Here is a 55,865-nt window from a genome sequence, read left to right as displayed (position 1 = left end):
GCAACCGAGCAACCGAAGGGGTCCGCACCCGTGCGACGCAAGCCGTACGTCCTCCTCCTGCTGAGTGTTCTGGGCGCCGTGCTTCTGCTCGGCGCCCAGAGCGCGCCCCCGGCCGCCGCCGCCGAGAACGGCGAGTGGGCCGTCTACCCGGCCGCCTCACAGCTCGGCAGCCGCCCGTACTTTTACCTCTCCGCCGACCCGGGGAGCACCGTCACCGACAAGGTCACCGTCGCCAACAAGACCGCCGCCCCGCTCACCTTCCTCCTCTACGGCGCCGACGCCTACAACACCGAACGCGACGGCGGCTTCGCCGTCCGCACCCGGCAGGAGCGGCAGACCGGCGCCGGCGCCTGGATCAAGCCGGCCCGCGACCGGGTCACCGTCCCGCCGCGCGCGGCCGTCACCGTGCCGTACACCCTCACCGTCCCCGCCGACGCCGAGCCCGGCGACCACCCCGGCGCCGTCGTCGCCCTCGACGAGCGGGTGGCGAAGGGCGGCGGCGCGGGCGCGGTCGCCCTCGGGGTGCAGCGTGCCGTCGCCGCCCGCGTCTACCTCCGGGTCGGCGGCCCCACCGTGCCCGCCCTCTCCGTCGAGGACGTCACCCTCAGCCAGGACCGGCCGCTCGTCCCCGGCACCGGCACCAGCCGGGCCGTCGTCTCCTACACCCTCCGCAACCGCGGCAACGTCACCCTCAACCCCAAGGTCGCCCTCAAGGCCCAGGGCCTCTTCGGCCGCACCCTGCTCGCCCGCGACCTGGACCGGCTGCCGGCCGAGCTGCTGCCCCGGCAGAAGATCCGGCTCACCGAGCAGTGGACCGGCTCGCCGCAGCTCGACTGGGGCGACATCACCCTCACCGCCACCGCCAAGGACGTCCGCGAGTCCGGCCGGGTCGGCTTCCTGGCCCTGCCCTGGCTGCCCCTCGCCGCCCTGGTCTGCGGCGGTACGGCCGGGGTCGTCGCCCTCCGGATCCGCCGTCACCGGGCACTGGGTACGTGAGGCGGGCGCTCATCGGGGACAATGGCCCCCATGAGCGTTCGTACTCCTGAGACCGATGAGAACAAAGCCCCCCACCGGGCGGGCTTCGCCTGCTTCGTCGGGCGCCCCAACGCGGGCAAGTCCACCCTCACGAACGCTCTCGTCGGCCAGAAGGTGGCGATCACCTCCAACCGGCCGCAGACCACCCGGCACACCGTCCGCGGCATCGTGCACCGCCCCGACGCGCAGCTGATCCTGGTCGACACCCCCGGCCTCCACAAGCCGCGCACGCTCCTCGGCGAGCGGCTCAACGACATCGTGCGCACCACCTGGGCCGAGGTCGACGTCATCGGCTTCTGCCTGCCCGCCGACCAGAAGCTCGGCCCCGGCGACCGCTTCATCGCCAAGGAGCTCGCCGAGATCAAGAAGACCCCCAAGGTCGCGATCGTCACCAAGACGGACCTCGTCGACTCCAAGACCCTCGCCGAGCAGCTGATCGCCATCGACCAGCTCGGCAAGGAGCTCGGCATCGAGTGGGCGGAGATCGTGCCCGTCTCCGCCGTCGGCGACAAGCAGGTCCAGCTCGTCGCCGACCTGCTCATCCCGCTGCTCCCGCAGTCCCCGCCGCTCTACCCGGAGGGCGACCTCACCGACGAGCCCGAGATGGTCATGGTCGCGGAGCTGATCCGCGAGGCCGCGCTCGAAGGCGTACGGGACGAGCTGCCGCACTCGATCGCGGTGGTCGTCGAGGAGATGCTGCCCCGCGAGAACCGCCCCGCCGACCGGCCGCTGCTCGACATCCACGCCAACGTGTACATCGAGCGCCCCAGCCAGAAGGGCATCATCATCGGCCCCAAGGGCAAGCGCCTGAAGGAGGTCGGCATGAAGTCCCGCAAGCACATCGAGGCCCTGCTCGGGACCCCGGTCTTCCTCGACCTCCACGTGAAGGTCGCGAAGGACTGGCAGCGGGACCCCAAGCAGCTGCGGAAGCTGGGCTTCTAGAAGCTGGGCTTCCAGCCCCTTCCAGCGTTACGCGCCTTCCTTCAGCACCCGCTGGATCAGCTCGCGCTGCTCCGGCGTGAGGTCCGGGTCGCAGCACTTCACCGTGCGGCCGTCGACCGTGATCTCGTACGCGAAGCCGTCCGGGACCCCGCGGCTCTCGCGGGGTTCCGCGGCGAGCGCCGCGCGGGCCAGGTCGTGCATCTGCTCGGCGTCGGCCAGGCCCGCCGTGTCCAGCTCCGCGGACTTCTCGATGCCCGCGAAGCCGCCTGTGCGTCGTACTCGGATGCGCATGGGACCTGTCTACCAGCGCTCTCAGGTGGTCGGCACGCCGACGAGCGACCAGGCCTTGAGGACGGACTGGACCTCGTCGCCCTCGCCGAAGAGCCGGCGGGCCGAGGCCACCGTCGCCCGCGCGAACTCGTTGAAGCGGGCCTCCTCGGTCAGGGTGCCGCCGGTCATCACGTCGTACCAGATCTTCCCGGCCCGCTCCCAGGCGAAGCCGCCGAGCTCGGTGGCCAGCAGGTAGAAGGCGTGGTTGGGGATGCCCGAGTTGATGTGGACGCCGCCGTTGTCGGAGCTGGTGCGCACGTAGTCGTCCATGGTGGCCGGCTGCGGGTCCTTGCCGAGTTCGTCGTCGTCGTACGCCGTGCCCGGCTCCTTCATGGAGCGCAGCGCGACGCCGTTGTCGATGGCGGGACCGAGCAGTCCGGCGCCGATCAGCCAGTCGGCCTGTTCGGCCGTCTGGCCCAGCGCGTACTGCTTCACCAGCGAGCCGAAGACGTCGGAGACGGACTCGTTGAGCGCGCCGGACTGCCCGAAGTAGGCGAGGTTCGCCGAGTGCTGGGTGAAGCCGTGGGCCAGCTCGTGGCCGATGACGTCGACCGGGATGGTGAAGTCGAGGAAGAGCTCGCCGTCACCGTCGCCGAACACCATCTGCTCGCCGTTCCAGAAGGCGTTGTCGTACTTCTCGTCGAAGTGGACGCTGGCGATCAGCGGCATGCCCGCGCCGTCGATCGAGCGGTGTCCGAAGGCCTTGAAGAAGAGGTCGAAGGTGGCGCCGAGCCCGGCGTGGGCCCGGTTGACGGTGGCGTCCTTGGAGGGGCGGTCGCTCTCCTCGTGCACGAGGACGCCCGGCAGCTCGGTGCCGTGCTCGGCGTCGTAGACGGTCCGCTGCGGCTTGTCGGAGGGGGCGCCCTCCGGGGCCGGGGGCGCTTCCTCGCGGGCCGAGCGCTGGGTGACGTCCATGAGGAGGGTGCGCTGGGCGGCCTGGGCGTAGGCCGGGTTATCGGACTCGGCGAGCCGCTCCAGGATGTGCGGCGGGACGATCGAGCAGAAGACCGACGAGTGGGGAGTCGCAGACGAGTGGGGAGTCATCCCAGCAATGTGGCACTGTGTGGTGCCACTGTCACGAGCAGCGACAGTGATTGGCGAAATGGAGTGATAGGTCACCTTTCGGCCTTGACGTGACCGCCGTCTTGCATACTGAAACGGGACGTCCGCCTCCGCCGGGCCTGGGCTACAGTGACGCACATCATGCGTTTCGGGCTGCTTCTCCTTAGCTGCCGCGGCGAGGGCCTGTAGTCGTAGGCCGACCCCCTCCCCGCGGGTTTCGGTGTTGCGTTCGACAGTCGGCCGTCCGTTTCTCAGGACCTCCGAGGAGCCCTACGCAATGTCTCAGTCGCCCTTCATCAGCCGTCCGACGCCGATCACCAACGCGACGCACCTGCAGCAGCCGTCCGGGATGCCCATCCACAAGTACGGGCAGTACGAGGCCGTCGCCATCCCCGACCGCACCTGGCCGGAGCAGCGCATCACCAAGGCGCCCCGCTGGCTCTCCACCGACCTGCGCGACGGCAACCAGGCGCTGATCGACCCGATGAGCCCGGCCCGCAAGCGCGAGATGTTCGACCTGCTGGTCCGGCTGGGCTACAAGGAGATCGAGGTCGGCTTCCCGTCCTCCGGCGAGACCGACTTCGCCTTCGTGCGCTCCATCATCGAAGAGGGCGCGATCCCGGACGACGTCACCATCTCCGTACTGACCCAGGCCCGCGAGGACCTGATCGAGCGGACCGTGGAGTCCCTGAAGGGCGCCAAGCGCGCCACCGTGCACCTGTACAACGCGACCGCGCCGACTTTCCGCCGGGTCGTGTTCCGCGGCTCGAAGGACGACATCAAGCAGATCGCCGTCGACGGCACCCGCCTGGTGATGGAGTACGCGGAGAAGCTGCTGGGCCCGGAGACCACCTTCGGCTACCAGTACAGCCCGGAGATCTTCACCGACACCGAGCTGGACTTCGCCCTGGAGGTCTGCGAGGCGGTCTGCGACGTGTGGCAGCCCGGCCCGGGCCGCGAGATCATCCTGAACCTGCCCGCCACCGTGGAGCGTTCGACGCCGTCCACTCACGCGGACCGCTTCGAGTGGATGTCCCGCAACCTGACCCGCCGCGAGTACGTCTGCCTGTCCGTCCACCCGCACAACGACCGCGGTACGGCGGTGGCGGCGGCCGAGCTGGCCATCATGGCCGGCGCCGACCGCATCGAGGGCTGTCTGTTCGGGCAGGGCGAGCGCACCGGCAACGTCGACCTGGTGACCCTGGGCATGAACCTGTTCAGCCAGGGCGTCGACCCGCAGATCGACTTCTCGCAGATCGACGAGATCCGCCGGACCAGCGAGTACTGCAACCAGATGGAGGTCCACCCGCGCCACCCCTACGCGGGCGACCTGGTCTACACCGCCTTCTCCGGCTCCCACCAGGACGCCATCAAGAAGGGCTTCGACGCCATGGAGGCCGACGCGGCCGCCCAGGGCAAGACCGTCGACGACATCGAGTGGGCGGTGCCGTACCTGCCGATCGACCCGAAGGACGTCGGCCGCTCCTACGAGGCCGTCATCCGGGTCAACTCGCAGTCCGGCAAGGGCGGCATCGCGTACGTCCTGAAGAACGACCACAAGCTGGACCTGCCGCGCCGCATGCAGATCGAGTTCTCGCGGATCATCCAGGCCAAGACCGACGCCGAGGGCGGCGAGGTCACGCCGAAGGAGATCTGGTCCGTCTTCCAGGACGAGTACCTGCCCACCGCCGACCCGGGCAACGCCTGGGGCCGCATCCAGCTGCGTTCCGGCCAGTCCACCTCGGACACGGACGGCACCGACACCCTGAAGGTCGAGGCGGTCGTCGACGGCGTCGACACCGTCCTGACCGGCTCCGGCAACGGCCCGATCTCCGCGTTCTTCGCCGCGCTGCAGGCGGTCGGCGTGGACGCCCGCCTGCTGGACTACCAGGAGCACACCATGAGCGAGGGCGCGTCCGCGCAGGCCGCCTCGTACATCGAGTGCGCCATCGACGGCAAGGTCCTGTGGGGCATCGGCATCGACGCCAACACGACGCGCGCGTCGCTGAAGGCGGTCGTCTCGGCGGTGAACCGCTCGGCGCGCTGACGCCCCCGCCGGCACACACCGACGGCGCCCCGCACCCCGCTCCGGGGTGCGGGGCACCGTCGTCCCGGGCGCCGGCTCCGGCGTCGTCTCCGGCCCCGGCTCCGGCCACCCCGGAGGGTGATCTCGTGGTGACCGGTTCGTCCGCCGGACCTGCGCAAGGTCTTCGAACACTGCGGCGGGTCTCGGCCAACTACGGGTTCTTCTGCTGACGAGGTGCTGACGCCACATCATCGATGTGGCTAACATCACGCCAACGCCGGCAGCGTTGCCGGGTCGTTGAAGGAGGTGCGGCGTGCGGTCAGCGCGGAAGTCCCGTGAGCGAAACCTGGTTCTCTGCGGAATCCGTACCTCCTGGAACACGGTCGGCGACGGCGAGTTCTTCTGCGAGGAGTGCGGCGGCGACCGCAACTACCGGCGCCGCACCGGCCGCCGCCGGTTCGCCCTGCTCGGGGTGCCGCTGCTGCCCCGCGGACAGGCCGGCCCGGTCGTGGAGTGCGCGGCCTGCCACACCCACTTCGGTACGGAGGCGCTGGCCCACCCGACGACCAGCCGGTTCTCGGGGATGCTGCGCGACGCCGTGCACACCGTGGCCCTCGCCGTCCTCGCGGCCGGCGGCACCTCCTCCCGTACCGCCGTCGACACCGCGGCCACGGCGGTCCGCGCGGCCGGATACGCGGACTGCACCTCCCTCCAGCTGGTCGAGCTGGTCGAGGCGCTGGCCGCCGACACCGGCCGTTTCCTGCCCGACGTGAGCAGCGGGGGCGCGGCCCTCGCCATCGAGCTCCACGAGGCCCTGGAACCGCTCTCCCCGCACCTCGCCGCCGCGGGCCGCGAATCGATCCTGCTGCAGGGCGCCCGGATCGCCCTCGCCGACGGCCCCTACACGCCGGCCGAGCAGGAGGTCCTCACGACGGTCGGCAATGCGCTGGCGCTGTGCGCCGACGACACGGCCCGGCTGCTCGAGACCGCCCGCAAGGTCGGCTGACCGCTCTTACCCGGCTGCCAGGAGGGCGCGGATCCGGCCGGCCTCGTACGGCACGCGCAGTTCCCGCCAGAGCGCGAGGGCCCGCCGCAGCGGGGCGGGATCGCGCGTCAGCGCACCGCGCGCGCCGGCGGCCAGGGCGGTGAGCAGCGGCGCGTCGGGCGCGGCGAGCGTTTCCAGGTCCCGTACGGCCCGGGCGGCCGTGGCGGGCTCGCCCAGCGCGAGGGCGGTCTCGGCGAGCGCGGCGAGCAGCCGGGCCCGGCCGAGCCGGTCGTGCTCGGGGTCCGGCTGGCAGTCCAGCGCGAGCCGCAGCCCCGCGAGCGCCGCGTCCCCGCGCCCCTGCCCGAGCCGGAGCAGCGCGAGCCCGGGCTGCGGCACCCGGCCGAGCCCGTAGGCGCGCGCGTACGAGCGTTCCGCATCCGCCGTACGCCCCTGCCGGCGCTGGATCTCGCCGAGGATGTACGTGGCCTCCGCCACCGCGTCGCGCGCGTCAGGACCCGCCTCCCGCACCACGAGCCGCACGGCCTCCTCGGCCCGCGTCCAGGTGCCGTGGAGGTCGAGGACGGCGATGTGGTGGACGCGGCAGAGCGGCCGGAAGGGATGCGGACGGGGGTGCGGGTGCGGCCCCGGGCTCTGCCGGGCGCACCAGGCCATGGCGGTGTCCGCCCAGGTGGTCGCGCGGCGCAGATCGCCGGCGCGCAGGGCCTGCCCGGCGGCGAGCGAGTGGATCCGGCCGGTGACGGCGGCGCTCAGGGCGCCGGCGGTCGCGGCGGCCACGGCGGCGTCGAGGAGCGCGAAGCCCTCGGCGCGCCGGCCGTGGGCGAGCAGCAGCGAGGCCTCGGCCTGCCGGGCCAGCGCGAGCAGATCGGCGCTGCCGGCCCGGGCCGCGAGCCGGGCGGTCCGGCGTACGGCGGCGAGTGCGGCGGCCGGGTCGTGGTGCTCCTCGGCCCGTGCCGTGTCGGTCCAGGCGAGCAGGCCCTGCTCGGGACAGTCGGGCCGCCCGTCCAGGTCGTGATGGGCCCGCCGCAGCCAGCCTGCGGCGGCGGCCGGGCGCCCGAGCCGCTGGTACGCGTCGGACAGCCACCAGGCGGTCAGCCCGGCGCCGCGCGGGTCGCCGGCGGCGACGTACGCGGCATGGGCCCGCAGCCGGGCGGCGACGGCCTCGTCCAGGCGGCCGGACCACCAGGCGGCGTCGGCGAGCGCGGTGAGCCCGTCGGGCCCGAGCGGCCGCCCGCCGGGGCGCCGGTCGGCGGCGTGGAGGAGGCGGTAGGCGGTGGGCCAGTCCTCGCGGCGGACGGCGTCGCGGGTGGCGCTGTGCTCGGCGACGGCCATGAAACGGCTCCTTCCCGGCCCCATCAAGGATAGGACCGGGAAGGATGCACGGCTTGATCGGCCGAGGGCTTGATCGGCCGAGGGCTCGATCAGCCGAGGTGCAGAGGTACTGAGGCGCTCAGCCGAGGTCGACGCCGCTGGCGCGGAGCATGTCCTCGCGCTCGACGATCTTCACGCGCTCGCGCCCCTGGGGCTCGCCGAGCGCCTTCTCGGCGGCGTCGAGCTTGTACCAGCCCTCCCACGTCGTGTACGTGACGCCCTTGCCCTCCAGGAAGGACACGACGGCGTCCTCCTCCGGGGAGGCGGGGGTGAGCAGCCGGCCGTTGGCGTGGTCGTCGAGCAGGTTGGCCACGGTCTCGTTGGCGTCGCCCTTGGTGTGGCCGATGAGGCCGACCGGGCCGCGGCGGATCCAGCCGGTGACGTAGGTGGAGGCGAGGTGCGCGCCGCCCTCCTCGATGACCCGGCCGCCCTCGTCCGGGACGGTGCCGGTGACGGTGTCCCAGGGGAGCTTGGGCAGCTCGTCGGAGAGGTAGCCGACGGCGCGGTAGACGGCCTGGACGTCCCAGTCGGTGGTCTGGCCGGTGCCCTTGACGTTGCCCGTGCCGTCGAGCTCGGTGCGCTCGGTGCGCAGACCGACGACCTTGCCGTCCTCGCCGAGGATCTCGACGGGCGACTCGAAGAAGTGCAGGAAGAGCTTGTGCGGGCGGTCGCCGACGTCGCGGATCGCCCAGTTCTCCAGGGTCTTGGCGACCATGTCGGTCTGCTTGTTCTTGCGCCGCTCGGCGATGGAGCCCTCGTCGTAGTCGATGTCCTCGGGGTTGACGATGACCTCGATGTTGGGGGAGTGGTCCAGCTCGCGCAGCTCCATGGGGCTGAACTTGGCCTGCGCCGGGCCGCGGCGCCCGAAGACGTGGACCTCCAGGGCCTTGTTGGCCTTGAGGCCCTCGTACACGTTGGCCGGGATCTCGGTCGGCAGCAGCTCGTCCGCCGTCTTGGCGAGGATCCGGGCGATGTCGAGGGCGACGTTGCCGACGCCGAGCACGGCGACCTTCTCGGCCGACAGGTCCCAGGTGCGCGGGACGTCCGGGTGCCCGTCGTACCAGGAGGCGAAGTCGGCGGCGCCGAGGGAGCCGTCGAGCTCGACACCGGGGATGCGCAGCTCGCGGTCGAACATGGCGCCGGTGGAGAAGACCACGGCGTCGTAGAAGGACCGCAGGTCGTCGAGGTGGAGGTCGGTGCCGTAGTTCACGTTGCCGAAGAGGCGGACCTGCGGCTTGTCGAGCACCTGGTGCAGGGCGGTGACGATGCCCTTGATGCGCGGGTGGTCGGGCGCGACGCCGTAGCGGATGAGGCCGAAGGGCGCGGGCATCCGCTCGAAGAGGTCGATGGACACACCCGGCTCGGCGGCGGCCTCGGACTTCAGCAGCGCATCAGCGGCGTAGATCCCGGCGGGGCCGGCGCCGACGATCGCGACCCGGAGGGGGCGGGGCATGACTGGATTCCCTTCGCAAGCGACGCGCGGCGAGGGGTCGCCGCACTTAGGCCACCCTAAATAATGCGCTGAGCTGCGCGGTACCTGACCCCGGTCTATGACCCCATAAGGCGGACTTATGACTTCCATAAGTGGAGACGAGGTCGGGGGTCGCCGAGCTTACGGGACGGTCAGCCGCCGAAGGCGGGCAGGGCCAGGAGGAACGTGCCGTAGTCGAGGAGCCCCGCCACGGCGGCGATCACGAGAAACAGGACCAGCGTGCCCGCCTTCTCGCGCCACCCGGTGCAGACGATCGCGTTCCTGGGGTTCCGCGGATGGTAGGCGATCCGGACGGGCCTGCCCTTGTTCTCGCCGTAGATGTGGCGGGTCACGCCGTCGGTGGCCGTGAAGGCGTTGGTCGTGCCGCCGTCCCGGAAGACCTGCTGCCCGTCCACGGTGATGCCGTAACGGGGCAGGTACCACTCCCGCCACAGCCCGCTCAGTCCGACCAGAGCGACGTAGGTGACGCCGACGCCGGCCTCCCCGAGGAGCAGCGTCGCGATGCCCCGGCCCCAGTTCTTGTCGATCAGCCCGACGACGACCGCGAGGATCGCGACGGCGGCGCAGGCGGCGTACGCCGGCCCCTTGTGGGTCGGCAGCCGGACGTCTGTGTCGTCCTCCTCGCGCGCGCCCTCCTCGTCGTCGAAGACCAGACTCCGCGTCGCGACGAGCGTGGCGCCGTCCACCGTCTCCTCGCCCGGGGCGCGCTCGGGCAGCGCGGCGTTCACCGCGTCGGCGAAGACGGAGGCGGCGGCCGCGCTCACGTCCTCGACCCGGTGCACCGTCGGCGCTGCCCCTGCCGGGGCGGTCAGCTCGACCGCGAGGTCCCGCCGCTCGGCGCGGACCCGAGCGATCGCGGCGAGCGGGATGCGCAGCTCGGCCTCCGGCCGGCGCAGCACGAGCTCCTCGCCGGCGGAGCGGAGCTCGGTGCCCCGGTCGCCCCGGAGGACGGGTATGGACGAAGAGATCGACATGCGCGTGATCGTAAGGCGCGAACTCCGCGCAGGTGAAGGGGATGTGGGGGTTTCGGGCGGGGCCGGTGGTGTCGTACCGTCCGCCTGTGAACCTGGTGACTGGAGTGCTCGTCTGTTTCATCGTCGCGTCCGTGCCGGTCTGCGTCTTCGGCCTGATGCTGATCTCCGGCGAGCGGCGCGAGCGGAAGCGGATGACGGGGTTGTGCCAATCCGGCGTCGAGGTCCAGGCGAAGCTGGTCAGCCTGGTGCCGTTCGGCAACCGGGGCTACGCGAGCGTCACGTACGAGTTCCAGACCCCCACCGGCACCGTCCGCCACAACAAGGGCGCCTCACAGGGCCCCGCGCACGTGATCGGCCACGAATACCCGATGGTGTACGACCCCCAGAACACGAAGAGTGTGCACCTGGGCGACATGGCGGCGGCCCACAAGGAGCGCAGGAACCGCGAGGGCTACGTACGCGGCGCGCAGCGCCTGACGCTCCTGTCCCTGGCCGCGGGCGTCCTGGCGACGGTCGGCCTGATCGTCAGCCCTTCCTGACGCCGTTCCTGACGGCCCGAATCCGCCATCCGGACTTTCCAACTGCAACGACTCCCGGCAGGTTGGTACCTTCGGTGATGCGTCGGCCGGCAGTCGGCGCCGCAGCGACCGGAGGGCGGGGACCCATGGCGTGGGAAGAGTGGGAGAAGGCCAAGGCGGCTGTGGCGGCCCGTGAAGGGGCGCAGATGCGGCTGAACCAGGCCGGGGCGAGTGGAGCCGGCGGGGCCGGGGGTGCCGGAGCCGCGGATCTCGTGGTACGTCAGGACGACCTGGGCGCCGTCGGCCACGAAGCATTCATTCTCCATGGCGAACTGAGCAAGAAGGCCGACATCGCGGCCGCGGGCTCTGGCAACGAGGCTTCGGGGTCCACCATGCGCGCCGCCGCCGCGCTCAAGAGTCACCACCTTGAGCTCGGTTCGGAGCTCGAATCGACCGTCGAGATCTGGACCTCACAGGTCAAGCACGTCCTCCAGGCGGCCGCGCACATCTCCAACCATCTCGACTACAGCAAGAAGGCGCACGCCCGCGATGACACCCAGATCGCTGCCGAGCTCAAGGGGCGAACTGGTCCGGTGTCCGTCTCCGCGCTGCACGAATACTTCAAGTAGGGGGAGCGATGGGTAACTTCACCTACTCCGACCTGATGGCTCTGGACCTCGGCAAGCTGGCCACGGCGGTCTCCGACTGGGAGTCGATGGTCGCCGACCTGGCCAAGCTGGCCACCGCGACACGGGACGGCCTGGTCAAGAAGTCCGACGGAGCCGACTGGAAAGGCGTCAACGCGGACGTCACGCGCGAGTTCGTGCACAAGACGGCCAAGGAAGTCGCCGATCTCCAGGCTGAGGCGGCGAGCATTGCAGCCGTACTCGCCGACGCTCACGCCGAGCTGACGAACTACCAGAAACAGGCCAAGAGCCTCACTGGCAAGGCGCGCAGGGGCGATCCCAGCCACAATCCACCGGACCCCTCTCTCATCATCACGGACGGACCAGGAGCCACCGTCCGGGTGATGGAAGCGATGTGCACGCCGGAAGGCACGAACCAACGCACCAAGGATTACATCCAGTGGTACGCCGACACCCTCACCGGAATCGTCCAGCACGCTGCCGAGGTCGACGCCGCGGCGGTACGTGCGCTGCGCAAGAGCCACGGCAACGATCCGCACAACGCCGGGCACGCCAAGTACACCTCCCTCGATGAGGAACAGCTGCCCCGTGCGGAGGAGCTGGCCGGCCTGGCCGGCGATGCCGACGCGAAGCAGCGTGCCGAGCTGAAGCGCTTGTGGGAGTCGCTGAGCCCGGAGGCGCGGGCGAGCCTTTGGCTATCGAAGAAGGACGACCTGATGGCGGCCGGTGTGCTGAGTCCTACCGCGCCGCAGATCGCTGCCGACGGCGGAGCGGGGCGGCATGGGTCGGAGTCACCCGGATTCGAGGATTGGACCACCAAGCGCAAGATGGAATTGCTCGCAACGGGAGCCGACTGGAAGGGCATGACCGACGCGTCCCGGAATATGGCGCACTACTTGGGTAACAGCGGTACCCCGATGGGTCTGCCAGTGGACAAGATGATGGCGGACGTCCCCGAGTTCAAGGAGTACGTCGACGGCACGGTGCGGCTCAACCAGGACGCCTGGCGTCAGCAGGCCCTCGAAGAGTTCCGGAAGAACGGCGGCAAGCCGGTTGCCTTCCCGGTGGAGGCGAAGCGGGAGAATGGTTTCTATTTCGCCGAGGACTACGACGCGAACTGGTTCTATGCGGTGGGCGGCGCCAACAGCAATGTGACCGGTGTGGTCACAGTGGTACCAGACGCCCAGGGCAACCCGAAGGTTGCTGTTGATTACCAGGCGAATGTCTGGGACCGGTACAACTGGGACGAAGGCAAAGGCGTACACATCGGTCCGTTTGAGGTCCCGGACGGGGAGATGGCGAAGCTGCACCGGGTGGGGCTCGCACAGGAGTTCGCCATGGCTGGCAGTAGTGAGGTCAAGCACTACGACCTCGGCTCGTCGCAGCCCAACGGCGATCCGCTCCCGGGTCCCGGGGAAAGCAGGGATGGGCGCATGGAACCCGTCCGAGAGCAGCCGGACCCCTCAGTCAACAGGGGATCGGACAGGGAGGGGATTCGATGAACGACTTGTTTCGACGAGGCCGGTTCGTGGGGCGGGTGGCTGTCGCCGTACTGACCACAGGGTTGCTCCTAGGCGCCTGTGGCAGCGGTAGTGGTGGTGACGACAGATTGACGGTGAAGGACGGGCGGTGGGCGGAGGGGATCACGCCCGCGTGGATGAGCGAACACATGGAGATCGACGTCCCGGCGACGGCGCAGTCCGCTCAGGCCGCTTACCACGTTCAGTCCCAGTTCGACACCGGGCTGCTCACCTTCACCCTGACGAGGGCCGAGGCCGAGGTTTACCTGAAGAAGCATCCGCCGGAAGGCAAGTGGCTGACACCGGAGGCGGCAAACCCCGGCACGAAGTCGAGGGACTTCGCCCAACTCGGGCTGCCGGAGCCGGAGACGTTCAAGGACGGCATGCGGTACGGCGATGTCTGTCCCGGCGACCCCGTTGACGATCCGTACGGGACGTCAGACCAGCATTGCGTCAACCTGTGGGCGCACGAGTACGCGCCTGACCGCACCCGCATCTATATCCGCGACTACTTCGAACCGGGCATCAGCCCCCTCCCGGATGCGCCCAAGCCCTAGGTTGGCCGCGTGAGTGGATTCCTTGAAGAGGTGCGGGCTGCGTACGACACCGTGGCCGAGGCGTATGCCGAGCGGGTGCCGGCGCCCGGGGCGCTCGATCCGCTGTCGCGGGGCGTGCTCGGCGCGTTCGTCGAGGAGATGGCGGAGGCGGGCGGGACCGTCCTCGACGCCGGGTGCGGGCCCGGGAAGGTGGCCGGGTATCTGGCGGCCGGTGGGGTGCGGGTGGTCGGGGTGGATCTGTCGGCGCGGATGGTGGGGATCGCGCGGCGGGCGCAGCCGGAGGTGCCGTTCGCCGTCGGGTCGATGACCGCGCTCGGGGTGCGCGACGGCGCGCTCGCCGGGGTCCTCGCGTACTACTCCACCCACCACACGCCCCCCGAGCATCTCCCCGCCGTCTACGCGGAGTTCCGCCGCGTCCTCGCCCCCGGCGGGCGCCTCATGCTCGCCGGCTACGTCGGCGCCGACGGGGGCGGGGGCGGGGGCGAGGGCGAGCGGCTGCGGCACACCGAGGCGTACGGCGGGCTCCCCGTCTCGTACGAGTCCCACTACGTCCCGCCCGAGCGCATCGCCCGGCTGCTGGAGGAAGCGGGCCTCACCGTCACCGCGCGGCTCGTCCAGGAGGTGGAGACGGCCAAGGGCGCCAAGCGCAGCGTCGGGACCTTCCTCGCCGTCAGGCCGCCGGCCGGGACGTCGCCTCGGTCCGGGTGAGCCGCCAGACCCGGAACTCCTCGCCCTCGTCCCCTCGTACCCGGTCCACCTCGGTGAAGCCGAGCCGCGCCGGGACGGCCGCGCTCGCGTGGTTCTCCGGCAGGTGCATCACCAGAAGCTGCTGTACGTGCGGCAGGCGGAAGCCCTCCGCCACGATCGCCCGCACCGCGCGGGTGGCGAGGCCCCGGCCCGTGGCGGCCGGGTGGAGCCAGTAGCCGATCTCGTACGTGCCCGGGGGCGTGTCCTCCTGGAGGTGCAGCCCGCACGCGCCGACGATCGACCCGTCGAGCACGACCGCGTACGTGTAACTCGTCCCCGCCTCCCAGTCCCGGTCCCGCCGCGACAGGAACCCGGCGGTCCACTCCGGGCCGTAGTTGTCGACCCAGTCCATCCACGGCCGCAGATGGTCGATGGACTCGCCGAGCACCCGGTGCAGTTCGGGCAGGTCGGCCGGGCTCGCGAAGCGGCGGAGGCCGAGCCGGTCGTCCACCGTGACCGCGTCCCGCGGGTACGTCATACCTAGCCTCCCATCATGGCGACGGTCGCCCCGACACCGGGAACCTGCACTGGCGTGGAGGTGGTCGTCACCCCTTCACGTCGGCGATGAACGCGGCCCAGGCCGCGGCCGGCACGACGAGGGCGGGGCCGGTGGGGTTCTTGGAGTCGCGGACGGGGACGACGCCGGGGACGTTGTCGAGGACTTCGACGCAGTCGCCGCCGGAGCCGTTGCTGTAGGAGCTCTTGCGCCAGGCGGCGCCCGTGAAGTCGTACGCGACTTCGACGCAGTCGCCGCCCTGGCTGTTGCTGTAAGAGCTCTTGAACCACTGGGCGTTGGTCAGGTCGTACTTGCGCATCGTCTGAAGTCCTCCGCCGCCGACTCGATCAGTGCGAGGGACGCCTCCGGCGACAGCGTGGCGACCCTGAGCAGATCGTAGGTGCGCTGTGCCTGCTTCACCACTGCCGGATCGTCCAGCAGCGTTCCGGTGAACTCGGTCTCTGTATAGGCAGTTGGCGGTTGGTCGTTGAACTCCATGAGCTTGAGGGTTCCGGTCATGTGCGCGTGCGCGCCGATCGCGCGGGGCAGCACCGTCACGAGTACGCGACGCTGTCGCATCATCGCGGCGATGTGGTCCAGTTGGCGCGCCATGGCGGCCGGGCCGCCCACGGGGGTGAGTACCGCGTTCTCGTGCAGGATGACCCAATACTCGGGCCTCGTAGCGTCTTCCCGAAGGATCTCCTGTCGCTCGATCCGCGACGTGACTTTCTCCTCGATGTACTCCTCCGTGGCGAACGGGTGAACCGCCACCGTCACCGCTCGCGCGTACTCCGCCGTCTGCAACAGGCCCGGCACCACCGTCGGCGCGAACTCACAGATCTTCGTCGCGACCGCCTCAAGCTCCGCCACCTCGTGGAAATACGAGGCATACGGCGACGCGTTGATGAGGTCGCGACAGGTCCGTTCGAAAATACCGCTCGTTTGTAGCGCCTGGTCGATTCTCTGCGCCACATCCAGCTGCGGCTTCCGCACACCCTGCTCGAACAGGCCGATGTACGCCCCCGACACGAACACCCGTCTGCCCAGCTCGCTCTGCGACAGCCCCGCCGCCTCCCGGCGCTCCTTCAGGAGCTCACCGAAGAACACCCACACTTCGTCCCGCTTGGCCTTGGCCATGGATTAACTCCCCAACGCGACACCGCAGTTGTTTCCCCCGCGCATCTGCCGATTCTAGGGAGCCGCCCCCACCCTGGATGCGGAAACGGGAAATGGATTCGGAAAGGATCGCGTTGGTGAAAGAACACGGCATGCGGCCGACGGAAACGGAAGCGGCGCGAGAGGCGGTGAGGGAATTGCGTGACGCGCTCCAGCGGGTCGGAATCACCCTGCCCTCGCTCGGGCTCGACGCCGTCACCCTCGCCGCCGAGCCTCCTCGGCCGCTCGTCGAGCTGGGGCGCTGCACGACCGCGACCGCGCGGTTGCTCGCCGCGGCGCTCGTGAACGAAGGGGGACGCGGATGACTCGGATGAAGAAACCGCCCATCGGTGCGTACGTCGTCGAGATCGGTACGGGCAAGGTCGGCACCGTGATGGGGCACGAGGGGCCCTACCTCCAGCTGCGGCCGATCGGCGGCGGGCGCGAGTGGGACTGCGAGCCCGACGGGGTGCGGGTCGCCACGCCGGGGGAGCGGTTGCGCGCCTCCACGGCGCACGCGAACGCCCGGAGTCGGGGGGAGGTGCCCTGATGGGCACGTAGGGGGCCTGTGGGGAGTGCTGCTCCCCACAGGCCCCGCCCGCTTCGCGGTCGGCGCGTCGGTGTCAGAACTGCTCGACGAAGTAGGGCTGGACGGTCAGATAGCCGTTGCCCCGGGCGCCGTACAGCGTGCCGGTGCTCTGCTGGGCGAGGGTGTACCAGGAGTCGACGTAGTCGGGGTCGTCGGTCCACCAGTCGTCGGGCATGGCGTCCAGGATGGCGTTCACCAGGGGGACGTAGGCGCCCTGGTCGGTGATGGTGAGCAGCACCGTGGCGATGGCCTTGGCGAGGTCGCGGTAGTTGGTGCTGCCGTCCTCCTCCATCATCACGGCGTCGGCGAGGTTGTACTTGTAGTTGGACCAGTTGACCAGGATCTGGTTCGGCCGGTAGACGGTGCCGTCGCTGTCGAGGTACGGCATGTCGACCGGGTCGACGCGGACCTTGCCGTCGTGGCCGAAGCCGCTGACCAGGGTGTAGATCTCGGCGTCGCCCTTGACCCAGGGTTCCTCGTCGTCGTCGAGGTGGACGGCGGTGATCTTCGTGGTCCAGAAGCCGGCGGTGGCCGCGGTGGCGGCCGCGGTCGTGTTCGTGGGTGCGGCGGACGCGATGCCGGCCTTCGCCAGCTCCTTCCGTACGACGTCCAGGCCGGCCGCCAGCGCCTTCGTGCTGTCGATGTCGACGACGTACACCGGCTGTGCGGGCGCCGTGCGGGCGTCCAGCCGGTGGGCTCGGCCCTGGCTGTCGTAGGCGGTGACGGTGCGGTCGTCGTCGTCCGTGACGGCCGCCGCGACCCAGGGGGTGGCGCCGGCCGCGAGCGCGGCGCGCATCGACGGGTCGCCGAGCCGCAGCCGGAGCAGCGAGCCGGTCCCGGCGTCCAGGCCCTTGGCCCGCGCGATGTCCCGGTCGGCCGCGGCGAGCCGGGACCTCAGTGAGCCGGTCGCCCGCTCGGCGACCGGCACCTCGGCCCCGGGCGACTTCAGGGTGGCCGCGCTCAGGCTCGTACGCCAGGAGGAGTCGCCCAGCGAGCGTGCGAGGTCGCGGGCCGCCCGGTCCTGGGCGGAGCCGACGGCGGCCTTGGTCGTGGCCGCTTCGGTGGGGGCTGGGGCAGGGGCTGGGGCGGCGGAGGCCGCTGCGGCCCCGCCCAGGGTCTGGGCCGCGCAGAGGGCGGCGAGGGTGGCCGCGGTGGCGGTGAGGGTGCCGCGTCGTCGAGTGGGACGAGGTCTCACGGTGATCGCTCCTCCAGAGGGAGTGGTCGGACGATCTATGCGGGTAGAAGGTTTCCTCGGGCATCATGATGACGAGGACATGTCACCCGCCACAAGAGGGCCCCGTCCGACCCCGCTTCAGGCCCTGCCCCGGGTTGTCCGAGCCGTACGGGACAATGGCGCCATGAGTCTGTTCCGCGACGACGGCATCGTGCTGCGCACCCAGAAGCTGGGTGAAGCGGACCGCATCATCACGCTGCTCACGCGCGGTCACGGACGCGTGCGCGCCGTCGCGCGCGGGGTGCGGCGGACCAAGTCGAAGTTCGGGGCCCGGCTCGAACCGTTCTCGCACGTGGACGTGCAGTTCTTCGCCCGCGGGAGTGAGCTGATCGGACGCGGGCTCCCGCTGTGCACGCAGAGCGAGACCATCGCCGCGTACGGCAGCTCGATCGTCACCGACTACGCCCGCTACACCGCCGGCACCGCGATGCTGGAGACGGCGGAACGGTTCACCGACCACGAGGGCGAACCGGCCGTGCAGCAGTACCTGCTGCTCGTCGGCGGACTGCGCACCCTCGCGCGCGGCGAGCACGCCCCGCACCTCATCCTCGACGCCTTCCTGCTGCGCTCGCTCGCCGTCAACGGCTACGCGCCCAGCTTCGAGGACTGTGCGAAATGCGGACTCCACGGCCCCAACCGGTTCTTTTCGGTCGCCGCGGGCGGAGTCATCTGCGCGGACTGCCGGGTACCCGGAAGCGTCGTACCCTCTGCGGAGGCCGTTGGCCTGCTCAGCGCGCTGCTCACCGGCGACTGGGAGACGGCGGACGCGGCCGAGCCGCGTCACGTCAGGGAGGGCAGCGGACTCGTGTCCGCCTATCTGCACTGGCACCTGGAGCGCGGGCTGCGCTCCCTGCGTTATGTAGAGAAAAGCTAAGACTTGATTCGCAGATCACCAGAAGGTGAGCTGCGGACTGCGGCCGGGAGTCGTCCGGGCTTTCCGGCGTGGTCACGCTTGGGGCGTGTCTCATCCGGGGTCGCTCGGGACTGCTGCCCGGCGGTTCGGGGAGCAGAGGTCGCACGGACTTGCCGTGGGACTGCCGCGTGATCGGCACCGCATGTGGTGGTCCGAATCGATGCGGTTGACTCCCGCAGGGCCTCTTCCAGCCCTTGGGCGAAGGTGATCTGTGCGTGCCGGGACGCGGTGGTGTCAAGGTGGGCTGTGGCGGGGGCGTCGGTGTCGGTGAAGCGGACGAACGCCGCGAGGGCGGCGGAGACGAGGTCACGTCTCCCGGTCAGGCCGCAGGCAGCGCAGCTGTGCACACGATCGCGGAGGGTCTTTCGTACGCGCTCGCCGCACAGGCAGTGCTGTGACAGCGCCGTGGACCACGTGGATGCCCGTAGGAGCCTGCCGCCTGCGGCTTCGCACTCCACGGCGAGAGCGGAGACCAGCATCCCCGGTGTGGTCTGCGAGAGCCGTCTGCCCCACAGCCGGTACCACGCACGGATGTCGCAGTCCTCGATCACGAGCACGGGGCCGTGGACGGCGATGATCTGCCGGGCGATGATGCGGGCGCGATGGCGGCGACGCTCAGCAGCAGACGAGGCGGCCTCGGCCTGCCTGATGCGTGTCGCCCGGTAGCCGCGAGAAAGTCGGTCACGGCGGAACGCCTGCTTCGGTACACCATCGACGCGAGCGGCGCGGGCACCGCCGGGCACGCTGACGCCCCTCGGTTCGAGCCCTGATGAGGCCCGGCGCTCCGCGCGGCGGGCCTGCCGCTTCGACAGCCTGTACTGCGCCGCATTCGTGGCCCTGCGGGACCGCTCCAGCGCCCTGGCCCGGCCGCGCCTCTTTCTCGCCTCCCGTTCCAGAAGCGTCCGTTCCTGGGGAGTGAGGGTGATCTCGGTGGAGGCCGGGGCGCCATCGGAGCGATCAAGACTTGCGGGCAGGGAGACGATCGAGAGGTTGGAGACGTTGCCGTCCACCCCGCCGATGCGGTCCTGTGAGGCGGCCCGCTCCCGCATGGCTCGTACGGCGGGAGAGGCGTAACCGACGCCGAGGACCATCAGATGTGCCTCGTACACCCAGCCGCCTGGTGCGGAGGTCCTGCGGCGTCGTACGAGATCAACCTTGTGCCACTTGCTCGGATCGGCGAGGAAGTGTCCGACACGAGCCCACTGGCCAGGCCGCTGCGATACCCGCACAGGGAGTACCAGATCGCCCCGGGGGGAGTCGGGGCCCCCGGCGAACACCACTGCGAGCGGGCCCGTGTGATCCCACCACGTCGCTTTCCTCGTCACGGGCCTTCCCGACGCGCTGGTCCTGCCGGTGGGAACACCGTCTGCCGGCACAGTCGGCACCGGCATCCGCCGTGGCTGCTGCACGGGGTGCCGACCACCGCCGGTATAGGCCGTGGTGTGACCGGTCAGCGTGCCCACCAGGCGGAAGGTCTCCCACTTGTTGGCTGTCGTGTGAGAGCGGGCCCGGCCGGGGATGCGGGTGAAACCGTGTCGACGACCGGTTTTCGGCCGTCCGTGCCGACGGCCGGTCGTGTCGGGGAACAGGTGACGCCGGACTCCGTTCCACACCTCGTCGGCCATGTGCATCACCAGAGCCTTCGAGAGGTGGTGCTTCAGATGTCCGGCGTCTTCGAGGTGCTTGTATGCGCACCGCTCCAGGGCTTCACGGGTCAATCCGAGGCGCTGCCGGACCTTCTTCGCCCCGTCCCGCTCCCGCTCATGTCCGGCAGCCCAGAAGGCATCGACCTTTGCGCGGGCATCACGCTGGACGGCCCGCTTGACCGACCACATCGCAGCGAACAGCTTCTCCAGCCGGCTGACGTCAGCGGGATTGGTGACGGCCAGTGGCAGCACCATCACCGACACATGTCCGTCGTTGGGCTTGACCCACTTCGGGGCCTTGTTCTTGCCCCGGAACCTCTGCTTCGTCTGGTCGGCCTGCATCACCATCACCTCCTCGCCGGCGCCCTGTCCCGGAAGCGACGGTAGAGATCACCGCAAACGTGTGGGCGAATTGCGAACGCATTCACCAGCATTCGTGACGTATCGAGCGCATGCTCGATTGGTGGGCAACGGGCAGTGGCCGGGGGTGATCACCGGCCGCCATGGGGGCAAGCCGTCCGCCATGTGAAAATCGACTCCACGTGCATCCACAGCGCGTGACGTACGGAACACCTCCTAGGAAGATCCATCGCCATGGCCATCGCACGACTTCTCGGGCGCCAGCGTCGGGAGTACAGGACCCCCGAGCCGCACCCGTCCGGTGCCCGCCCGCCGAAGCTGCAGTCGGAGCTCGTGCCCGAGCACGTCGCGATCGTCATGGACGGCAACGGCCGCTGGGCCAAGGAGCGCGGGCTGCCGCGCACCGAGGGGCACAAGGTCGGCGCCGAGCAGGTGCTCGACGTGCTTCAGGGCGCGCTGGAGATGGGTGTCGGGGCGATCTCGCTGTACGCCTTCTCCACCGAGAACTGGAAGCGCTCGCCCGAGGAGGTGCGCTTCCTCATGAACTTCAACCGCGACTTCATCCGCAAGACCCGCGACCAGCTCGACGAGCTCGGCATCCGGGTGCGCTGGGTGGGCCGGATGCCCAAGCTGTGGAAGTCGGTCGCCAAGGAGCTCCAGGTCGCGCAGGAGCAGACCAAGGACAACACCAAGCTGACGCTGTACTTCTGCATGAACTACGGCGGGCGCGCGGAGCTCACGGACGCGGCGCAGGCGCTCGCGGAGGACGTGAAGGCGGGCCGGCTCGACCCGTCGAAGATCACCGAGAAGACCATCCAGAAGTACCTGTACTACCCGGACATGCCGGACGTCGACCTCTTCCTGCGCCCCAGCGGCGAGCAGCGCACCTCCAACTACCTGATCTGGCAGAGCGCGTACGCCGAGATGGTCTTCCAGGACGTGCTGTGGCCCGACTTCGACCGCCGCGACCTGTGGCGGGCGTGCGTCGAGTTCGCCCAGCGCGACCGGCGCTTCGGCGGGGTGGACCCGGCGGATCTCGCGGTCCTCGACAAGGCCTGAGGCCCGGACCGGGACTGGGGGATGACTATGGAGCTGGTCTACACGCCGACGCGTGAGGACATCACGGACGCGGTGCGCGTGCAGCTGCGGCACGGCTCGTTCCGGGTGCTGCGGTGGCTGGCGCCGGCCGCCGGCGTGCTGGCCTTCGTGGCCGTCGCGCTGCTGCTGACCGGGCCCGGCGAGCCGGACGTGGGGGGCGCGGTCCTGATGGGCTCGCTCGGACTGCTCGTGGTCGTGCTCGGGCCGCTGGCGGTCCGGCTGAGCGCCCGGCAGGTGTACGCGATGATCTCCCGGCAGGGGGAGTACCGGGTCGTGGTCGGCGAGGACGAGATCCGCTGGACGACCCGGGACAGCGAGGTCGTGGGCCGCTGGCAGCTGACGCCGCGGTACGCCGAGACCCCGACGCAGTTCGTGCTGTTCTCCGGCGACAAGGGGCGCGTCGGCGTCGCCGCCCTGCCCAAGCGCGGGCTCGCCGACCCGGCCGACGTCGACCGGCTCCGTACGCTCCTGGACCGGAACATCACCCGCCTCTGAGCCGTGTGCGCAACGCGAGTGGGCCCGCACCGGAATCGTCCGGTGCGGGCCCACTCGTATGTCAGGTCACCTCTGTCAGGTCACCTCTGGCGGGTCACTTCGACGCGCAGTCCTCGCACGTCCCGAAGATCTCCACCGTGTGCGCCACGTTCACGAAGCCGTGCTCGGCGGCGATCGTCTCGGCCCACTGCTCCACGGCCGGGCCCTCGACCTCCACGGCCTTGCCGCAGACGCGGCAGACCAGGTGGTGATGGTGGTCGCCGGTCGAGCAGCGGCGGTAGACCGTCTCGCCGTCGCTGGTGCGCAGGGCGTCGACCTCGCCCGCGTCCGCGAGGGACTGGAGCGTGCGGTAGACGGTGGTGAGGCCGACGGAGTCGCCGCGGTGCTTGAGCATGTCGTGCAGCTCCTGGGCGCTGCGGAACTCGTCCACCTCGTTCAGGGCCGCCGAGACTGCGGCCCGCTGCTTGGTCGAGCGGCCTTTTACGGGGGGTCCTGCCGTCGCCACGGGGGCCTCCTTGAATCCTTGTCTGCCCCCGCCATTCTGCCAGTCCCCCGTACCCCTTCCGTGAGACCCGGCTCAGACCTTCACGTCGTCCGTGGGGCGCCTGGTGCCCGGGACGCAGCGGGCGTCGCAGTCCGCGATGGCCTGTTCGGCGGCCTTCGCCCGGCGCCGGGCGAGCGGGGCGGCGAGCAGGGCCAGGGCGATGAAGACGCCGATCGCGAGCAGGACGATGGTCGCGCCGGGCGGTACGTCCTGGTAGTACGAGGTGATCGTGCCGGAAAGGGTGACGCCCGTGCCGATCAGCACGGCGAGCACGAACGTGGTCTTGAAGGACCGGGAGAGCTGCTGGGCCGCCGCGACCGGGATCACCATCAGGGCGCTGACCAGGAGCAGGCCGACGACGCGCATGGCGACCGTGACGGTGACGGCCGCGGTGACCGCGATCAGCAGGTTCAGGACGCGCACCGGCAGGCCGGTGACCCGGGCGAACTCCTCGTCCTGGCTGACGGCGAAGAGCTGGCGGCGCAGGCCGACCGTCACGAGCAGGACGAATCCGGCCAGGATGCTGATCGTGGTGACGTCCTCGGCGGAGACCGTCGAGAGCGAGCCGAAGAGGAACGAGCTGAGGTTGGCGTTGGAGCCGGTCGGCGAGAGGTTGATCAGCAGGACGCCGCCCGCCATGCCGCCGTAGAAGAGCAGCGCGAGGGCGAGGTCGCCGCGGGTCTTGCCGTACGCCCGGATCAGTTCCATGGCGACGGCGCCGACGACGGCGACCAGGGTCGCCATCCACACCGGGTTGGTGTTCATGAGGAAGCCGAGGCCGACGCCGGTCATGGCGACATGGCCGATGCCGTCGCCCATGAGCGCCTGGCGGCGCTGGACGAGGTAGATGCCGACGGCGGGGGCGGTGATGCCGACGAGTACGGCCGCGAGGAGCGCCCGCTGCATGAAGGCGGGTTCGAGGAAGTCCATGGTCTTGTCTCTCGGGTCTTGTCTCTCCGCGCCTCAGGTCAGCAGGCCGGTACGGAGCGACTCGTCGGCCGCGTGGGGGTGGACGTGGTCGTGGCCGGGCAGCGCGTGCTGGCCGACGGCCTGCGGCGGCGGGCCGTCGTGGACGACGCAGCCGTCACGGAGCACGACCGCGCGGTCGATGAGCGGCTCGAGCGGGCCCAGCTCGTGCAGGACGAGGAGGACGGAGGTGCCGCCGGCGACCTGCTCGCGCAGGGTCGCGGCGAGGATCTCCTGGCTGGCGAGGTCGACGCCGGCCATCGGCTCGTCCATGATCAGCAGCTCGGGTTCGGAGGCGAGCGCGCGGGCGATGAGGACCCGCTGGTGCTGGCCGCCGGAGAGCGCGGAGACGGAGTCGGCGGCGCGGTCGGCGAGGCCGACGAGCTCCATGGCGCGCAGCACGGCGGCCTTGTCGGCCCTGGTCGGCAGGCCGAAGCGGCGGCGGGCGAGCCGGCCGGAGGCGACGACCTCGCGGACGGTGGCGGGCACGCCGGCGGCCGCGGTGGTGCGCTGCGGTACGTAGCCGACGCGGGCCCAGTCGCGGAACCGCTTCTGCTCCGTGCCGAACAGCTCGATCGTGCCGCCGGTCAGCGGCACCTGGCCGATGACGGAGCGGACGGCGGTGGACTTGCCGGAGCCGTTGGCGCCGAGCAGGGCGACGACCTCACCGCGGTGGACGGTGAGGTCCACCCCGCGGAGGACGGGCCGCGCGCCGAGGGCCGCGGTGGCCCCGCGGACGGAGATGACGGGCTGGTCGTCGCTCACGAGAGGCCTCCTACTTGGCGCCGAGCGCGGTCTTCAGCGCGGCCAGGTTCGACTGCATGACCTCGATGTAGTCGTGGCCCTTGGACTTGTCCGTGATGCCCTCGAGCGGGTCGAGCACGTCGGTCTTCAGACCGGTGTCGGTGGCGAGGGTCTTCGCGGTCTTGTCGCTCGCGAGGGTCTCGAAGAAGACGGTGGTGACCTTGTCCTTCTTCGCGATGTCCTGGAGTTCCTTGATGCGGGCGGGGCTCGGCTCGGACTCGGGGTCCATGCCGGAGATGCCCTCCTGCTCCAGGTGGTAGCGCTCGGCGAGGTAGCCGAAGGCGGAGTGGGTGGTGATGAAGGTCTTGGTGGCGGTGTTCTTCAGACCCGTCTCGAAGGCGGTGTTCAGGTCGCCGAGCTTCTTCACCAGGGCGTCGGTGTTCTTCTTGTAGTCGGCGGCGTGGGCGGGGTCGGCCTTCTCGAAGGCGGCGCCGACGCCCTTGGCGACCTCGGCGTACTTCACGGGGTCGAGCCAGATGTGCGGGTCGGCACCGGCCTCGGACTCGTGGTCCGCGTGGTCCTCGTGGCCGGCCTCTTCGGAGCCGTGGCCCTCTTCGCCCCCGTGCTCGTGGCCGACCTCGGTGCCGTGCTCTTCGAGCTTGGTGAGGGTGGTGGCGTCGACCTTGGCCTTCACGTCGGTCTGGGCGATCGCGTCGTCGACGGCGGGCTGGATGCCCTTGAGGTAGAGGATGACGTCGGCCTCGCCGAGCTCGCCGATCTGCTTCGGCTTGAGCTCCAGGTCGTGGGGTTCGACGCCGGGCTTGGTGAGCGTGTTGACGGCCACGTGGCCGTCGCCTATCTGCTCGGCCAGGTACTGCATGGGGTAGAACGACGCGACCACGTCCAGCTTGCCGTCGCCGCCCTTGTCCGCGGCGTCGGAGGTACCGCCGCAGGCGGTGAGGGTGACGAGGCCGAGGGAGACGGCTCCGGCGACGGCGGTGGCGGGTATGAGGCGGCGTACGTTCATGACACTCATTTTCAACAAAAATGGAAACGGTTGTCAATTGCCGGACGTGTGTCCCACGGCACTACCGTTCGGGGAGAACGGCGATGTCGTCGATATACAGGCAGACTGGTACAAGTCGGGGGCCGATCTGGCCCTCGCCGCCGACACCCGCGTACCGCCCTCCCTCCGCTTCCCGATGAGGGAGGAGGAACCGATTTGATACGGGCCCCAGGGGCGCCGGTAACCTGAGGCATTCGCACTTCGTCGTCGTAATGAAGAGAGCACCGTGGCCGCCGACAAGATCGACACCATCGTCAGCCTGAGCAAGCGCCGTGGCTTCGTTTTCCCCTGTAGCGAGATCTACGGCGGTCAGCGCGCCGCCTGGGACTACGGGCACCTGGGCGTCGAACTCAAGGAGAACATCAAGCGCCAGTGGTGGCGTTACATGGTCACCTCGCGCGAGGACGTCGTCGGCATCGACTCGTCGGTCATCCTGGCGACCGAGGTCTGGGAGGCGTCCGGTCACGTCGCGACCTTCACCGACCCGCTGACCGAGTGCACCTCCTGCCACAAGCGCTACCGCGCGGACCACCTGGAGGAGGCGTACGAGGAGAAGCACGGCCGCCTCCCCGAGAACGGCCTCTCCGACCTCAACTGCCCCAACTGCGGCAACAAGGGCACCTTCACCGAGCCCAAGCAGTTCTCCGGCCTGCTCTCCACCCACCTCGGCCCGACCCAGGACAGCGGCTCCGTCGCGTACCTGCGTCCCGAGACCGCGCAGGGCATCTTCACCAACTTCGCCCAGGTGCAGACCACCTCGCGCAAGAAGCCCCCGTTCGGCATCGCGCAGCAGGGCAAGTCCTTCCGGAACGAGATCACTCCGGGCAACTTCATCTTCCGCACCCGCGAGTTCGAGCAGATGGAGATGGAGTTCTTCGTCAAGCCGGGCGAGGACGAGCAGTGGCACGAGTACTGGATGGAGCAGCGCTGGAACTGGTACACCGGCCTGGGTCTCCGTGAGGAGAACATGCGCTGGTACGAGCACCCGAAGGAGAAGCTCTCCCACTACTCGAAGCGCACCGCCGACATCGAGTACCGCTTCCAGTTCGGCGGCAGCGAGTGGGGCGAGCTCGAGGGTGTGGCCAACCGCACCGACTACGACCTGAACGCGCACTCCGCCGCGTCCGGCGCCAGCCTGACCTACCTGGACCAGGAGTCGGGCGAGCGCTACACGCCGTACGTCATCGAGCCCGCCGCCGGTGTCGGCCGCACCATGCTGGCCTTCCTGCTCGACGCGTACACCGAGGACGAGGCCCCCAACGCCAAGGGCGTCATGGAGAAGCGCGTCGTGCTGCGCCTCGACCACCGCCTGGCCCCGGTCAAGGTCGCCGTCCTGCCGCTGTCCCGCAACCCGCAGCTCTCGCCGAAGGCCAAGGGCCTCGCGGCCGACCTGCGGCAGAACTGGAACATCGAGTTCGACGACGCCGGCGCCATCGGCCGCCGCTACCGCCGCCAGGACGAGATCGGCACCCCGTACTGCGTCACCGTCGACTTCGACACCCTCGAGGACAACGCCGTGACCGTGCGCGAGCGCGACACCATGAAGCAGGAGCGCGTCTCCCTGGACCAGATCCAGGGCTACCTGGCCAGCCGCCTGATCGGCGCCTGACCCCCTGGTCGTCGGTACGGCGAAGCCCCCGGTTCCGGAGACGGAACCGGGGGCTTTCCCGTACCCGGGCCCGGACGGAATGGCGTACTCCGCTCCAAGGGCGGGTAGATACAAGGGATTTGATGGTGCATCGGATCGGTCATCCGCTACCGTTGATCCATCCGAGACACCAGGCCGCACCGTGGCGCATGGGTTCGAGGCCGCTGCCGGAATGGTCCGGTGCCGGCCCCGAAGGCTCGGGCCGCCGCAGGGCGGCCCCGGCTGTCGCCGGTGCGGGTGGTTACCTTCGTATGAGGTCTGATCCCGCACCGCCGTGACATCTGCCCCCGGAACGACCGCCGTGTGCCCGGTACGCGGCGGTCAGGCACTCCGCGTTCGCCACCTCCTCATGCGAGCCGGGTGGTGAGAAGGGCCTCCGGCAACGGTGCTGGAGACAACCCGGACGTGCCCGGGAGTCGACCCATGATTTCCAGGAACAGTGCCCCCCGTCTGTACGCGATCGACGACGGAGGCGACGGCCGTTCGCTGGTCTCGTTCGCCCGCTTACGCATCGAGCTCCCCCACCTGTCCGCCGCGACGCGGATCTGGCAGACCTTCCGCCACGAACTGGCGGCGGACACCCGGCTGCTCATCCCCGCCCACGCGCCCCTCCACTCGGTCGACCTCGCCCGCGCTCGCGGTCGCCACCTGCACCGCTCGCGCAGCTCCGACAAGGCCGCCCACCGGAGGCACAGCCGCGAGGTGATCCTGCGCGGGCTGCGGGCCATCGCCACCATGCCGGGCACGGACGTGCACGTGGTGTACCGGCGCACCCAGCGCTACGGCCACGACCGGCCCGACCTCTTCGCCGAGCTGCTCGCGCAGATCGAGCAGGAGCTGACCGAGGCCGGCACCAGGGGGATGGTCGTCGTGGACGGCGACGGCACGGAGCGCCAGCTGGCCGAGGCGCTGCACCGCCTTCCCGACCGGGGCCGCCGCATCGTCGGCGGCGTCCGCTTCCGCAGGTCCCAGGAGTACGGCCTGCTCCAGGCCGCCGACATGATCGCGTACTCGGCCCACCAGGCGGTCGCCAAGCGCGACGCCGGGATCGAGATGGCGCACTGGTTCGGCGCCACGTTCCCCGGCACGTGCGGGCCAAGCGCCCGCTGACCACCACAGACAGAAGGGCCGGCCCCCGGCGAGGCCGGGGGCCGGCGGGCTGGACCTGGCCCACCGAGAGCGGGCCAGAACCGCATTGCCAGTCTTCCACACTCATGCGAGATCAGGAGAGGTCACATGTCCGCCACGCGCCCGGGAACACCGGTCGAGATCGAGTGGGACAAGCAGAAGATCGAGGTCGCCGATGTCCTCCGGGAGCTGCCCGACGCGTCGAGCGTGGGCGACCGGAACGCCCTGGTGAAGGCGGGTCTTGAGAGCTCGCTCGCCTACCTGCCCGAGGACTCCTGGCACGCGCTCGCCCGTGCCGTCGTGACGCCGTCCACGGTGACCGTGCAGCTGAACAACTCGCGGGACGCCGACAGCAGTCTGCTCCTCGAGGAGTCCGTCGACGGCGCACTGCTCCGGTCCGTCCACTCCCGGATATGGCTGTACGAGCTCTTCCCCGGGATCCAGCCGCGGACGGCCCAGGAGATCCTGGCGACCGAGGACCCCCTGGTGGAGGGCGCGGCCGAGGAGGACCGCCCGCAGGCGGTGCTGCGCTACCGCTACAAGAACCTCGCCCACCTGCGGAACCACATCCGGCAGACGCTCGCCGTGACGCTGGCCCGCAACTCCTACGCGGAGTCGATCCTCGCCCGCCGGGTGACCCGCGCGCTGATCGCCCACCCGGTCGTCTACGAGTTCGAGGACGGTTCGGAGCCGGTGCACGTGCTCGTCGCCCGCGACGGCATCACGCGACTGGCCAGCGCCTGGAAGGTCCTCGCCGGACCGGACGAGGAGCCGGAGGCGGTGGCGGAAATGGCGGCGGAGGTGCTCGTCGCCAGCCTCGCCGTCGTGGAGGGACAGCCGCACAAGCCGCGTACGCAGCGGATGGCCCTGGCCCGGGAGCGGCGGCGCAAGAAGCTCCGGGCGGAGTTCTACGAGGAATGGGGCCGGGCGCAGGGCGAGGCCGTGCCGCTGCGGGCCGTCCAGATCGGGCAGTCCCACACCCTGCCCGCCCATGTGACGGTGGGGGTGGTGCCGAACGGAGGCACGTCCCTCGCCGCGCGCGATGTGTTCGACGACGCGCTGCACTCCGTCCTCGCCTCCATCCACGTCGAGTTCAAGGCCTGGGACGAGGCCGCGCAGAACGTGGAGGTGGCGGGCCGCGCCCTGAAGCACGTCGTGCAGAGCCACCAGAGCGACGGGCTGGCCGGCATCTACGAACTGGCCGTCGGACGCCGGGAGGTCGCCGACCTTCCCTCGGTCTACAACGAGCCGAAGCTGCCGGCCACCGGGCTGTGGCGGGCCACCCGGCTGGTGCACACCCTGACGCGACCCGCGCTCTACGACGCCCTGCGCCATCGGGCCAAGGAGATCAAGGGTGTTCGCCGGATGACCGACAAGGGCTTCGCGGCGCTGCTCGGACCGATGGTCGACCAGCCGTGGCGGGCCACGAAGAAGGGCGCGTCGACGCAGGCCCGCAACGCCTGGACCAACGGAGGCGTCCTCTTCAAGGAAGTGCTGAAGGACGGCTGGGCGCCCGTCGTCACGGACGACTTCACCTCCCTCGTGGAACCCGCGATGGGCGGCGACCAGAACGCCCGGCTGACCCTCGCCCTGGCAGGTGGTACGGCGCTGATCGCGGACAAGCTCCTGACCCGGAACGTCGGCTCCGCCCTCGGCGCCCGCCGGGCGTACGGCAAGGTGCCCCTGCGCAGCGACACGCACAAGGTCGTCGAAGGGCTCGCGCGCGAGGGCAACCTCCTCGGCCTGTGGACCCTGGGCCTCGCGGCGCAGCGGTTCCAGGACAGCGGCCTTCCGTGGAACGCGAGCCAGCAGGAGGGGCTGCCCAGCCTGGGGGGCTACGCGCACTACGCCGTCGACCTGGAGGCGGAGGACCGCATCCTGCGGGAGGGTGGCGACCCCGTTCCGCTACTCGAATGGGACGTGGTCGCGGCGGCTTTCCCCGAGCGGGTGAAGCCCGGAAGGACGGGCGGCGCCGACGACGCGGACGGCGAGCGGGGGGATCAGAGCGGCGACGCGGAGGGCGACGACTGGGACGACGTGGGGGAGGAGACGCAGTTCGAGGAGGGCGCGGACGGGAGTGAGGACGAGCTGCCCGTGGACCAGCGGATCGCCCACCGAAGGACTCTCCTCGGCGAGTCGCTGGCCGATGCGAAGGACCTCGTGGAGCAGCTCCACGCCCTCGACGGGCTGATCTCCTCCCCGCCGCTGTACGGGCAGAAGGAGACCTGGGCCTCCCTTCGGGAGATGGCCATGACCATCGCAACCAGCCTCCACAACAAGGCGGGCGACTACCCGGAGGACTCCGAGTGAGCGGGTGAGGGACGGGAAGGACGAGAAAGGGGTGCCGGATCCATCGAGGATCCGGCACCCCTTTCTCCTTGTCTCTCCGCGGGTCAGGGCCGCAGCGCGCGTTGGACCAGGGCGACCACCGCGTCGAACGCCGCCTCGCTGGCCGGGGACGCCCACTCGGCCGCGTGGGCCGGGTTGTGGAAGCGGTCGGTGGCGTGGAAGACGGCGCGGGCCGTGGTCGCCAGGTCCTGCTGCGGGGCGGCGAAGACGTCGTCGCGGACGCCGGACGCCAGGATCTGGGCGATCTGGTCGACGAGGTGCTGTTCGTGGCGGTCGACGACCGCGCTGTTCTCGCCGATCAGGACCTGGAAGGTGGCCATCAGCTCCGGGTCGCCGCCGGCCTTCGTGCGCTTGAGGGCGAAGAGGGCGGTGAGCCAGCCGGTCAGCCGCTCGTCGGCGGGGCCGTCGCCCTCGGCGTACGGTTCGAGCGCGGTGATCGTGCGGTGCAGCCAGCGTTCGGTGACCGCCTCGCGCAGCGCCGCCTTCGTACGGAAGTGGCGGTAGACGCTGCCGTGGCTCACGCCGAGGGCGCGGGCCACGTCCACCACGGTCGCCTTCGCCGGGCCGTAGCGGCGCAGCACCTCCTCGGTGACTTCGAGGATGCGCTCTGCGGTCAGGGTTTCGGTGCTGGCGGCCATGCCACTGACAGTACCTGTCAGTGCTCGCTGTCCAAGTGGGCCATCTGGGCCTCCGGGTAGCGGGCGCCGGCCGCCGCGTCCGCCGGGACGGCCGCCTCGATCGCCGTCAGGTCGGCCGCGTCGAGGGTGACGTCCAGCGCGCCGAGGGCCTCGGCGAGACGGTCGCGGCTGCGGGCGCCGATCAGCGGGACGATGTCCTCGCCGCGGCTCAGCGCCCAGGCGATGGCGGTCTGGGCGACCGTGACGCCCTTGGCCTCGGCGACCGCGCGCAGCCGGTCCACCAGGTCCAGGTTGCGCGCCAGGTTCTCGCCCTGGAAGCGGGGGCTCATGCCGCGGAAGTCGCCGGGGGCCAGCTCGCGGTCCCGGGTGAAGTGGCCGCTGATCAGACCGCGCGACAGCACGCCGTACGCGGTGATGCCGATGCCGAGCTCGCGGGCGGTCGGCAGGATCTTCTCCTCGATGCCGCGGGAGATCAGCGAGTACTCGATCTGCAGGTCGGCGATCGGAGCGACGGCGGCGGCCCGGCGCAGGGTGTCCGCGCCGACCTCGGAGAGGCCGATGTGCCGGACGTGGCCGGCCTCGACCAGCTCGGCGATGGCGCCGACGGTCTCCTCGATCGGGACGTCGGGGTCGACGCGGGCGATCCGGTAGACGTCGATGTGGTCGGTGCCGAGGCGCTGCAGCGAGTAGGCGGCGAAGTTCTTCACCGCCGCCGGGCGCCCGTCGTAGCCGGTGAAGCCGCCCTCGACCGTGCGCAGGGCGCCGAACTTGACGCTGGTGAGCGCCCGTTCGCGGGCGGCGGCCGGAGCGGTGCGGAGCGCCTCGTTGATCAGCAGCTCGTTGTGGCCCATGCCGTAGAAGTCGCCGGTGTCCAGGAGCGTGACGCCCGCGTCCAGGGCCGCGTGGATGGTCGCGATCGACTCGGCCCGGTCGGCCTCGCCGTACAGGGCGGACATGCCCATGCAGCCGAGGCCGAGCGCGGAGACAGTGGGGCCGGTGGTGCCGAGGGAACGGGTGGGGAGGGAGTTCGTGGTCGTCGTCATGCATCAACCATGACATGTGCGATGACAGATTTCAATATCTGTCAGTCGTCTCCTCACTTCAGGGAGGGGAGGCGCAGGCTCAGGAGCAGCGTCAGGACCACCACGCCCAGCTGCACCAGCAGCGTCGTGACCAGCGCCGATCCCATGTCGCCGGATCCGGCGACGGACGGGCCGGCCAGCGACAGGAAGAGCGAACCGAGCGTCGCCACACCGAGCGCGAGTGCCGACTGCTGGGTCGTCACCATCACGCCGCTGCCCACGCCCGCCTGCTCCGAGGGCACCTCGGAGAGCACGAGCCGGAACAGCACCGGCAGCTGCAGGCCCTGGCCGAGGCCCGCGATCGCCATGCCCGGCAGCAGGTCCACCACCGACAGGCCCGCCCAGTCGCGCCACACCGTCCACGCGATCAGCGCGATGCCGAGCGCCTGCGCCAGCGCGCCCGCCGGGACCACCCGGGTCGCGCCCCAGCGCCCGATCAGCCGCGGACCGGCGAGCGAGGCCCCGAAGAAGGCGAGCGCCATCGGTACGAGGGCCAGGCCGGAGGCGATCGCGCCCATGCCCAGGCCCTGCTGGAGCGCGATGGCGATCACGAACATGAAGCCGCTGAAGCCCAGCGACAGCGGCAGTACGACGGCGAGGCCCCGGCGCAGCGAGACAAGCCGCAGCAGGCTCGGCGGCACCAGCGGGGTGCGCCCCGCGCGGTCGGCGCGCACCTCCGCCCACCAGAACGCCGCCGCCGCGAACGGGAACACGGCGAGCGCGACCCAGGTCCACAGCGGCCAGCCGGCCGCCCGGCCCTCGGTGAGCGGGGCGAGCAGGGTCAGCAGGGCGAGGCCGAGCAGCAGGGTGCCGGGCAGGTCGACCGGCGCGGGCCGGTCCGAGCGGGTCTCGGGCACGCTGCGCACCGCGAGCGCCAGTCCGACCAGCGCCACCGGCACGTTGACCAGGAAGATCGACCGCCAGCCGCTGCCCGCGACATCGGCCGCGACCAGTACGCCGCCCAGGATCTGGCCGGCCACCATGGCGAGGCCGGCGGTCGCCCCGTACAGGCTGAGCGCGCGGGCGTGCCGGGCGCCCGAGGTCGAGGAGTGGATGGTCGCGAGCACCTGCGGCAGCATCAGCGCGGCCGCGGCGCCCTGGGCCACGCGGGCGCCGACCAGCGTCCAGGCGTCCGGGGCGAGGCCGCAGGCGAGCGAGGTGAGACCGAAGGCCGCCATACCGCCGAGGAAGAGCCGGCGGCGGCCGAAGCGGTCGCCGAGCCGGCCGCCGAGGACGAGGAGCACGGCGTACGCCAGGCCGTAGCCGGCGACCACCAGCTCCAGGAGGGCCGGTCCGGCGGCCAGGTCGTGGTCGATGGTGGGCAGGGCGACGTTGACGATGAAGAAGTCGACGAGGGGGAGGGCCGCACCGAGCAGCACGGTGACCAGGCCGAGGGTGCCGAGCGCGGGGCGGGCGTGGTCGACGACCGGGACGGCGCGGGCCGTGGGAGTGGCGGCCGGGGCGGACGAGGGGGTTTTCGTAGTCACGGAGTCGAGGCTCGCGCGGTCCTTAGCCTGGTACCAGAGTCTCCTTATCCTGGTACAAGGAGTACCTGGCAATGGGCTGAGCGCCCCGGCACCCTGGGAGCATGAGCGTCATGAGTCTCGATACGGCGAGCAGCGCGGCGAGCGGTACGGCGGGCGGCCCGGCCGGGCCGGACGTACGGCGGCACGAGCTCGCCGCCTTCCTGCGCAGCCGCCGTGAACGCATCAGCCCCGAGCAGGTCGGCCTCCCGCGCGGGCGCCGGCGCCGCACGCCGGGGCTGCGCCGTGAGGAGGTCGCGCAGCTCTCCGCGGTGGGCGTCACCTGGTACACGTGGCTGGAGCAGGCCCGGCCGATCCAGGTGTCCCCGCAGGTCCTCGACGCGCTGGCGGGCGCGCTGCTGCTCGATCCCACCGAGCGCACCCATCTCTTCGCCCTGGCCGGGCAGGCCGATCCGCACCCGGAGACGCCCTGCCCGACCGTCACTCCGTCCCTGCGGGCGCTGCTCGACCAGCTGGAGCCGCTGCCGGCCGCCGTGCAGAACAGCCGCTACGACTTCCTCGCCCACAACCGCACCTTCGGGCGCCTCTTCTGCGACCTGGACGCGCTGCCCCGCGAGGACCGCAACAGCCTGTGGCTGGCCTTCACCAACGACGAGTTCCGGGCCGCCGTCACCGACCTGCCCGAGGTGCTCCTCGCGCTCGCCGGCAAACTGCGCGCCTCGATGGCCGAGCACCTGGCCGAGCCCGCCTGGAAGGCCCTGGTCGACCGGCTCCAGGCGGCCTCCCCGGAGTTCCGTGAGATCTGGGCCCGCCACGACGTCGTCGACCAGTCCGGCCGCACCAAGCTCATCCGCAACGCCCAGGTCGGCCTCCTCCGCCTCGAACACACCAACCTCTGGCTCGGCCCGACCGCCGGCCCCCGCCTGGTGACGTACGTCCCGGTGGACGCGGCCACCCGCGCCGGCATCGAGCGCCTCCACGCCCTCGCCCTCGCGGAGCACCCCGCGCCCCCGATTCGTACGGTTGTCTAAAGACTTGCCCGGTGCGGGACAATGGGCCAATGACCGCGTTCTCCCCCCTCGCCATCGGGCCGCACATCGTGCAGCCGCCGGTGGTGCTCGCGCCGATGGCCGGCATCACCAATGCTCCCTTCCGCACCCTGTGCCGTGAGTTCTCCGGCGGGAAGGGGCTGTTCGTGAGCGAGATGATCACGACGCGGGCGCTGGTGGAGCGCAACGAGAAGACGATGCAGCTCATTCACTTCGACGCGAGCGAGAAGCCGCGGTCGATCCAGCTGTACGGGGTGGACCCGGTGACCGTCGGCAAGGCGGTGCGGATGATCGTGGACGAGGACCTGGCCGATCACATCGACCTGAACTTCGGGTGCCCGGTGCCGAAGGTGACGCGGAAGGGCGGCGGGTCGGCGCTGCCGTACAAGCGGCCGTTGCTGCGGGCGATCCTCAACGAGGCCGTGTCCAACGCGGGGGAGCTGCCGGTCACGATGAAGATGCGGAAGGGGATCAACGACGATCACCTGACGTATCTGGACGCGGGCCGGATCGCGGTCGAGGAGGGCGTCACCGCGATCGCGCTGCACGGCCGGACCACCGCCCAGCACTACGGCGGCACCGCCGACTGGGACGCCATCGCGCGGCTCAAGGAGCACGTGCCGGAGATCCCGGTGCTCGGCAACGGCGACATCTGGACGGCCGAGGACGCGCTGCGGATGATGCGCGAGACCGGCTGCGACGGGGTGGTCGTGGGCCGGGGCTGCCTGGGCCGGCCGTGGCTGTTCGCCGACCTGGTGGCCGGCTTCGAGGGCACCGACGCCTACACCCGCCCCGGGCTGCGCCAGGTCGCGGACGTGATGGTGCGGCACGCTCGACTTCTTGGCGAGTGGCTGGGTGACGAGGCCCGCGGTGTCATCGACTTCCGCAAGCACGTGGCCTGGTACCTGAAGGGCTTCGCGGTCGGCTCCGAGATGCGCAAGCGGCTGGCCATCACCTCGTCCCTCGACGAACTGAGCGCTCAGTTGAGCGAGCTCGATCTGGACCAGCCGTGGCCGGTGGGTGCGGAGGGGCCTCGGGGGCGTACGTCCGGAAACAACCGGGTTGTCCTGCCGGACGGCTGGTTGAAGGACCCCTACGACTGCGCCGGCGTGAGCGAGGACGCCGAGCTGGACACGTCCGGAGGGTGAGACCAGGGTCTCTCGGGCCATGGTCGGGGGCGTTTTCGGCGAGTGATCCTCGCCACCCCTGATAGGGGTACCGCTCAGATGAGCAGGTTAACTCCCCCTCTCCCGCTTGAAGGGTGGCACTGGGTGCCACCCTTTTTGTGTTCAAGAGTTGAACGCAAGTGCTCCATTCTGCGCTCATGTGAGCGATCGACCCCCGGTTTCGGTCAAGCGGGCTTCAGCGCCTGAAAGCGGAAGCTACTCATCGGTTACTTTCGATGTGCTGGCGGACGGGTGGTTAAGACCGGGTGACCGGTAGGCGTACCTCCCCAGACGCCTTCGATCTGGGTATGTTCCTCGGCGTCAGGGCAGCCAACCGAGTCGTCGAGGAGTCGTGACCCGTGTCGGAAATCAATGATCAGAAGTTCGTCTACGACTTCACCGAGGGCAACAAGGACCTGAAGGACCTGCTCGGTGGCAAGGGAGCCAACCTCGCCGAGATGACCAACCTCGGTCTCCCGGTCCCTCCCGGCTTCACGATCACGACCGAGGCGTGCAAGGTCTACCTCGACTCCGGCTCCGAGCCGGTCGAGCTCCGCGACGAGGTCAGCGCGCACCTCGACGCCCTCGAGCAGCAGATGGGCAAGAAGCTCGGCCAGGCCGACAACCCGCTGCTCGTCTCGGTCCGCTCCGGCGCCAAGTTCTCGATGCCCGGCATGATGGACACCGTCCTCAACATCGGCCTCTCCGACGCCTCCGTCGTCGGCCTGGCCGCCCAGGCCGACAACGAGCGCTTCGCCTGGGACTCGTACCGCCGCCTCATCCAGATGTTCGGCAAGACCGTCCTCGGCGTCGACGGCGAGCTCTTCGAGGACGCCCTCGACGAGGCCAAGGCCACCAAGAAGGTCGCCAGCGACACCGACCTGGACGCCGGCGACCTCAAGAAGGTCGTCAAGCAGTTCAAGAAGATCGTCAAGAGCGCGACCGGCCGCGACTTCCCGCAGGACCCGCGCGAGCAGATGGACCTCGCCATCGAGGCGGTCTTCAACTCCTGGAACACCGACCGCGCCAAGCTCTACCGCCGCCAGGAGCGCATCCCGCACGACCTCGGCACCGCCGTCAACGTCTGCTCGATGGTCTTCGGCAACCTCGGCCCGGACTCCGGCACCGGCGTCGCCTTCACCCGCGACCCCGCCTCCGGCCACCAGGGCGTCTACGGCGACTACCTGCAGAACGCGCAGGGCGAGGACGTCGTGGCCGGCATCCGCAACACCGTGCCGCTCGCCGAGCTCGAGTCGATCGACAAGAAGTCGTACGACCAGCTCATGGAGATCATGTCGACCCTGGAGACCCACTACAAGGATCTCTGCGACATCGAGTTCACCATCGAGCGCGGCCAGCTGTGGATGCTGCAGACCCGCGTCGGCAAGCGCACCGCCGGTGCCGCCTTCCGCATCGCCACCCAGCTCGTGGACCAGGGCCTCATCGACGAGGCCGAGGCGCTGCAGCGCGTCAACGGCGCCCAGCTCGCCCAGCTGATGTTCCCGAAGTTCGACGAGAACGCGAAGGTGGAGCAGGTCGGCCGCGGCATCGCCGCCTCCCCGGGTGCCGCCGTCGGCAAGGCCGTCTTCGACTCGTACACCGCGGTCAAGTGGTCCCGCTCCGGCGAGAAGGTCATCCTGATCCGCCGCGAGACCAACCCGGACGACCTGGACGGCATGATCGCCGCCGAGGGCATCCTCACCTCCCGCGGCGGCAAGACCTCGCACGCCGCCGTCGTCGCCCGCGGCATGGGCAAGACCTGTGTCTGCGGCGCCGAGGAGCTCGAGGTCGACACCAAGCGCCGCCGCATGACCACCGCCTCCGGCGTGGTCGTCGAGGAGGGCGACGTCGTCTCCATCGACGGCTCCACCGGCAAGGTCTACATCGGTGAGGTACCCGTCGTACCGTCCCCGGTCGTCGAGTACTTCGAGGGCCGCATGCACGCCGGCGCCGACGACGCCGACGAGCTGGTCCAGGCCGTCCACCGGATCATGGCCTACGCCGACCGCGTCCGCCGGCTGCGCGTCCGCGCCAACGCCGACAACGCCGAGGACGCCGCCCGCGCCCGCCGCTTCGGCGCCCAGGGCATCGGCCTGTGCCGCACCGAGCACATGTTCCTCGGCGAGCGCCGCCAGTACGTCGAGCGGCTCATCCTCGCCGACACCGACGAGGAGCGCGAGGAGTCGCTGAAGGCGCTGCTCCCGCTGCAGAAGCAGGACTTCGTCGAGCTCTTCGAGGCCATGGACGGCCTGCCGGTCACCGTGCGCCTGCTCGACCCGCCGCTGCACGAGTTCCTGCCCGACATCACCGAGCTGTCGGTGCGCGTCGCCCTCGCCGAGGCCCGCAAGGAGCCGCACGAGAACGACCTGCGCCTGCTCCAGGCCGTGCACCGGCTGCACGAGCAGAACCCGATGCTGGGTCTGCGCGGCGTCCGTCTCGGTCTGGTCATCCCCGGCCTGTTCACCATGCAGGTCCGCGCCATCGCCGAGGCCGCCGCGCTGCGCGCCGAGGCCAAGGGCGACCCGCGCGCCGAGATCATGATCCCGCTCGTGGGCACCGTCCAGGAGCTGGAGATCGTCCGCGACGACGCCGAGAAGGTCATCGCCCAGGTCGCCACCGAGACCGGCGTCGAGCTGAAGCTGGCCCTCGGCACCATGATCGAGCTGCCGCGCGCCGCCGTCACCGCCGGCCAGATCGCCGAGGCCGCCGAGTTCTTCTCCTTCGGCACCAACGACCTCACCCAGACGGTCTGGGGCTTCTCCCGCGACGACGTGGAGGCCAGCTTCTTCACCGCGTACCTGGAGAAGGGCATCTTCGGCGTCAGCCCCTTCGAGACCATTGACAAGGACGGCGTCGGCGCCCTGGTCCGCCAGGCCGCCGAGGCCGGCCGGGCCACCCGCCCCGACATCAAGCTCGGCGTCTGCGGCGAGCACGGCGGCGACCCGGAGTCGGTGCACTTCTTCCACGAGGTGGGCCTCGACTACGTCTCCTGCTCGCCGTTCCGGATCCCGGTGGCGCGCCTGGAGGCCGGCCGCGCCGCGGCCGAGGCGAAGGGCAGCGACAGCCGCTGAACCCTCGCGGGCCGTCGCTGAACCTCGGTTCAGTAGCAAAGCCCGACACAGCCACCGGAGCCGCCGCTCGTCCCCGACCCTCAGAACCGATGGGCGGCGGCTCCGGTCTCCACAGGCGACGGGGCGGACACCTTGTGCGGAGGTGTCCGCCCCGTCGTGTTTTGACCCCCGGTCACCCCTGGTCACCGTTGCATGATCGTTGGGGAAAATGTGAGTTCCTGTTCAACTGCATGTGCCAGTGGTGCATGGAGTGGCGCCGGGTTGTACCGGGGTCGTGCATTGAATTATTCGGCGTTGAACATTTGCAAAGAATGAGGCGGGCGCGACCTCCGGATCCCCACCCGGAGGCCGCGCCCATTACCCTCGTCGGGCGGGTGAGCCGCAACCCTCGCCGACCGCCGCCGGACGCGCCAAAGCCCCCCACGGTCTTCGCCGCGTCACCTCGGTCCTGAAGGTTTCCCGTCCGACGTGCACAGCTTTTCGGTTCCCGGCCGTTCGCCGCGAGGCTTTTCAAGTGTGGCTGAAACACCCTGGTAACGTGCAGTGATGATGTGCATACTCGTCGGCGGGGGTGGTTGCGAGTGCACAGGTGGGGGTTCCATGCTGCGGATTCATTTCACCGGAAACGACTTGGCGGGGGTGCGGATGGCCGCACAGCCGGACGTTCTGTGGGAAACGATTCTCAGTTTTCATCGTTTACGAGACCGGCGCGGCTCCGTGGTCTACGGGGAATGGCGGTCGGAGGCGCGTATACGACTCGGGGGTGAGACCCGGCTGCTGGGCGCCCTCGTGCCCAGCCGCGGCTATTTCCCCGACTTCCTCACCCCGCCCCAGGGCATTCTCGGCCTCGACGAGGGCCTCGACGCCATCCGGGCCACCCCGCCCGGCCGGCTGCACACCGAACTCGCCCTGATCGGCGCCGCCCGCTCCGGGCACCCCGCCGTCCCGAACGCGCTCAGAGCCCTGGCCGACGGCGGCAGCGGACCGCTCGGCCGGCTCCTCGGCGCGCTCCGCGCCTACCACCGGGCCGCCGTCGAGCCGTACTGGAGCCACATCCAGGCCCGGGTCGAGGCCGACCGGGCACGCCGCGGCCGGGCGCTGCTCGACGGCGGCGCGGACGAGCTCCTCGCCTCGCTGCCGCCGATGCTGCGCTGGCGCAGCCCGGTCCTGGAGGCCGACTATCCGGTCGACCGGGACGTGCACCTCGACGGGCGCGGACTGCTGCTGCAGCCCTCGTACTTCTGCCGCGGCACCCCGGTCGTGCTGCGCGACCCGGAGCTGCCGCCGGTGCTCGTCTACCCGGTCACCCACTGCGAGGCGCCGAACGTCCGGACACCCGGCCTGCCCTCGCTCGCCAAGCTGGTCGGGCACACCCGCTCGGAGGTCCTCAACGCCATCGGCGACGGCGGCACCACGAGCGAACTGGCCCGCCGGGCGGGGGTGTCCCTCGCCTCGGCGAGCCAGCACGCCGGTGTCCTGCGGGAGGCCGGCCTGGTCGCCACGCTCCGGCACGGCAACGCGGTCCTGCACACCCTGACCCCCCTGGGCGCCGCCCTCCTCGGCGGTGCCCAGGGAGCCCCGGCCCCGGCTCCCCAGGCTCCCCAGGGTTCCCGGGAGGCCAGGGAGGCCAGGGAGACCCGCTGCTACGCGCGGAACGGGCCGGTGACTTCGTAGGTGATGCCACCGGACGAACTGCCGGTGGTGCCCCGCTGGCTGGAGAAGTAGAGCCGGCTGCCGTCGGGGGAGAAGGCCGGTCCGGTGATCTCGGAACCGGACTGGCCGCTGATCCGCAGGAACGGGGTGACGACGTCGTCCGGCGTGATCAGGCAGATCTCCATGTTGCCGCCGTCCTCGGCGACGTACAGATCGCCGGAGGCCGCGCCGGTCACGTTGTCGACCCCGGTCAGCGGCGCCGCCCCGCCGGGCACCAGCGAGTCGTCGTAGGCCAGCTCGTACGTGCCGGCGGCCAGGTTGACCTGCCACACCCGGTTGTCGCCCTTGGTGGTGAACCAGACGGTGTCGTCGGCGTAGTGGCAGCCTTCGCCGCCGTTGAAGCGCTTGGCGCCGGAGACCTGGTTGCGGGTGGTGGTCGGCGAGCCGTCCGGGTCCGGCACGTTCTGCCAGGTGAACGTGCCGGAGGTGGCGGTGCCGGCCTTGAACACCTGCAGGGTGCCGGAGGACAGATTGCCCCAGGTGGTGGGCAGGAAGCGGTAGAAGCAGCCGTCGGACTCGTCCTCGGTGAGGTAGATCGCCCGCCGCACCGGGTCGGCGGCCGCCGCCTCGTGCTTGAACCGGCCGAGCGCGGGCCGCTGCACGGCCGCGTTCACGCCGTACGGATCCGTCTCGTACACGTAACCGAGGCTGACCTCCTCGCAGGACAGCCAGGTGTTCCACGGCGTCCTGCCGCCCGCGCAGTTCTGCCGGGTGTTGGACAGGATCCGGTAGGCGTTGGTGACCGTGCCCGAGGAATCGAACTTCACCGCGCTGACGCCGCCGCCCGGGTTGATCTCCGAGTTCGACACATAGATCCAGCCCGTGCCGTCGGCGAAGCAGGCGCCGCCGTCGGGAGCGTTGTGCCAGATGTACGAGGTCCCCGGCACCGACTGGCCCGACCGGGCGATCACCCGGCTGCTGAAACCGGCCGGCAGCAGGATGCCGTTCGCGTCCGCCGCGCCGAGCGCCCCGTAGGGCCCCGCCCCGGGCTGCGCGGGCGCGGCATGGGCCGCCCCGCTCCAGAGGCTGCCGCCGAAGGCGGAGGCCGAGGTGCCGATGACCGCTCCACGCAGGAAACTGCGTCGCTCCACGTCTCACTCCTGATCAGGGTGTGATCCGCCCCGCGGCGCCGGTCGGCGGCGCGGGGTCGCGCGGTCCTGGAATCTAGGCGTCCGGAGTTGACCGGGCGTCAACGGGCGGTGACGGGGAGGAGGCGGGTGCGGGGCGCGGACGGCGGTCGCCGGGCTGTCGGTGGCGGGCGGTAGGTTCCGGCCATGGACTTCGTCGCACGACCGGTCGACTCGTACGGTTTCCCCGGCGGTTCGGCGCTCGTCAGCCCGTACGCCTTCGAGAACCGCGCGGGCGGCTCCTCCCGCGCCCTGCTCGCGCGCGGCACGGAACTCGCCGTGCACGAGCTGACCGATCTGCTCGCGGGCGAGCAGGCCCCGGCCGCCGTGTTCCCGCTGCCCTGGCCCGGCTGGAAGCACGGCGCTCACTCGGTGAGCCCGGACCGCTCCTTCGCCGTCTTCTCCGGCCAGCGGTCCGTGCGGGCCGTCGACGCCGACGGCTCGACCCGGTGGGTGTACGAGCACGGCTGCTGGGACCAGCGGGTCGACCACCCGCACACCGGCGACGAGCTGCAGATCTGTCCGGGCATCGAGTCCGGCTCCTGCCGGATCTCCGACGACGGACGGCTGATCTGGGCGCATGTCGTGACCCCGGGGGAGTACGAGGAGATCTGGGCCGTCCTCGACGCGCGGGACGGCCGCGAGCTGGCCCGGCTCCCGCTGGACAGCGTCGCCTCCGGCTCCGGCCACCTCTCCCACCCCGACGGCGTCCACATGGGCCTGTCCGTCGGCATGGGGCAGGACGGCGTCCTCGTGTACTGGGGCCGCTGGGACGGCACCGAGCTCACCGTCCACCAGGAGCTCAACGACGGCCTCGACCGCATCCTGATCGACGTCCACCCCGGACACCCCGGCTTCCTCACCGTGGAGCACTACGGCAACGACCTCCAGCTGCACGCGCTCGACGGCGCGGTGCTCGCCGAGGCCGACGCGCCCCCGGCCCCGGACGAGGAGCACCCCCAGTGGGACTGGACCTGCGGTTTCCTGGACGGGGACACCGTGCTCGCCACCACCGGGACCGAGTACGCCGACGAGCCCGAGGAGTGTGGGACCTGGCTGCTCGACGGCCGCACCCTGGAGATCCGCGGGCGGATCACGTACCCGGACAGCGTCGACCACAGCGAGGTCCGGCCACTGGGCGACGGGACCTGGCTCACGTACGACCGGGGGGCGGGCACCGTCCGTCGCTGGGCGGTCTGACCGGCCCGGGACCTTCGGCACTGGCCCCGGCACTGTCCGATCGGCGACCCTCGTCCCATGGCCGTCACCCGTGACATCCGCGACCGCGCCGACCTCGACGCCCTGCTGCGCCGGTTCTACGAGGCGGCGTTCGCCGACCCGCTCATCGGGCCGTTCTTCACCGAGGTCGCCGGCACCGACCTCGACACCCACCTGCCGAGGATCGGCGACTTCTGGGAGCGGGCCCTGTTCCGCAGCGCCGAGTACCGGCGGGACGCGTTCGGGCCGCACGCCGCGCTGGACTCCGTACGTCCGCTGACCGCCGCCCATTTCGGGCGGTGGGTGCAGCTGTGGCGGGCCACGATCGACGGGCGGCACGCGGGGCCGCTGGCCGAGCGGGCGAAGGCGCAGGGGGAGCGGATCGCGGTCGCGATGCTGCGGCGGCTCGGCGGGGCCGAGGCGTCGACCGACGCGCCCGAGGGCGTCGGCGGCAGCGGCGGGTTCGTCCCGCTGGCGGCGCTCACGCTGCGGTCCGTCGCCTGAGCGGGAAGGATTTCCGGGAACCGGGAATCCGGGAAAAGTGTCGGCGGGGCCGATGAGTTCCGCGCGGTTCGCCCGTCTTAACTCTCGAAAGCGCCGACACGGCACCGACGGACGAGAGAGTGGACGGACACCATGGCCCCGCAGATGATCTTCGTGAACCTGCCGGTGAAGGACCTGGACGCGAGCAAGGCCTTCTACGAGCAGCTCGGCTACACCATCAACCCGCAGTTCACCGACGAGACCGCCGCCTGTGTGGTCATCAGCGACACGATCTTCGCGATGCTGCTCACCGAGGAGAAGTTCCTCGGCTTCGCCGCGCCGGGCAAGGTGGTCTCCGACGCGACGAAGTCGACCGAGGTGATGTGCGCGCTGAGCGCCGAGAGCCGCGAGAAGGTCGACGAGCTGGCGGACAAGGCGCTGGCGGCCGGCGGCGGCGCGGTGCTGCCGCCGATGGACACGGGCTTCATGTACGGGCGTTCCTTCACCGACCTCGACGGGCACCACTGGGAGGTCATGTGGATGGACCCCGCGGCGGTCGAGGGCGGCGCGCCGCAGGGCTGAGCCACCCGGGCCCGGACACCCCCTAGGCCGTACGGACCGGGTACACCGCCACCGTCACCTCGTCGTCGTCCAGGCAGCGGCCCGTCTCCAGGTCGAAGCGCTGCTTCAGGAGCGGCGAGGCGACGAACGGCCGGCCGTCCGCCGAGCCGACCAGGCCCCGGGAGAGCACCTGGGCGCCGGTGAACGGGTCGCGGTTGTCGATCGCGTACGCACGGCCGGACCGGTCCCTGAAGACGGCGGCCTGCCGGCCGTCCGGCAGCAGCGCGGCCATGCCCCGGCCCGGGGTGAGCCGGGCCTCCTCGCAGACCGGCATCCAGGTCTCGGCGTCGGGGGAGAGTTCGAGGATCGCCGTCGTCGTCATCGTCGTCATCGCGAGGTGGCTCCTTCCAGGGTGCCGATCGTGAGGATCTGCAGGTCCGGCTTGATCTGGTCGCGCTCCGGCACGAACTTCACCGTCGGGTCCGGCGTCTCCGGCGCGTTCACGAAGGAGACGAAGCGCCGCAGCCGGTCCGGGTCGTCGAGGGTCTCCGCCCACTCGTCCTTGTAGCCGGCGACGTGCGCGGCCATCAGCGCCTCCAGCTCGTCGCACAGGCCGAGCGAGTCGTGCACCACCACGTCCTTGAGGTGGTCGAGGCCGCCCTCCAGGCGCTCCAGCCACACCGAGGTCCGCTCCAGGCGGTCGGCGGTGCGGATGTAGAACATCAGGAACCGGTCGATCAGCCGGATCAGTTCGGCGTCGGACAGGTCCTGGGCGAGCAGATCGGCGTGGCGCGGGGTGGCGCCGCCGTTGCCGCCCACGTACAGGTTCCAGCCGCTCGCGGTCGCGATGATCCCGAAGTCCTTCGACTGGGCCTCGGCGCACTCGCGGGCACAGCCGGAGACCGCGGACTTCAGCTTGTGCGGGGCGCGCAGGCCGCGGTAGCGCAGTTCGAGCAGGATCGCCATCTTCACCGAGTCCTGCACGCCGTAGCGGCACCAGGTCTGTCCCACGCAGGACTTCACCGTGCGCAGCGCCTTGCCGTAGGCGTGGCCGGACTCGAAGCCGGCGTCGACGAGCCGGGTCCAGATGGAGGGGAGCTGGTCCACCCGGGCACCGAAGAGGTCGATCCGCTGGCCGCCGGTGATCTTCGTGTAGAGGCCGAAGTCGCGGGCCACCTCGCCGATCACGATCAGCTTCTCGGGGGTGATCTCGCCGCCGGGGATGCGCGGCACCACCGAATAGGAGCCGTTGCGCTGCATGTTGGCGAGGAAGTGGTCGTTGGTGTCCTGGAGCGCCGCCTGCTCGCCGTCCAGGATGTACCCGTTGTTGAGCGAGGCCAGGATGGATCCGACGGTCGGCTTGCACACCTCGCAGCCCTCGCCGCCCTTCGCCCCGTCCCGGCCGTGCGAGTCGAGCAGCGCGGCGAAGGAGGTCACGCGGAGGGTACGAGCGATCTCGTAGAGCTCGCTGCGGGTGTACGCGAAGCAGCCGCAGAGCCCTTTGTCGGTGGCCGCCGGCAGCAGCTTCTCGATCACCTTCACGCAACTGCCGCAGCCCGTACCGGCCTTGGTGCACTTCTTCACCTCGGGGAGGCTGGTGCACTGGCTGATCGCGTGCTTGGTGACGTTGTGGCAGGAGCAGATGACGGCGTCGTCCGGGAGGGCCGACGGGCCGAGCGCGACCGGCGCGCCGACGCCCGCGGGGAGGACGAGCTGCTCGGGGGAGACCGGCGGCTTGCTGCCGGTGAGCGGGCGCAGCATGCCGTACGCCTCGGCGTCGCCGACCAGGACACCGCCGAGCAGCACGCCCTCGCCGTCCACGACGAGCTTCTTGTAGATGCCGGAGCGGGAGTCGGAGTAGACGACGTCGAGACAGCCCTCGGCGGTGCCGTGGGCGTCGCCGAAGGAGGCCACGTCGACGCCGAGCAGCTTCAGCTTGGTCGACAGGTCGGCGCCGGTGAAGCCGCTGACGGTCTCGTCGGCGATCGTCGCGGCCGCGGTCGATGCCATCTCGTAGCCGGGCGCCACCAGGCCGTACACCCGCCCGTCCGAGGCGAGCGCGCACTCGCCGATCGCGAAGACGGCCGGGTCGGAGGTCCGGCACAGCTCGTCCACGGCGATGCCGCCGCGCTCGCCGACGTCCAGGCCGCAGTCGCGGGCCAGCTGGTCGCGGGGGCGGACGCCCGCCGAGAACACCACCATCTCCGTGGCGAGTTCGGAGCCGTCCGACAGGCGCATGGCGGTGACCGCGCCGTCCTCGGTGACGACCTCCTGGGTGCCGGTCCCGGTGTGGACGGTCAGGCCCATCTGCTCGATGGTGCGCAGCAGGGCCGCGCCGCCGCCCTCGTCGACCTGCACCGGCATCAGGCGCGGCGCGAACTCCACGATGTGTGTGTCCAGGCCGAGGCCCTTCAGCGCGCCGGCCGCCTCCAGACCGAGCAGACCGCCGCCGACCACCGCGCCGGTGGTCCGCCCCTTGGCGTACTCCTCGATCGCGAGCAGGTCCTCGATCGTGCGGTAGACGAAACAGCCGCGGGCGTCCTTGCCGGGGACGGGCGGCACGAAGGGGTACGAGCCGGTGGCCAGGACGAGCGTGTCGTACGCGAAGACCTGCCCGGAGCCGGTGGTGACCGTGCGGGCGGCCCGGTCCACGGCGGTGACGGGCTCGTCGGTGTGCAGCTCGATGCCGTGCTCGGCGAGGAAGCCGTCCGGGACGAGGGAGAGGTCGTCGGGGGTCCGGCCGGAGAAGTACGAGGTCAGCTGGACGCGGTCGTAGGCGGGCCGGGGCTCCTCGCAGAGCACCACGACCCGGGCCCGCGCGGTGACGCCCCGCTCCGCGAGCGCCTCCAGGAACCGCTGGCCGACCATTCCGTGGCCGACCAGGACGATGGTGGGGGTGGTCATGAGGAGCCTCCGTCGTGGGTGAGCAGGTGCAGCAGGGGGGCGTCCGGCAGGGCCTCGTCGCCCTCCCAGGCCCGGGCGAGCGTCCCGACGGCGCCCAGGTCGCCGAGCAGGACGCCGCCCACGAGCCGGTCGCCGCGCACGACGACCTTCCGGTAGGCCCCGCGGGTGGCGTCGGTGAGCCGTACGACGTCGTCGCCGGGCAGCGGGGTGGCTTCGCCGAAGGCGGCGAGGTCGAGGGGCTGGGCGCCGCCGAGGGTGAGGCGGGTGAGGGCGCGGGTGCCGGTGTATCGGGGGGCGTCCGCCTCCGCCGTCAGGACCTCCGCCAGGACGTCCGCCTGTTCCAGGGCCGGGCCCGCGAGGCCGTAGACGCGGCCGGCGTGTTCGGCGCAGTCGCCGATCGCGTGGATGTACGGGTCGGAGGTGCGGAGCTCGTCGTCGACGACGACGCCCGTGCGGAGGGCGAGGCCCGCCTCGCGGGCGAGGGCGACGCGGGGGCGGACCCCGCAGGCCAGGACGACGATCTGGGCGTCGAGGACGAAGCCGTCGGCGAGCTCGACGGCGGTGACGGCGCCGTGCTGCTGCCGCAGCCCGCTGACCCGGCACTCGGTGTGGACCTCGACGCCGAGGTCGGTGAGGTGGGTACGGAGCAGGGTCGCGGCCTCGTCGTCGAGCTGGCGCTCCATGAGGCGCTCGCCCTGTTGGGTGAGCATCACCTCGGCGCCGCCCGCCGCGAGCGCCCGGGCCGCCGAGACGCCGAGCAGCCCGCCGCCGACGACGACCGCCCGCACTCCGGGCCGGACCAGCTCGCGCAGCGCCAGACAGTCGTCGAGCGTGCGGAACGGGTGCACCCCGGTGGGCAGTTGCGCCCCGCGCAGGCCGCGCAGCGGCGGCAGCACCGGCGCCGCGCCGGTCGCCAGGACCAGCCGGTCGTACGGGACGAGGGAGCCGTCCGCGCACTCCACCGTGCGGGCCGCGCGGTCGATCCGCACCGCCCGCGCGCCGGCGCCGAGCCGGGCGGGCTCGCGGGCCGCGGGCAGCGCGATGACCTCGGGGCCGTACCGCCCGGCGAGGACGTCCGCGAGCAGCAGCCGGTTGTACGGTGCGTGCGGCTCCTCGCCGAGCAGCGTGACCGGCAGGCGCTGGGCGAGCCGGGCACCCGCCGTTCCGCCCCCGACCACCACGATCCGTGTACTCATACCCGGAAGAGTGCGCGGCGGGTGTTACCCGACGGGATCCCGACTGTTTCCCGTACGGAACGCTGATCTCACCGCCGCCGCTCCGCACTGTGAGGGCTCTCCCGCGTATACAAGGCTCAGACGTAGCTCAAGATCCTCGGGATCGATGGCTGGTGCATACATCGGGGCTCTAGGCTCACCCCCATGCCTGACATATCCCTGACCACACTCGTCCTGCTCTGCCTCGCGGCGCTGGCCGCCGGCTGGATCGACGCCGTGGTCGGCGGCGGCGGGCTGCTGCAGCTGCCCGCCCTCCTCCTCGGCCTGCCGCATGTGGCGGCCGCGCAGATCCTCGGCACCAACAAGGCCGTGTCGATCGTCGGGACGTCCGGCGCGGCCTTCACGTATCTCCGCAAGGCGCCGGTCAAGGTCGGTACGGCGGTGCGGATCGGGCTCGCCGCGCTCGTCGGGTCGATGGGCGGAGCCTTCTTCGCGGCCGGGATCAGCAGCGCGGTGCTGCGGCCGGTGATCATGGTGGTGCTGCTCGGGGTCGCCGCGTTCGTGATGCTGCGGCCGTCGTTCGGCAGCCGTACGACGGAGGAGGACCGGCCCCCGCTCACCCGGGCCCGGATCGTCACCGCGATCGTCGTGGTCGGCGGCGGCATCGGGTTCTACGACGGTCTGTTCGGGCCCGGCACCGGCACCTTCCTGGTGCTCGCGCTCACCGCCGTGCTCCACCTCGACCTGGTGACGGCCTCCGCCACCTCCAAGATCGTCAACGTCTGCACCAACGCGGGCGCGCTCGCGATGTTCGCCTACCAGGGGCATGTGCTGTGGCTGCTCGCCGCCGTCATGGCGGTGTTCAACCTGGTCGGCGGCATGATCGGCGCGCGGATGGCGCTGGCGAAGGGCGCGGAGTTCGTCCGCGGGGTGCTGCTCGTGGTCGTCTTCTCGCTGGTCGCGAAGCTCGCCTTCGACCAGTGGGCGTAGCCGTCACATCGAGCCGTCGCTTCGAGCCGTCACTTCACCCCGATGAGGTGGCCGAAGGCGACGACATTGCCGAGATAGCCGCCCGCCTTCTTCGAGAAGCCGCCGCCGCACGTGATCACCCGGATCTCGGCCCGATCCGCCTCCCCGTACACCTTGGCGTCCGGGAAGCGGTCCTTCTCGTAGACCTCGACGGCGTCGATGGTGAAGACAGCGGTACGGCCGTCCTGCCGGTCCACCTCGATCCGGTGCCCCTTCTTCAGCGCGCCGAGCGCGTAGAAGACGGCGGGCCCCTGCGCGTTGTCGACGTGTCCCGCGACGATCGCGGTGCCCTTGGCGCCGGGCCGGGTGCCGTTCTCGTACCACCCGGCCAGATTGCGGTCGCCGGCCGGCGGCACCTCCAGGGCGCCGTCGGGGCCCAGGCCGAGGGCGGTCAGGGGCGTGTCGACGTCGATCTCGGGGATCCGCAGCCGCAGCGGGGACGAGGGCGGCAGCGGATCGGCGGCGGCGTCGGTGTGCACGCTCGGGCCGGCGGCGAAGGCCTGCGCGGCCGTGGGGATCGGCGGGGTGACCTCGCCCGAGCCGTTCTGGATCATCCACAGCCCGACGCAGGCGGCGACGGCTATTCCCCAGCCCTTGCTGCGGTTGCTCACCTGGGCTTCTTCCTTTGTACGGGTCTTCCTTTGTACGGGTCTTCCGGATGGTCCTGCCCCCGCCGGGCCGTCAGCGGGCGCGCGGCGGGGGCAGGACGGAGGCGGTACGGCGTTCAGCCGTCCTGCGCGCCGCTCGCCCGGCGGCGCAGGAGCCAGGTACCGCCCACGGCAGCCGCGGCCAGCACCGCCACGCCCGCCGTGACCTGGGCGGTGTCGGGGCCCACGCTGCCGCCGACACCGGTCTGCACATGGCCGCTCGGGGTCTTGTGCTTGACGAAGAGGTCGCCGCGCGCGGTCTTGCCGTTGTCGCAGGCGACGCTGATCGGATAGGTCCCCGACTTGGCGTGGTGCGGCACGGTGAACTGGCCCACCACGACCTCCTTGTGCGTGCTCGGGTTGAGCTGGAACTCGCCCGCGCCGAGCGAGTTCGCGTCGCCCACCCCGTGGCCGTGGGAGCCGCAGGCGAGGGTGTTCACGGTGACGGTGGTGCCGGGGTCGGCGGAGGAGGGGAAGATCTCCAGGGACTGCGAGTTCTGGTGACCGGAGTTCTCGTGACCGTCGTTGTTCGCGTACGCCACGGGCGCGGCGAGCGCGCCGAGCGCGAGGACCGTGAGCGCGGTACCGGTGAGCAGGGGGACAGGGGTGCGGCGCATGGTGGCCTCCGTGGCGCGCGGACGTTCGTACGGAAAGGGGCTTCCGTAGGACCGACATAAATGCGTGGACGCGCCAGCCGCCTGCTGATGGAGGATCAGAATGCGTCCGTTCAGGTGCGGCGTGTCGCTGGAGATCCCGCGTTTGTGCAGGTGGGAGCGGGTTTCACGGCGTCAGCTGACGGTCCGTGCCGAACGGGTGATCACCGCCGCCCCCGGTGGGCCCGGACCTGAGCCGCCCGGCTGCACGCGGCCCGGCTGCACACGGGCCGGTTCGCCCGTACGGTGAAGGCGTGATCGTCACCGTCGTCACCAGCACCGACGCCCGCGCCAAGGCCACGGCCCTGGCGCGCGGGGCCGTCGAGGCCCGGGTCGCCGCCTGCGCGCAGGTCTCCGGGCCGGTCTCCTCCGTGTACCACTGGCAGGGCTCGATCGAGACCGCGGAGGAGTGGCAGGTGGTGTTCAAGACCACCGAGGCGCGCTACCCGGCCCTGGAGGTGTACCTCCTCGCCGCCCACGACTACGAGACCCCGGAGATCGTCGCGACCCGGGTGAACCGGGTGAGCGAGGAGTACGCCCGCTGGGTCGAGCGGGAGACGACCGCGCCCGCCGCCGTCGAGGCCCCGGCGCGGCCGGACGCCGAGCGGCCGTTCTTCGTGTACGGGACGCTGCGCCCGGGCGCGTACAACCACGACCGGTTCCTCGCCGGCCGCATCGGCACCGAGGCGGACGCGGTGCTGCACGGCGCGGTCCTGCACGACGGGCCCGGCTATCCGTACGTCGTCCCGGCGGAGCAGGGCCGGGTCGTCGGCACCCTGCTCACGCCCTCGTCCGGCGACTACGGCGATCTGTTCGGCCTGCTCGACCGCCTGGAGCTGCCCGTCGGGTACGAGCGGGTGGCGATGGACGTCGAACGGGTACGGGACGGGGCGCGGGTGTCCGCCTGGGTGTTCTTGGCGGCCCCGGACGCGCCCCTCGGCCCGGTCATCGAGAGCGGCGACTGGTTCGACCGGCCCTAGGGCCTGTCCGGCGGATCAGGGCCGGGCAGGCCCTAGCCCTCGGCGCAGGGGGTTTTCAGGGGGCGGCGCGCTCCAGGCGGACCGCGCACACCTTGAACTCGGGCATCTTCGACACCGGGTCGAGCGCCGGGTTGGTGAGCGTGTTCGCGCGGCCCTCGCCCGGCCAGTGGAAGGGCATGAAGACGGTGTCCGGGCGGATCGCGGCGGTGATCCGGGCCGGCGCGACCGCCCGCCCGCGCCGCGACACCACGGCCACGGCCTCGCCCTCCGCGACCCCGAGCCGCTCGGCGAGCCGCGGGTGCAGCTCCACGAACGGGCCGGGCGCGGCGGCGTTCAGCTCGTCGACCCGCCGGGTCTGCGCGCCGGACTGGTACTGGGCGACGACCCGGCCGGTGGTCAGCACCACCGGGTAGTCGGCGTCCGTCTCCTCGGCCGCCGCCCGGTGCACGACCGGCACGAAACGGGCCCGGCCGTCGGGCGTGGCGAAGCGGTCCAGGAAGAGCCGCGGGGTGCCGGCGTGGCCCTCGTCGGCGCAGGGCCAGAACACGCCCTGCTCCTCCTCGATCCGGCGGTAGCTGATCCCGGAGTAGTCCGCCGGGCCGCCCGCCGAGGCGCGCCGCAGCTCGCCGAAGACCTCCTCAGGGTCGGCGGGGAAGCCCTTCTCCCAGCCGAGCAGCGCCGCGAGCCCGTGCAGCACCTCCAGGTCGCTGCGGACCCCGGGCGGCGGGGTGAGGGCCCGGCGGCGCAGCAGCACCCTGCCCTCCAGGTTGGTGGTGGTGCCGGTCTCCTCGGCCCACTGGGTGACGGGCAGGACGACGTCGGCGAGCGCCGCGGTCTCGGAGAGGACGACGTCGGCGACGGCCAGGAAGTCCAGGGCGCGGATCCGCTCCTCGACGTGCGCGGCGCGCGGGGCGGAGACGACGGGGTTGGAGCCCATGAGGAGGAGGGCCTTCACGTCCCGGCCGAGCGCGTCGAGGAGTTCGTACGCGCTGCGCCCGGGCCCGGGCAGGGACTCCGGCGGGACCCCCCACACCCCGGCGACGTGCGCCCGGGCGGCGGGGTCGTCGAGCTTGCGGTAGCCGGGCAGCTGGTCGGCCTTCTGGCCGTGCTCGCGGCCGCCCTGGCCGTTGCCCTGGCCGGTGAGGCAGCCGTAGCCGGACAGCGGGCGGCCGGCCTTGCCGGTGGCCAGGCACAGATTGATCCAGGCGCCGACGGTGTCGGTGCCCTTGGACTGCTGCTCGGGGCCGCGCGCGGTGAGCACCATGCCGGTCCCGGCCTCGCTGAACATCCGTACCGCCTCGCGGAGTTCGGGCACCGGCACGCCGGTGATCCGCTCCACCTGCTCGGGCCAGTGGGACATCGCCCCGGCCCGCGCCTCGGCCCAGCCCTCCGTACGCGCGGCCACGAACTCCTCGTCGACCCGCCCCTCGGCGACGACCAGGTGCAGCATGCCGAGGGCGAGCGCGAGGTCGGTGCCGGGGCGCGGTGCGAGGTGCAGGTCGGCCTGTTCGGCGGTGCGGGTGCGGCGCGGGTCGACGACGATCAGCTTGCCGCCGTTGGCCTTGAGCTCGGTGAGGTAGCGCAGCGCGGGCGGCATGGTCTCGGCGAGGTTGGAGCCGACGAGGATCACGCAGCCGGTCTTCGGGATGTCCTCCAGGGGGAAGGGCAGGCCCCGGTCGAGCCCGAAGGCCCGCTGGTGGGCGGCGGCCGCCGACGACATGCAGAAGCGGCCGTTGTAGTCGATCTGCGAGGTGCCGAGGACGAGCCGGGCGAACTTGCCGAGCGCGTACGCCTTCTCGTTGGTGAGGCCGCCGCCGCCGAAGACCCCCACGGCATCGGCGCCGTGGCCGGCGCGGGTACGGCTCAGCCCCTCGGCGACGGCGGACAGGGCCTCCTCCCAGGTCGCGGGCTCCAGCGCCCCCGTGTCAGGGCAGCGGACCAGGGGCTCGGTGAGCCGGACCCGGGAGGAGAGCACGGCGGGCGCGGTGCGGCCCTTGCCGCAGAGTGCGCCCCGGTTCACGGGGAAGTCCGGCCGGTCGACCACCTCGGCCGGCAGCGCGCCCGCGGCGGTGGGCCGCAGGTTCATGCCGCACTGCAGCGCGCAGTAGGGGCAGTGCGTGGGAACCGTGGGAACGGTGGTGACCTCGGACATGGTCCGAGGATGCGACGGGAGTGTTACGGGCGTGCTCGCCCCGCATTACGGGCGGGGTGCCGTGCGCTCCTGCCCGTAACGCGCACGGGGTGAGGCGGCGGCGGGCCGGGGCGGTGGGCCGGACGACAGGCCCCGCCGGTCAGCCGTCCGTACGGGGCGGCGCCGCCAGCGCCTTCGTCACGCCGTCCTCGCGCTCGCCGAGGAAACGCGGGTCGGGGCGGAGCGCCGCGTCGAGCGCGGCCTTGCCGGCGGCGGCGAGCTCGCGGGTGGTGCCGTAGTACCAGGTGGCGTCCTTCGGTTCGCCGACCCCGACCCCGTACGACTCCACGCCCGCCGCCCCGCACAGCGCGACCGCCCGCTTGATGTGGAAGTCCTGGGTGACCAGGACCGCCCGGTCGACGCCGAAGATCTTCTTGGCGCGGACGCAGGAGTCCCAGGTGTCGAAGCCCGCGTAGTCGCTGACGACCTTGTCGTCCGGCACCCCGCGCTTGGCCAGGTACGTCCGCATGGCGCTCGGCTCGTCGTACTCGGTGCGGCTGTTGTCGCCGGTGACGAGGAGGACCTTGACCTTGCCGTCGCGGTAGAGCTCGGCGGCGGTGTCGAGCCGGTGCGCGAGGTACGGGGTGGGGCGGCCCTTCCACAGGCCGGCGCCGAACACCACGGCCACGTCCTGCGCGGGCACGTCCGCCGTGGTGCGCAGCCGGTCCTCGGTCGTGACCCGCATCCAGGTGGCGGGCGCGAGGGCGAGCACCGCCCCGAGCATGAGGGCCTGGACGGCGCGGCGGCGCCCCCGGGTGGTGCGGGGGAGGCGGGGCAGACGTACGCCGCGCATCGGGTGGACCTCCGTGGTCGGGAAGAAGCGGTCACTCCGTCCGACGCGATTCGGCGGGTTTCGGTTCGCTCGCGGCCCGGTCCGATCCGTACAGGAGTACGGAGACGCCCATGCCGAGCAGCATCCCGAGGAGCTGGGCGGCGGCGAAGGCGGGCACGGAGCCGGGGGCGATGCCGGTGAAGGAGTCGGAGAAGGCCCGGCCGACGGTGGCCGCAGGGTTGGCGAAGGAGCCGGAGGAGGTGAACCAGATGGCCGCGCCGATGTAGCCGGCGACGGCGACCGGGGCGAGCGAGGGGCGTCCGATGCGGCGCAGGCCCTGGACGACGAGGACGAGGCCGCCGGTCGCGACGGCCTCGCCGAGGAGCAGGTGGAGCTCGGCGCGCTGTGCGGTGGCGAGGCCGGCGCCGGGGGCGCGGCCGAACATCGCCTCGGCGAGCAGCGCGCCCGTGACGGCGCCGCCGAGCTGCGCGGCGATGTAGGCGAGGGCCTCGCGGCCGCCGTTCCTGGCGCGGCCGGTCCACCACTCGGAGAGGGTGACGACCGGGTTGAAGTGGGCGCCGGAGAGCGGGCCGATGAGCGCGATGAGCAGGCCGAGGCCGATGGCGGAGGCTGCGGCGTTGGCGATCAGCCGGACCCCGATGTCCTGGCTGAGGGAGTCGGCGCGGAGGCCGGAGCCGACGATGACGGCGACGAGTGCGGCGGTGCCGGTGAACTCGGCGAGGGCGCGTCGGGGGAGCGACGCCGGGGACATTCTCATAGCGGAAAAGATATTCCGTGATTCGGAACGAAAAAAGAGGGGAGGAGAGGGGTACGGAGTCCGTACGATCCGCCGGTGATGATCACCGAAGCCGAGCTCCTCGCCCACGCCGTCCGCAACAACGCCGACTGGTGCGCCGTCATGTGCCGCGCCCACGGCCTGACCGGCACCTTCGGCCCCCGGGCCTGGACCAGCCCGCGCCGCGCCCCGCTCTACTACCCGGACGCCGTGACCCTGACCGAGGACGCGACCGCCGCGGACCTGCTGCCCGGCATCGACCGCACGGCCCCCGGCGCCTCCGTCAAGGACAGCCACGCCCGGCTCGACCTCGCCGCCGAGGGCTTCCGCCTCCTCTTCGAGGCCCAGTGGATCCACCGCCCGGCCCCCGTGTCCCCGCCGCCGGCCGAGGGCTGGCGCCCGGTCCGTACCCCCGACGACCTCGCCGCCTGGGCCCTCGCCTGGAGCGGCGGCGACGCCGACGAGGCCGCC

Annotated in this window: 53 protein-coding genes (1 of these 53 running past the window's edge); 27 read left to right on the top strand and 26 right to left on the bottom strand. The window is 71.4% G+C overall.

Features of this window, described 5'->3' with window-relative positions; genetic code table 11:
• Positions 1-30 precede the first annotated feature (30 nt).
• Together KV205_RS04380 and era are read left to right on the top strand one after the other, a co-directional pair.
• Positions 31-996: a WxL protein peptidoglycan domain-containing protein gene (locus KV205_RS04380; protein ID WP_265862265.1), complete on the top strand. Its 966-nt coding sequence runs from the start codon at positions 31-33 to the stop codon at positions 994-996.
• Between the two features lie 21 nt (positions 997-1,017).
• A complete protein-coding gene (gene era, locus KV205_RS04375) occupies positions 1,018-1,977 on the top strand; it encodes a GTPase Era (protein WP_374214619.1) in 960 nt (319 codons plus the stop codon).
• A gap of 27 nt (positions 1,978-2,004) precedes the next feature.
• On the opposite strand, the gene KV205_RS04370 is transcribed toward era, so the two are convergent.
• Positions 2,005-2,268, bottom strand: coding sequence for a protealysin inhibitor emfourin (locus KV205_RS04370; protein WP_265862261.1), 264 nt, complete (start codon positions 2,266-2,268; stop codon positions 2,005-2,007).
• 21 nt (positions 2,269-2,289) lie between these two features.
• Complete coding sequence (locus KV205_RS04365; protein WP_265862260.1) at positions 2,290-3,351, bottom strand: M4 family metallopeptidase; 1,062 nt, start codon at positions 3,349-3,351, stop codon at positions 2,290-2,292.
• Positions 3,352-3,646: 295 nt separating this feature from the next.
• Between KV205_RS04365 and leuA the strand changes: the two genes are divergently transcribed.
• Together leuA and KV205_RS04355 are read left to right on the top strand one after the other, a co-directional pair.
• Complete coding sequence (gene leuA / locus KV205_RS04360) at positions 3,647-5,416, top strand: 2-isopropylmalate synthase (protein WP_265862259.1); 1,770 nt, start codon at positions 3,647-3,649, stop codon at positions 5,414-5,416.
• Between the two features lie 292 nt (positions 5,417-5,708).
• Positions 5,709-6,401 carry a TerB family tellurite resistance protein gene (locus KV205_RS04355; protein ID WP_265862256.1) on the top strand — a complete coding sequence of 231 codons (693 nt, stop codon included), beginning with the start codon at positions 5,709-5,711 and terminating at the stop codon, positions 6,399-6,401.
• A gap of 6 nt (positions 6,402-6,407) precedes the next feature.
• Here KV205_RS04355 and KV205_RS04350 read toward each other — a convergent pair whose 3' ends face one another.
• From KV205_RS04350 to KV205_RS04340, 3 genes are all read right to left on the bottom strand, one after another.
• Entirely contained in the window at positions 6,408-7,730 is a 1,323-nt protein-coding gene (locus tag KV205_RS04350) for a LuxR family transcriptional regulator (protein WP_265862254.1), read from the bottom strand.
• A gap of 118 nt (positions 7,731-7,848) precedes the next feature.
• Entirely contained in the window at positions 7,849-9,222 is a 1,374-nt protein-coding gene (locus KV205_RS04345) for an FAD-dependent oxidoreductase (protein ID WP_265862252.1), read from the bottom strand.
• 170 nt (positions 9,223-9,392) lie between these two features.
• Positions 9,393-10,235 carry a hypothetical protein gene (locus KV205_RS04340; protein WP_265862251.1) on the bottom strand — a complete coding sequence of 281 codons (843 nt, stop codon included), beginning with the start codon at positions 10,233-10,235 and terminating at the stop codon, positions 9,393-9,395.
• 86 nt (positions 10,236-10,321) lie between these two features.
• Between KV205_RS04340 and KV205_RS04335 the strand changes: the two genes are divergently transcribed.
• From KV205_RS04335 to KV205_RS04315, 5 genes are all read left to right on the top strand, one after another.
• Entirely contained in the window at positions 10,322-10,774 is a 453-nt protein-coding gene (locus KV205_RS04335) for a DUF3592 domain-containing protein (protein ID WP_265862249.1), read from the top strand.
• Between the two features lie 125 nt (positions 10,775-10,899).
• Complete coding sequence (locus KV205_RS04330) at positions 10,900-11,382, top strand: hypothetical protein (protein ID WP_265862247.1); 483 nt, start codon at positions 10,900-10,902, stop codon at positions 11,380-11,382.
• Between the two features lie 8 nt (positions 11,383-11,390).
• A complete protein-coding gene (locus KV205_RS04325) occupies positions 11,391-12,902 on the top strand; it encodes a hypothetical protein (RefSeq protein ID WP_265862245.1) in 1,512 nt (503 codons plus the stop codon).
• 167 nt (positions 12,903-13,069) lie between these two features.
• On the top strand, positions 13,070-13,477 hold the full coding sequence (locus KV205_RS04320) for a hypothetical protein (protein ID WP_265862244.1): 408 nt from the start codon (positions 13,070-13,072) through the stop codon (positions 13,475-13,477).
• Between the two features lie 9 nt (positions 13,478-13,486).
• On the top strand, positions 13,487-14,185 hold the full coding sequence (locus KV205_RS04315) for a class I SAM-dependent methyltransferase (protein ID WP_265862243.1): 699 nt from the start codon (positions 13,487-13,489) through the stop codon (positions 14,183-14,185).
• Here the strand turns inward: KV205_RS04315 and KV205_RS04310 are convergent.
• The 3 genes from KV205_RS04310 to KV205_RS04300 form a co-directional block, all read right to left on the bottom strand.
• A complete protein-coding gene (locus tag KV205_RS04310; protein ID WP_265862242.1) occupies positions 14,148-14,702 on the bottom strand; it encodes a GNAT family N-acetyltransferase in 555 nt (184 codons plus the stop codon). The genes KV205_RS04315 and KV205_RS04310 overlap by 38 nt on opposite strands.
• A 67-nt stretch (positions 14,703-14,769) precedes the next feature.
• Entirely contained in the window at positions 14,770-15,039 is a 270-nt protein-coding gene (locus tag KV205_RS04305) for a DUF397 domain-containing protein (protein WP_265862240.1), read from the bottom strand.
• Positions 15,021-15,857, bottom strand: a complete 837-nt coding sequence (locus KV205_RS04300; protein WP_265862238.1) for a helix-turn-helix transcriptional regulator — start codon at positions 15,855-15,857, stop codon at positions 15,021-15,023. Before KV205_RS04300 ends, KV205_RS04305 begins: the two co-directional genes overlap by 19 nt.
• Positions 15,858-15,988: 131 nt before the next feature.
• Between KV205_RS04300 and KV205_RS04295 the strand changes: the two genes are divergently transcribed.
• Positions 15,989-16,201, top strand: coding sequence for a hypothetical protein (locus KV205_RS04295; RefSeq protein WP_265862236.1), 213 nt, complete (start codon positions 15,989-15,991; stop codon positions 16,199-16,201).
• 5 nt (positions 16,202-16,206) lie between these two features.
• Entirely contained in the window at positions 16,207-16,425 is a 219-nt protein-coding gene (locus KV205_RS04290) for a hypothetical protein (RefSeq protein WP_265862234.1), read from the top strand.
• A 73-nt stretch (positions 16,426-16,498) separates the two neighbouring features.
• On the opposite strand, the gene KV205_RS04285 is transcribed toward KV205_RS04290, so the two are convergent.
• Positions 16,499-17,659: a DUF3103 family protein gene (locus tag KV205_RS04285; RefSeq protein ID WP_265862233.1), complete on the bottom strand. Its 1,161-nt coding sequence runs from the start codon at positions 17,657-17,659 to the stop codon at positions 16,499-16,501.
• Positions 17,660-17,822: 163 nt separating this feature from the next.
• On the opposite strand from KV205_RS04285, the gene recO reads away from it, so the two are divergent.
• Positions 17,823-18,572 (top strand): DNA repair protein RecO, encoded by a 750-nt coding sequence (gene recO / locus KV205_RS04280; protein ID WP_265862232.1) that lies wholly within the window; start codon positions 17,823-17,825, stop codon positions 18,570-18,572.
• Here recO and KV205_RS04275 read toward each other — a convergent pair.
• Positions 18,569-20,605 (bottom strand): transposase, encoded by a 2,037-nt coding sequence (locus KV205_RS04275; RefSeq protein WP_265862230.1) that lies wholly within the window; start codon positions 20,603-20,605, stop codon positions 18,569-18,571. The two genes, recO and KV205_RS04275, sit on opposite strands and share 4 nt — an antisense overlap.
• Before the next feature lie 246 nt (positions 20,606-20,851).
• Between KV205_RS04275 and KV205_RS04270 the strand changes: the two genes are divergently transcribed.
• Both KV205_RS04270 and KV205_RS04265 read left to right on the top strand, forming a co-directional pair.
• Positions 20,852-21,676: an isoprenyl transferase gene (locus KV205_RS04270; RefSeq protein WP_265862228.1), complete on the top strand. Its 825-nt coding sequence runs from the start codon at positions 20,852-20,854 to the stop codon at positions 21,674-21,676.
• A 21-nt stretch (positions 21,677-21,697) separates the two neighbouring features.
• Positions 21,698-22,210, top strand: a complete 513-nt coding sequence (locus KV205_RS04265) for a hypothetical protein (protein WP_265862227.1) — start codon at positions 21,698-21,700, stop codon at positions 22,208-22,210.
• A gap of 94 nt (positions 22,211-22,304) precedes the next feature.
• Here the strand turns inward: KV205_RS04265 and KV205_RS04260 are convergent, their stop codons facing one another.
• From KV205_RS04260 to KV205_RS04245, 4 genes are all read right to left on the bottom strand, one after another.
• The gene (locus tag KV205_RS04260) at positions 22,305-22,715 is read right to left on the bottom strand and encodes a Fur family transcriptional regulator (protein WP_265862225.1); all 411 of its coding nucleotides are present in this window, start codon (positions 22,713-22,715) and stop codon (positions 22,305-22,307) included.
• A 72-nt stretch (positions 22,716-22,787) separates the two neighbouring features.
• The gene (locus tag KV205_RS04255) at positions 22,788-23,684 is read right to left on the bottom strand and encodes a metal ABC transporter permease (RefSeq protein WP_265862224.1); all 897 of its coding nucleotides are present in this window, start codon (positions 23,682-23,684) and stop codon (positions 22,788-22,790) included.
• A 33-nt stretch (positions 23,685-23,717) separates the two neighbouring features.
• Positions 23,718-24,485 carry a metal ABC transporter ATP-binding protein gene (locus KV205_RS04250; protein ID WP_265862222.1) on the bottom strand — a complete coding sequence of 256 codons (768 nt, stop codon included), beginning with the start codon at positions 24,483-24,485 and terminating at the stop codon, positions 23,718-23,720.
• A gap of 10 nt (positions 24,486-24,495) precedes the next feature.
• The gene (locus KV205_RS04245) at positions 24,496-25,491 is read right to left on the bottom strand and encodes a metal ABC transporter solute-binding protein, Zn/Mn family (RefSeq protein ID WP_265862220.1); all 996 of its coding nucleotides are present in this window, start codon (positions 25,489-25,491) and stop codon (positions 24,496-24,498) included.
• A 265-nt stretch (positions 25,492-25,756) separates the two neighbouring features.
• On the opposite strand from KV205_RS04245, the gene KV205_RS04240 reads away from it, so the two are divergent.
• The 3 genes from KV205_RS04240 to KV205_RS04230 all read left to right on the top strand — a co-directional run bounded on the left by KV205_RS04240 (position 25,757) and on the right by KV205_RS04230 (position 30,616).
• Positions 25,757-27,139 (top strand): glycine--tRNA ligase, encoded by a 1,383-nt coding sequence (locus KV205_RS04240; RefSeq protein ID WP_265862218.1) that lies wholly within the window; start codon positions 25,757-25,759, stop codon positions 27,137-27,139.
• A gap of 462 nt (positions 27,140-27,601) precedes the next feature.
• Complete coding sequence (locus tag KV205_RS04235; RefSeq protein WP_265862215.1) at positions 27,602-28,288, top strand: DUF3800 domain-containing protein; 687 nt, start codon at positions 27,602-27,604, stop codon at positions 28,286-28,288.
• Positions 28,289-28,414: 126 nt separating this feature from the next.
• Positions 28,415-30,616 (top strand): hypothetical protein, encoded by a 2,202-nt coding sequence (locus KV205_RS04230; protein WP_265862213.1) that lies wholly within the window; start codon positions 28,415-28,417, stop codon positions 30,614-30,616.
• Positions 30,617-30,699: 83 nt separating this feature from the next.
• Here KV205_RS04230 and KV205_RS04225 read toward each other — a convergent pair whose 3' ends face one another.
• Genes KV205_RS04225 through KV205_RS04215 form a run of 3 tightly spaced genes read right to left on the bottom strand, consistent with a single transcriptional unit; the run spans position 30,700 to position 33,862 of the window.
• Complete coding sequence (locus tag KV205_RS04225; RefSeq protein ID WP_265862211.1) at positions 30,700-31,293, bottom strand: TetR family transcriptional regulator; 594 nt, start codon at positions 31,291-31,293, stop codon at positions 30,700-30,702.
• 17 nt (positions 31,294-31,310) lie between these two features.
• Positions 31,311-32,336: an aldo/keto reductase gene (locus KV205_RS04220; protein ID WP_265862210.1), complete on the bottom strand. Its 1,026-nt coding sequence runs from the start codon at positions 32,334-32,336 to the stop codon at positions 31,311-31,313.
• A 53-nt stretch (positions 32,337-32,389) separates the two neighbouring features.
• Positions 32,390-33,862: an MFS transporter gene (locus KV205_RS04215; RefSeq protein ID WP_374214618.1), complete on the bottom strand. Its 1,473-nt coding sequence runs from the start codon at positions 33,860-33,862 to the stop codon at positions 32,390-32,392.
• 110 nt (positions 33,863-33,972) lie between these two features.
• Between KV205_RS04215 and KV205_RS04210 the strand changes: the two genes are divergently transcribed.
• From KV205_RS04210 to KV205_RS04195, 4 genes are all read left to right on the top strand, one after another.
• Positions 33,973-34,890 carry a helix-turn-helix domain-containing protein gene (locus KV205_RS04210; RefSeq protein ID WP_265862729.1) on the top strand — a complete coding sequence of 306 codons (918 nt, stop codon included), beginning with the start codon at positions 33,973-33,975 and terminating at the stop codon, positions 34,888-34,890.
• Positions 34,891-34,919: 29 nt separating this feature from the next.
• Positions 34,920-36,056 (top strand): tRNA dihydrouridine synthase DusB, encoded by a 1,137-nt coding sequence (gene dusB / locus KV205_RS04205; RefSeq protein ID WP_265862209.1) that lies wholly within the window; start codon positions 34,920-34,922, stop codon positions 36,054-36,056.
• A gap of 377 nt (positions 36,057-36,433) precedes the next feature.
• A complete protein-coding gene (gene ppdK / locus KV205_RS04200) occupies positions 36,434-39,145 on the top strand; it encodes a pyruvate, phosphate dikinase (protein WP_265862208.1) in 2,712 nt (903 codons plus the stop codon).
• 600 nt (positions 39,146-39,745) lie between these two features.
• Positions 39,746-40,819, top strand: a complete 1,074-nt coding sequence (locus tag KV205_RS04195) for a helix-turn-helix domain-containing protein (RefSeq protein ID WP_265862207.1) — start codon at positions 39,746-39,748, stop codon at positions 40,817-40,819.
• Here KV205_RS04195 and KV205_RS04190 read toward each other — a convergent pair.
• The gene (locus tag KV205_RS04190) at positions 40,789-41,949 is read right to left on the bottom strand and encodes an alkaline phosphatase PhoX (RefSeq protein ID WP_265862206.1); all 1,161 of its coding nucleotides are present in this window, start codon (positions 41,947-41,949) and stop codon (positions 40,789-40,791) included. The two genes, KV205_RS04195 and KV205_RS04190, sit on opposite strands and share 31 nt — an antisense overlap.
• 183 nt (positions 41,950-42,132) lie before the next feature.
• Between KV205_RS04190 and KV205_RS04185 the strand changes: the two genes are divergently transcribed.
• The 3 genes from KV205_RS04185 (at position 42,133) to KV205_RS04175 (ending at position 44,268) form a co-directional block, all read left to right on the top strand.
• Positions 42,133-43,185 carry a hypothetical protein gene (locus KV205_RS04185; protein ID WP_265862204.1) on the top strand — a complete coding sequence of 351 codons (1,053 nt, stop codon included), beginning with the start codon at positions 42,133-42,135 and terminating at the stop codon, positions 43,183-43,185.
• 57 nt (positions 43,186-43,242) lie between these two features.
• The gene (locus KV205_RS04180) at positions 43,243-43,707 is read left to right on the top strand and encodes a group III truncated hemoglobin (protein WP_265862203.1); all 465 of its coding nucleotides are present in this window, start codon (positions 43,243-43,245) and stop codon (positions 43,705-43,707) included.
• Positions 43,708-43,839: 132 nt separating this feature from the next.
• Positions 43,840-44,268 (top strand): VOC family protein, encoded by a 429-nt coding sequence (locus KV205_RS04175; RefSeq protein WP_265862201.1) that lies wholly within the window; start codon positions 43,840-43,842, stop codon positions 44,266-44,268.
• 22 nt (positions 44,269-44,290) lie between these two features.
• Here the strand turns inward: KV205_RS04175 and nirD are convergent, their stop codons facing one another.
• Genes nirD through KV205_RS04160 form a run of 3 tightly spaced genes read right to left on the bottom strand, consistent with a single transcriptional unit; the run spans position 44,291 to position 48,347 of the window.
• Positions 44,291-44,629, bottom strand: coding sequence for a nitrite reductase small subunit NirD (gene nirD, locus KV205_RS04170; protein WP_265862728.1), 339 nt, complete (start codon positions 44,627-44,629; stop codon positions 44,291-44,293).
• Between the two features lie 5 nt (positions 44,630-44,634).
• On the bottom strand, positions 44,635-47,151 hold the full coding sequence (gene nirB, locus KV205_RS04165) for a nitrite reductase large subunit NirB (RefSeq protein ID WP_265862200.1): 2,517 nt from the start codon (positions 47,149-47,151) through the stop codon (positions 44,635-44,637).
• The gene (locus KV205_RS04160) at positions 47,148-48,347 is read right to left on the bottom strand and encodes an NAD(P)/FAD-dependent oxidoreductase (protein ID WP_265862199.1); all 1,200 of its coding nucleotides are present in this window, start codon (positions 48,345-48,347) and stop codon (positions 47,148-47,150) included. The genes nirB and KV205_RS04160 overlap by 4 nt, the downstream gene beginning before the upstream one ends.
• 183 nt (positions 48,348-48,530) lie before the next feature.
• Between KV205_RS04160 and KV205_RS04155 the strand changes: the two genes are divergently transcribed.
• A complete protein-coding gene (locus KV205_RS04155; protein WP_265862198.1) occupies positions 48,531-49,316 on the top strand; it encodes a TSUP family transporter in 786 nt (261 codons plus the stop codon).
• Between the two features lie 29 nt (positions 49,317-49,345).
• On the opposite strand, the gene KV205_RS04150 is transcribed toward KV205_RS04155, so the two are convergent.
• Both KV205_RS04150 and KV205_RS04145 read right to left on the bottom strand, forming a co-directional pair.
• Positions 49,346-49,966 (bottom strand): class F sortase, encoded by a 621-nt coding sequence (locus tag KV205_RS04150; RefSeq protein ID WP_265862197.1) that lies wholly within the window; start codon positions 49,964-49,966, stop codon positions 49,346-49,348.
• A 113-nt stretch (positions 49,967-50,079) separates the two neighbouring features.
• Positions 50,080-50,619: a hypothetical protein gene (locus tag KV205_RS04145; protein ID WP_265862196.1), complete on the bottom strand. Its 540-nt coding sequence runs from the start codon at positions 50,617-50,619 to the stop codon at positions 50,080-50,082.
• 290 nt (positions 50,620-50,909) lie between these two features.
• Between KV205_RS04145 and cutA the strand changes: the two genes are divergently transcribed.
• A complete protein-coding gene (gene cutA / locus KV205_RS36495) occupies positions 50,910-51,635 on the top strand; it encodes a divalent cation tolerance protein CutA (RefSeq protein ID WP_374214617.1) in 726 nt (241 codons plus the stop codon).
• 55 nt (positions 51,636-51,690) lie between these two features.
• On the opposite strand, the gene KV205_RS04130 is transcribed toward cutA, so the two are convergent.
• The 3 genes from KV205_RS04130 to KV205_RS04120 all read right to left on the bottom strand — a co-directional run bounded on the left by KV205_RS04130 (position 51,691) and on the right by KV205_RS04120 (position 55,376).
• A complete protein-coding gene (locus KV205_RS04130; protein WP_265862195.1) occupies positions 51,691-53,787 on the bottom strand; it encodes a molybdopterin oxidoreductase family protein in 2,097 nt (698 codons plus the stop codon).
• 139 nt (positions 53,788-53,926) lie between these two features.
• On the bottom strand, positions 53,927-54,619 hold the full coding sequence (locus KV205_RS04125) for a vancomycin high temperature exclusion protein (protein ID WP_265862194.1): 693 nt from the start codon (positions 54,617-54,619) through the stop codon (positions 53,927-53,929).
• Between the two features lie 31 nt (positions 54,620-54,650).
• Positions 54,651-55,376 carry an aquaporin gene (locus KV205_RS04120; protein WP_265862193.1) on the bottom strand — a complete coding sequence of 242 codons (726 nt, stop codon included), beginning with the start codon at positions 55,374-55,376 and terminating at the stop codon, positions 54,651-54,653.
• Between the two features lie 78 nt (positions 55,377-55,454).
• On the opposite strand from KV205_RS04120, the gene KV205_RS04115 reads away from it, so the two are divergent.
• Positions 55,455-55,865 carry the 5' portion of a hypothetical protein gene (locus KV205_RS04115; protein ID WP_265862725.1) on the top strand. Its footprint extends 291 nt past the window's final position, so 411 of the gene's 702 nt are visible here — the first part of the coding sequence; the start codon lies at positions 55,455-55,457; its stop codon lies off the right edge, out of view.

Origin of the sequence: Streptomyces sp. SKN60 (genome assembly GCF_026236535.1) — a bacterium.
Classification (GTDB): Bacteria; Actinomycetota; Actinomycetes; order Streptomycetales; family Streptomycetaceae; genus Streptomyces.
Note: the sequence above shows the minus strand (reverse complement) of the source record. Positions and strands in the feature narration are given on the sequence as shown.

Excerpts from the sequence above, each read along its gene's own strand:
- era (WP_374214619.1), top strand. The coding sequence starts at position 1,018 with ATGGCCCCCATGAGCGTTCGTACTCCTGAGACCGATGAGAACAAAGCC.
- KV205_RS04370 (WP_265862261.1), bottom strand. The coding sequence starts at position 2,268 with ATGCGCATCCGAGTACGACGCACAGGCGGCTTCGCGGGCATCGAGAAG.
- KV205_RS04365 (WP_265862260.1), bottom strand. The coding sequence starts at position 3,351 with ATGACTCCCCACTCGTCTGCGACTCCCCACTCGTCGGTCTTCTGCTCG.
- leuA (WP_265862259.1), top strand. The coding sequence starts at position 3,647 with ATGTCTCAGTCGCCCTTCATCAGCCGTCCGACGCCGATCACCAACGCG.
- KV205_RS04350 (WP_265862254.1), bottom strand. The coding sequence starts at position 7,730 with ATGGCCGTCGCCGAGCACAGCGCCACCCGCGACGCCGTCCGCCGCGAG.
- KV205_RS04345 (WP_265862252.1), bottom strand. The coding sequence starts at position 9,222 with ATGCCCCGCCCCCTCCGGGTCGCGATCGTCGGCGCCGGCCCCGCCGGG.
- KV205_RS04340 (WP_265862251.1), bottom strand. The coding sequence starts at position 10,235 with ATGTCGATCTCTTCGTCCATACCCGTCCTCCGGGGCGACCGGGGCACC.
- KV205_RS04330 (WP_265862247.1), top strand. The coding sequence starts at position 10,900 with ATGGCGTGGGAAGAGTGGGAGAAGGCCAAGGCGGCTGTGGCGGCCCGT.
- KV205_RS04325 (WP_265862245.1), top strand. The coding sequence starts at position 11,391 with ATGGGTAACTTCACCTACTCCGACCTGATGGCTCTGGACCTCGGCAAG.
- KV205_RS04320 (WP_265862244.1), top strand. The coding sequence starts at position 13,070 with ATGGAGATCGACGTCCCGGCGACGGCGCAGTCCGCTCAGGCCGCTTAC.
- KV205_RS04310 (WP_265862242.1), bottom strand. The coding sequence starts at position 14,702 with ATGACGTACCCGCGGGACGCGGTCACGGTGGACGACCGGCTCGGCCTC.
- KV205_RS04305 (WP_265862240.1), bottom strand. The coding sequence starts at position 15,039 with ATGCGCAAGTACGACCTGACCAACGCCCAGTGGTTCAAGAGCTCTTAC.
- KV205_RS04300 (WP_265862238.1), bottom strand. The coding sequence starts at position 15,857 with ATGGCCAAGGCCAAGCGGGACGAAGTGTGGGTGTTCTTCGGTGAGCTC.
- KV205_RS04295 (WP_265862236.1), top strand. The coding sequence starts at position 15,989 with ATGCGGCCGACGGAAACGGAAGCGGCGCGAGAGGCGGTGAGGGAATTG.
- KV205_RS04290 (WP_265862234.1), top strand. The coding sequence starts at position 16,207 with ATGAAGAAACCGCCCATCGGTGCGTACGTCGTCGAGATCGGTACGGGC.
- recO (WP_265862232.1), top strand. The coding sequence starts at position 17,823 with ATGAGTCTGTTCCGCGACGACGGCATCGTGCTGCGCACCCAGAAGCTG.
- KV205_RS04275 (WP_265862230.1), bottom strand. The coding sequence starts at position 20,605 with ATGGTGATGCAGGCCGACCAGACGAAGCAGAGGTTCCGGGGCAAGAAC.
- KV205_RS04270 (WP_265862228.1), top strand. The coding sequence starts at position 20,852 with ATGGCCATCGCACGACTTCTCGGGCGCCAGCGTCGGGAGTACAGGACC.
- KV205_RS04265 (WP_265862227.1), top strand. The coding sequence starts at position 21,698 with ATGACTATGGAGCTGGTCTACACGCCGACGCGTGAGGACATCACGGAC.
- KV205_RS04255 (WP_265862224.1), bottom strand. The coding sequence starts at position 23,684 with ATGGACTTCCTCGAACCCGCCTTCATGCAGCGGGCGCTCCTCGCGGCC.
- KV205_RS04245 (WP_265862220.1), bottom strand. The coding sequence starts at position 25,491 with ATGAACGTACGCCGCCTCATACCCGCCACCGCCGTCGCCGGAGCCGTC.
- KV205_RS04235 (WP_265862215.1), top strand. The coding sequence starts at position 27,602 with ATGATTTCCAGGAACAGTGCCCCCCGTCTGTACGCGATCGACGACGGA.
- KV205_RS04230 (WP_265862213.1), top strand. The coding sequence starts at position 28,415 with ATGTCCGCCACGCGCCCGGGAACACCGGTCGAGATCGAGTGGGACAAG.
- KV205_RS04225 (WP_265862211.1), bottom strand. The coding sequence starts at position 31,293 with ATGGCCGCCAGCACCGAAACCCTGACCGCAGAGCGCATCCTCGAAGTC.
- KV205_RS04220 (WP_265862210.1), bottom strand. The coding sequence starts at position 32,336 with ATGACGACGACCACGAACTCCCTCCCCACCCGTTCCCTCGGCACCACC.
- KV205_RS04210 (WP_265862729.1), top strand. The coding sequence starts at position 33,973 with ATGAGTCTCGATACGGCGAGCAGCGCGGCGAGCGGTACGGCGGGCGGC.
- dusB (WP_265862209.1), top strand. The coding sequence starts at position 34,920 with ATGACCGCGTTCTCCCCCCTCGCCATCGGGCCGCACATCGTGCAGCCG.
- KV205_RS04195 (WP_265862207.1), top strand. The coding sequence starts at position 39,746 with ATGCTGCGGATTCATTTCACCGGAAACGACTTGGCGGGGGTGCGGATG.
- KV205_RS04185 (WP_265862204.1), top strand. The coding sequence starts at position 42,133 with ATGGACTTCGTCGCACGACCGGTCGACTCGTACGGTTTCCCCGGCGGT.
- KV205_RS04180 (WP_265862203.1), top strand. The coding sequence starts at position 43,243 with ATGGCCGTCACCCGTGACATCCGCGACCGCGCCGACCTCGACGCCCTG.
- KV205_RS04175 (WP_265862201.1), top strand. The coding sequence starts at position 43,840 with ATGGCCCCGCAGATGATCTTCGTGAACCTGCCGGTGAAGGACCTGGAC.
- nirD (WP_265862728.1), bottom strand. The coding sequence starts at position 44,629 with ATGACGACGACGGCGATCCTCGAACTCTCCCCCGACGCCGAGACCTGG.
- nirB (WP_265862200.1), bottom strand. The coding sequence starts at position 47,151 with ATGACCACCCCCACCATCGTCCTGGTCGGCCACGGAATGGTCGGCCAG.
- KV205_RS04160 (WP_265862199.1), bottom strand. The coding sequence starts at position 48,347 with ATGAGTACACGGATCGTGGTGGTCGGGGGCGGAACGGCGGGTGCCCGG.
- KV205_RS04155 (WP_265862198.1), top strand. The coding sequence starts at position 48,531 with ATGCCTGACATATCCCTGACCACACTCGTCCTGCTCTGCCTCGCGGCG.
- KV205_RS04145 (WP_265862196.1), bottom strand. The coding sequence starts at position 50,619 with ATGCGCCGCACCCCTGTCCCCCTGCTCACCGGTACCGCGCTCACGGTC.
- KV205_RS04130 (WP_265862195.1), bottom strand. The coding sequence starts at position 53,787 with ATGTCCGAGGTCACCACCGTTCCCACGGTTCCCACGCACTGCCCCTAC.
- KV205_RS04125 (WP_265862194.1), bottom strand. The coding sequence starts at position 54,619 with ATGCGCGGCGTACGTCTGCCCCGCCTCCCCCGCACCACCCGGGGGCGC.
- KV205_RS04120 (WP_265862193.1), bottom strand. The coding sequence starts at position 55,376 with ATGAGAATGTCCCCGGCGTCGCTCCCCCGACGCGCCCTCGCCGAGTTC.